Annotated in this window: 55 protein-coding genes, 1 tRNA gene and 2 pseudogenes (1 of these 58 cut by a window edge); 24 read left to right on the plus strand and 34 right to left on the minus strand. The window is 49.8% G+C overall.

Features of this window, described 5'->3' with window-relative positions; genetic code table 11:
- From GF1_RS08185 to GF1_RS08210, 6 genes are all read left to right on the plus strand, one after another.
- Positions 1–5: the 3' portion of a hypothetical protein gene (locus tag GF1_RS08185; protein WP_267926042.1), read on the plus strand. The gene continues 469 nt to the left of window position 1, outside the view; only the last 5 of its 474 coding nucleotides appear in the window; its start codon lies off the left edge, out of view; it ends in the stop codon at positions 3–5.
- Positions 6–231: 226 nt separating this feature from the next.
- Positions 232–1,590: an IS5 family transposase gene (locus GF1_RS08190; protein WP_267926043.1), complete on the plus strand. Its 1,359-nt coding sequence runs from the start codon at positions 232–234 to the stop codon at positions 1,588–1,590.
- A 61-nt stretch (positions 1,591–1,651) separates the two neighbouring features.
- Positions 1,652–1,927, plus strand: a complete 276-nt coding sequence (locus GF1_RS08195) for a cytoplasmic protein (RefSeq protein WP_267926044.1) — start codon at positions 1,652–1,654, stop codon at positions 1,925–1,927.
- A gap of 59 nt (positions 1,928–1,986) precedes the next feature.
- Positions 1,987–2,463 (plus strand): hypothetical protein, encoded by a 477-nt coding sequence (locus tag GF1_RS08200; RefSeq protein ID WP_267926045.1) that lies wholly within the window; start codon positions 1,987–1,989, stop codon positions 2,461–2,463.
- 253 nt (positions 2,464–2,716) lie between these two features.
- A complete protein-coding gene (locus tag GF1_RS08205) occupies positions 2,717–3,214 on the plus strand; it encodes a putative molybdenum carrier protein (protein ID WP_267926046.1) in 498 nt (165 codons plus the stop codon).
- Between the two features lie 200 nt (positions 3,215–3,414).
- Complete coding sequence (locus GF1_RS08210) at positions 3,415–4,158, plus strand: SH3 domain-containing protein (RefSeq protein WP_267926047.1); 744 nt, start codon at positions 3,415–3,417, stop codon at positions 4,156–4,158.
- Positions 4,159–4,469: 311 nt separating this feature from the next.
- Here GF1_RS08210 and GF1_RS16585 read toward each other — a convergent pair.
- From GF1_RS16585 to GF1_RS08310, 20 genes and pseudogenes are all read right to left on the minus strand, one after another.
- Positions 4,470–4,604: pseudogene (locus GF1_RS16585) on the minus strand (DNA gyrase C-terminal beta-propeller domain-containing protein); the annotation flags it as partial.
- Entirely contained in the window at positions 4,598–5,527 is a 930-nt protein-coding gene (locus tag GF1_RS08220; RefSeq protein WP_267926049.1) for a hypothetical protein, read from the minus strand. The gene GF1_RS08220 and the pseudogene GF1_RS16585, both read right to left, overlap by 7 nt.
- Before the next feature lie 241 nt (positions 5,528–5,768).
- Complete coding sequence (locus tag GF1_RS08225; protein WP_353740406.1) at positions 5,769–6,365, minus strand: recombinase family protein; 597 nt, start codon at positions 6,363–6,365, stop codon at positions 5,769–5,771.
- A 323-nt stretch (positions 6,366–6,688) separates the two neighbouring features.
- Entirely contained in the window at positions 6,689–7,006 is a 318-nt protein-coding gene (locus GF1_RS08230) for a hypothetical protein (protein WP_267926050.1), read from the minus strand.
- Entirely contained in the window at positions 6,993–7,646 is a 654-nt protein-coding gene (locus tag GF1_RS08235; protein WP_267926051.1) for an AAA family ATPase, read from the minus strand. Before GF1_RS08235 ends, GF1_RS08230 begins: the two co-directional genes overlap by 14 nt.
- A gap of 82 nt (positions 7,647–7,728) precedes the next feature.
- Entirely contained in the window at positions 7,729–8,751 is a 1,023-nt protein-coding gene (locus GF1_RS08240) for an AcrVA2 family anti-CRISPR protein (RefSeq protein ID WP_267926053.1), read from the minus strand.
- Positions 8,714–8,971, minus strand: coding sequence for a WGR domain-containing protein (locus tag GF1_RS08245; RefSeq protein WP_267926054.1), 258 nt, complete (start codon positions 8,969–8,971; stop codon positions 8,714–8,716). The genes GF1_RS08240 and GF1_RS08245 overlap by 38 nt, the downstream gene beginning before the upstream one ends.
- Positions 8,972–9,152: 181 nt before the next feature.
- Positions 9,153–9,458 (minus strand): HigA family addiction module antitoxin, encoded by a 306-nt coding sequence (locus tag GF1_RS08250; protein ID WP_267926055.1) that lies wholly within the window; start codon positions 9,456–9,458, stop codon positions 9,153–9,155.
- Positions 9,459–9,468: 10 nt separating this feature from the next.
- Positions 9,469–9,747 carry a type II toxin-antitoxin system RelE/ParE family toxin gene (locus GF1_RS08255; RefSeq protein ID WP_267926056.1) on the minus strand — a complete coding sequence of 93 codons (279 nt, stop codon included), beginning with the start codon at positions 9,745–9,747 and terminating at the stop codon, positions 9,469–9,471.
- Positions 9,748–9,844: 97 nt separating this feature from the next.
- Positions 9,845–11,026: a vWA domain-containing protein gene (locus GF1_RS08260; RefSeq protein ID WP_267926057.1), complete on the minus strand. Its 1,182-nt coding sequence runs from the start codon at positions 11,024–11,026 to the stop codon at positions 9,845–9,847.
- Positions 11,010–11,981, minus strand: a complete 972-nt coding sequence (locus tag GF1_RS08265) for a DUF3150 domain-containing protein (RefSeq protein WP_267926058.1) — start codon at positions 11,979–11,981, stop codon at positions 11,010–11,012. The genes GF1_RS08260 and GF1_RS08265 overlap by 17 nt, the downstream gene beginning before the upstream one ends.
- A gap of 221 nt (positions 11,982–12,202) precedes the next feature.
- On the minus strand, positions 12,203–13,228 hold the full coding sequence (locus GF1_RS08270; protein ID WP_267926059.1) for an ATP-binding protein: 1,026 nt from the start codon (positions 13,226–13,228) through the stop codon (positions 12,203–12,205).
- A gap of 305 nt (positions 13,229–13,533) precedes the next feature.
- Positions 13,534–13,911 (minus strand): hypothetical protein, encoded by a 378-nt coding sequence (locus tag GF1_RS08275; RefSeq protein ID WP_267926060.1) that lies wholly within the window; start codon positions 13,909–13,911, stop codon positions 13,534–13,536.
- Positions 13,912–14,109: 198 nt separating this feature from the next.
- The gene (locus tag GF1_RS08280; protein ID WP_267926061.1) at positions 14,110–14,481 is read right to left on the minus strand and encodes a hypothetical protein; all 372 of its coding nucleotides are present in this window, start codon (positions 14,479–14,481) and stop codon (positions 14,110–14,112) included.
- 71 nt (positions 14,482–14,552) lie between these two features.
- Positions 14,553–15,029, minus strand: coding sequence for a RadC family protein (gene radC / locus GF1_RS08285; RefSeq protein WP_267926062.1), 477 nt, complete (start codon positions 15,027–15,029; stop codon positions 14,553–14,555).
- 162 nt (positions 15,030–15,191) lie between these two features.
- The gene (gene ltrA / locus GF1_RS08290) at positions 15,192–16,460 is read right to left on the minus strand and encodes a group II intron reverse transcriptase/maturase (RefSeq protein ID WP_267926063.1); all 1,269 of its coding nucleotides are present in this window, start codon (positions 16,458–16,460) and stop codon (positions 15,192–15,194) included.
- Positions 16,461–17,243: 783 nt separating this feature from the next.
- On the minus strand, positions 17,244–17,642 hold the full coding sequence (locus GF1_RS08295) for a single-stranded DNA-binding protein (RefSeq protein WP_267926064.1): 399 nt from the start codon (positions 17,640–17,642) through the stop codon (positions 17,244–17,246).
- A 97-nt stretch (positions 17,643–17,739) separates the two neighbouring features.
- Entirely contained in the window at positions 17,740–18,705 is a 966-nt protein-coding gene (locus GF1_RS08300) for a PD-(D/E)XK nuclease family protein (RefSeq protein WP_267926065.1), read from the minus strand.
- A 92-nt stretch (positions 18,706–18,797) separates the two neighbouring features.
- Positions 18,798–19,034 (minus strand): hypothetical protein, encoded by a 237-nt coding sequence (locus GF1_RS08305; RefSeq protein WP_267926066.1) that lies wholly within the window; start codon positions 19,032–19,034, stop codon positions 18,798–18,800.
- A gap of 177 nt (positions 19,035–19,211) precedes the next feature.
- Complete coding sequence (locus tag GF1_RS08310) at positions 19,212–19,874, minus strand: hypothetical protein (protein WP_267926068.1); 663 nt, start codon at positions 19,872–19,874, stop codon at positions 19,212–19,214.
- Between the two features lie 375 nt (positions 19,875–20,249).
- Between GF1_RS08310 and GF1_RS08315 the strand changes: the two genes are divergently transcribed.
- Genes GF1_RS08315 through GF1_RS08350 form a run of 8 tightly spaced genes read left to right on the plus strand, consistent with a single transcriptional unit; the run spans position 20,250 to position 25,964 of the window.
- Complete coding sequence (locus tag GF1_RS08315) at positions 20,250–20,654, plus strand: hypothetical protein (protein ID WP_267926069.1); 405 nt, start codon at positions 20,250–20,252, stop codon at positions 20,652–20,654.
- Positions 20,629–21,261: a hypothetical protein gene (locus GF1_RS08320; RefSeq protein ID WP_267926070.1), complete on the plus strand. Its 633-nt coding sequence runs from the start codon at positions 20,629–20,631 to the stop codon at positions 21,259–21,261. Before GF1_RS08315 ends, GF1_RS08320 begins: the two co-directional genes overlap by 26 nt.
- Positions 21,242–21,706, plus strand: a complete 465-nt coding sequence (locus GF1_RS08325) for a metal-dependent hydrolase (protein WP_267926072.1) — start codon at positions 21,242–21,244, stop codon at positions 21,704–21,706. Before GF1_RS08320 ends, GF1_RS08325 begins: the two co-directional genes overlap by 20 nt.
- Complete coding sequence (locus GF1_RS08330; RefSeq protein ID WP_267926073.1) at positions 21,706–23,061, plus strand: type IV secretory system conjugative DNA transfer family protein; 1,356 nt, start codon at positions 21,706–21,708, stop codon at positions 23,059–23,061. Before GF1_RS08325 ends, GF1_RS08330 begins: the two co-directional genes overlap by 1 nt.
- A complete protein-coding gene (locus GF1_RS08335) occupies positions 23,061–24,485 on the plus strand; it encodes an HD domain-containing protein (RefSeq protein WP_267926074.1) in 1,425 nt (474 codons plus the stop codon). The genes GF1_RS08330 and GF1_RS08335 overlap by 1 nt, the downstream gene beginning before the upstream one ends.
- Before the next feature lie 12 nt (positions 24,486–24,497).
- Positions 24,498–25,223 (plus strand): hypothetical protein, encoded by a 726-nt coding sequence (locus GF1_RS08340; RefSeq protein WP_267926076.1) that lies wholly within the window; start codon positions 24,498–24,500, stop codon positions 25,221–25,223.
- 30 nt (positions 25,224–25,253) lie between these two features.
- Entirely contained in the window at positions 25,254–25,652 is a 399-nt protein-coding gene (locus GF1_RS08345; RefSeq protein WP_267926077.1) for a recombinase, read from the plus strand.
- Positions 25,653–25,691: 39 nt separating this feature from the next.
- Entirely contained in the window at positions 25,692–25,964 is a 273-nt protein-coding gene (locus GF1_RS08350; protein ID WP_267926078.1) for an HU family DNA-binding protein, read from the plus strand.
- Between the two features lie 50 nt (positions 25,965–26,014).
- Here the strand turns inward: GF1_RS08350 and GF1_RS08355 are convergent, their stop codons facing one another.
- Positions 26,015–26,473, minus strand: a complete 459-nt coding sequence (locus GF1_RS08355; protein ID WP_267926079.1) for a Ros/MucR family transcriptional regulator — start codon at positions 26,471–26,473, stop codon at positions 26,015–26,017.
- Positions 26,474–26,634: 161 nt separating this feature from the next.
- Here GF1_RS08355 and GF1_RS08360 point away from each other — a divergent pair, with 161 nt between their 5' ends.
- From GF1_RS08360 to istB, 4 genes are all read left to right on the plus strand, one after another.
- On the plus strand, positions 26,635–27,276 hold the full coding sequence (locus GF1_RS08360; protein WP_267926080.1) for a thermonuclease family protein: 642 nt from the start codon (positions 26,635–26,637) through the stop codon (positions 27,274–27,276).
- A 181-nt stretch (positions 27,277–27,457) separates the two neighbouring features.
- Complete coding sequence (locus tag GF1_RS08370; RefSeq protein WP_353740407.1) at positions 27,458–28,696, plus strand: ISL3 family transposase; 1,239 nt, start codon at positions 27,458–27,460, stop codon at positions 28,694–28,696.
- A gap of 184 nt (positions 28,697–28,880) precedes the next feature.
- Positions 28,881–30,371, plus strand: coding sequence for an IS21 family transposase (gene istA, locus GF1_RS08375; protein WP_267926081.1), 1,491 nt, complete (start codon positions 28,881–28,883; stop codon positions 30,369–30,371).
- A complete protein-coding gene (gene istB, locus GF1_RS08380) occupies positions 30,368–31,201 on the plus strand; it encodes an IS21-like element helper ATPase IstB (protein WP_267926082.1) in 834 nt (277 codons plus the stop codon). The genes istA and istB overlap by 4 nt, the downstream gene beginning before the upstream one ends.
- A gap of 94 nt (positions 31,202–31,295) precedes the next feature.
- Here the strand turns inward: istB and GF1_RS08385 are convergent, their stop codons facing one another.
- Entirely contained in the window at positions 31,296–31,520 is a 225-nt protein-coding gene (locus tag GF1_RS08385) for a hypothetical protein (protein WP_267926084.1), read from the minus strand.
- A gap of 391 nt (positions 31,521–31,911) precedes the next feature.
- Here GF1_RS08385 and GF1_RS08390 point away from each other — a divergent pair, with 391 nt between their 5' ends.
- Both GF1_RS08390 and GF1_RS08395 read left to right on the plus strand, forming a co-directional pair.
- Entirely contained in the window at positions 31,912–32,964 is a 1,053-nt protein-coding gene (locus GF1_RS08390) for a helix-turn-helix domain-containing protein (RefSeq protein ID WP_267926085.1), read from the plus strand.
- A complete protein-coding gene (locus GF1_RS08395) occupies positions 32,961–33,464 on the plus strand; it encodes a PIN domain-containing protein (RefSeq protein WP_267926088.1) in 504 nt (167 codons plus the stop codon). The genes GF1_RS08390 and GF1_RS08395 overlap by 4 nt, the downstream gene beginning before the upstream one ends.
- Positions 33,465–33,827: 363 nt before the next feature.
- Here GF1_RS08395 and GF1_RS08400 read toward each other — a convergent pair whose 3' ends face one another.
- The gene (locus GF1_RS08400) at positions 33,828–35,414 is read right to left on the minus strand and encodes an AAA family ATPase (protein WP_267926090.1); all 1,587 of its coding nucleotides are present in this window, start codon (positions 35,412–35,414) and stop codon (positions 33,828–33,830) included.
- 523 nt (positions 35,415–35,937) lie between these two features.
- Here GF1_RS08400 and GF1_RS08405 point away from each other — a divergent pair.
- Positions 35,938–37,182, plus strand: a complete 1,245-nt coding sequence (locus GF1_RS08405) for an ISL3 family transposase (protein ID WP_267926041.1) — start codon at positions 35,938–35,940, stop codon at positions 37,180–37,182.
- A 1,150-nt stretch (positions 37,183–38,332) separates the two neighbouring features.
- On the opposite strand, the gene GF1_RS08410 is transcribed toward GF1_RS08405, so the two are convergent.
- From GF1_RS08410 to GF1_RS16470, 4 genes are all read right to left on the minus strand, one after another.
- Complete coding sequence (locus tag GF1_RS08410) at positions 38,333–44,593, minus strand: DEAD/DEAH box helicase (RefSeq protein ID WP_267926092.1); 6,261 nt, start codon at positions 44,591–44,593, stop codon at positions 38,333–38,335.
- 26 nt (positions 44,594–44,619) lie between these two features.
- Positions 44,620–47,565 carry an STY4851/ECs_5259 family protein gene (locus GF1_RS08415; protein ID WP_267926094.1) on the minus strand — a complete coding sequence of 982 codons (2,946 nt, stop codon included), beginning with the start codon at positions 47,563–47,565 and terminating at the stop codon, positions 44,620–44,622.
- Positions 47,520–47,993, minus strand: a complete 474-nt coding sequence (locus GF1_RS08420) for a hypothetical protein (protein WP_267926095.1) — start codon at positions 47,991–47,993, stop codon at positions 47,520–47,522. Before GF1_RS08420 ends, GF1_RS08415 begins: the two co-directional genes overlap by 46 nt.
- A 444-nt stretch (positions 47,994–48,437) precedes the next feature.
- Positions 48,438–48,704 carry a group II intron maturase-specific domain-containing protein gene (locus GF1_RS16470; protein ID WP_353740455.1) on the minus strand — a complete coding sequence of 89 codons (267 nt, stop codon included), beginning with the start codon at positions 48,702–48,704 and terminating at the stop codon, positions 48,438–48,440.
- 154 nt (positions 48,705–48,858) lie between these two features.
- Here GF1_RS16470 and GF1_RS08425 point away from each other — a divergent pair, with 154 nt between their 5' ends.
- On the plus strand, positions 48,859–49,038 hold the full coding sequence (locus tag GF1_RS08425) for a hypothetical protein (protein WP_267929162.1): 180 nt from the start codon (positions 48,859–48,861) through the stop codon (positions 49,036–49,038).
- Between the two features lie 623 nt (positions 49,039–49,661).
- On the opposite strand, the gene GF1_RS08430 is transcribed toward GF1_RS08425, so the two are convergent.
- Positions 49,662–50,624, minus strand: a complete 963-nt coding sequence (locus GF1_RS08430; RefSeq protein ID WP_267926096.1) for a hypothetical protein — start codon at positions 50,622–50,624, stop codon at positions 49,662–49,664.
- Positions 50,625–51,291: 667 nt separating this feature from the next.
- Positions 51,292–51,693, minus strand: coding sequence for an RNA-guided endonuclease InsQ/TnpB family protein (locus GF1_RS08435; RefSeq protein WP_267926097.1), 402 nt, complete (start codon positions 51,691–51,693; stop codon positions 51,292–51,294).
- Between the two features lie 86 nt (positions 51,694–51,779).
- Here GF1_RS08435 and tnpA point away from each other — a divergent pair, with 86 nt between their 5' ends.
- Together tnpA and GF1_RS08445 are read left to right on the plus strand one after the other, a co-directional pair.
- Entirely contained in the window at positions 51,780–52,193 is a 414-nt protein-coding gene (tnpA, locus tag GF1_RS08440; protein WP_267926098.1) for an IS200/IS605 family transposase, read from the plus strand.
- Entirely contained in the window at positions 52,194–53,306 is a 1,113-nt protein-coding gene (locus tag GF1_RS08445; protein WP_267926099.1) for an RNA-guided endonuclease InsQ/TnpB family protein, read from the plus strand.
- Between the two features lie 87 nt (positions 53,307–53,393).
- Here GF1_RS08445 and GF1_RS16475 read toward each other — a convergent pair whose 3' ends face one another.
- The 5 genes and pseudogenes from GF1_RS16475 to GF1_RS08465 all read right to left on the minus strand — a co-directional run bounded on the left by GF1_RS16475 (position 53,394) and on the right by GF1_RS08465 (position 57,315).
- Positions 53,394–54,440: a tyrosine-type recombinase/integrase gene (locus tag GF1_RS16475; RefSeq protein ID WP_353740408.1), complete on the minus strand. Its 1,047-nt coding sequence runs from the start codon at positions 54,438–54,440 to the stop codon at positions 53,394–53,396.
- A 160-nt stretch (positions 54,441–54,600) separates the two neighbouring features.
- Positions 54,601–54,677 (minus strand) — tRNA-Pro (locus tag GF1_RS08450).
- Positions 54,678–54,816: 139 nt separating this feature from the next.
- Positions 54,817–55,098, minus strand: a pseudogene (locus tag GF1_RS08455) (HU family DNA-binding protein); the annotation flags it as partial.
- 178 nt (positions 55,099–55,276) lie between these two features.
- Positions 55,277–56,110 carry an ATP-dependent sacrificial sulfur transferase LarE gene (larE, locus tag GF1_RS08460; protein WP_267926100.1) on the minus strand — a complete coding sequence of 278 codons (834 nt, stop codon included), beginning with the start codon at positions 56,108–56,110 and terminating at the stop codon, positions 55,277–55,279.
- 5 nt (positions 56,111–56,115) lie between these two features.
- Positions 56,116–57,315 carry a homocysteine biosynthesis protein gene (locus GF1_RS08465; protein WP_267926101.1) on the minus strand — a complete coding sequence of 400 codons (1,200 nt, stop codon included), beginning with the start codon at positions 57,313–57,315 and terminating at the stop codon, positions 56,116–56,118.
- Between the last annotated feature and the right edge of the window lie 356 nt (positions 57,316–57,671).

The raw sequence follows: 57,671 nt of genomic DNA on the forward strand, positions 1-57,671 counted from the left end.
CATAATCGGATAACCAAGTGTTTTTCTGCCAAAACCCTCACAACACCCTGCGTGACAGCTCCGCCCAAGGCAGTTCTCATTACCTGGAATTCATAGTTAGCAACGAGCAACAATAATTAGTCGGCCTTGAAAAAACCTTAACTTATTGAAATTTTGAATTAATTTTGCTAAATTATATCACCATAAATTGCAGGTTATTGCACTTTTACCCTTCAATTTCTGGTGATTTCCATGCGTCCAAGACTGAGCAATTCAACCCCCCAGGGAGATCTTTTTCGCAGCAGGCTGGAAAATATTCTCGACCGAACTCATGAGCTGTACCGGCTGGCGGAACTGCTCCCCTGGGAAATTTTCGAGAAGGAGTTTGGCACACTGTATTCCGAGAAAAAAGGAAGGCCTGGCATCCCCATTCGATTGCTGGCAGGTTTGACCTACCTGGGTCATGCCTTTGGTCTTTCCGATGAAGAGGTGGTCAGACGCTGGGTGGAAAATCCCTACTGGCAGTTTTTTTGTGGCGAAAGTTATTTCCAGCACCATCTGCCCATAGATCCTTCGTCCATGAGCCGCTGGCGCAAGCGGATAGGCGAAAAAGGTGCTCGGCTCATTTTGAAGGCGACAATAGAGGCAGGTCTTGCAAGCAACTGCATCAAGGATTCCAGCCTGGAACGAGTATCCGTGGATACGACGGTGCAGCGCAAAGCCGTCACCTATCCCACAGATGCCAAATTGTACAATCGTAGCCGTGAAAGGCTGGTCAAGCTTGCCAGGAAATTTGACCTGCCCCTTCGCCAAAGTTATGCCCGATTAGGCCCCAAAGCCCTGCTCAAGGTTGGACGCTACCTGCATGCCCGGCAAATCAAACGAGCCAGGCGTGAGATCAAGCGACTTAAAACCTACCTTGGCCGAGTTTACCGTGACATCAATAGAAAGCTGGAACAACGGGAAGAACTTCGTTCTGTTTTCAAAGAGGAACTGGCCATGGCAGAGCGGTTGCTCTCTCAGGAACGAAAAGACAAGGACAAGCTCTACAGTCTCCATGCCCCGGAGGTTGAATGCATTGCCAAAGGCAAGGCCCATAGAAAGTATGAATTCGGGGTCAAGGTCAGCGTGGCGGTCACGAACCGTGACAACTTTGTTGTAGGCATGCTTGCCGAGCATGGCAACCCCTACGATGGCCACACCTTGGCCAAGGCTCTGGAGCAGGTCCAGGAACTTACCGGCAAGGTGGTCAGGCGATGTTATGTTGATCGTGGCTACCGCGGTCACGGAGTGAACACCACCCAGGTGTTTATCTCCGGCAGAAAGCGCGGGATGACTCCCCAGATGAAAAAGGAGCTCAAGCGACGAAGTGCTATCGAGCCGGTCATTGGCCATATGAAGGCTGATGGCAAGCTGGATCGAAACTACCTGAAAGGAATACTCGGAGATAAAATCAACGCACTGCTTTGCGGAGCTGGACAGAATATCCGTATCCTCCTCAGGAAACTGAGGGAAGAACTGTCTTATTTTTTGTTTGTGTCTCTGTTGAAGAGGTTGGGTCGACTCCATTCATGGAGTCAGCCCTTGGTGACAAGGCTTTTGACGGTCTGAAAATGGGATTTTTCAAGATCGACTAATTAACCATCATATCCACGAAGCTTTAAAAATTTCTATGAATATCAACTTCAAGAAAGTCCATTGGAAATGCGGATGGCATGAAAAGGAAATACGACAAAGTAAAGTATGCGGCTGCTTCCACTGCCTGAGCATATTCCCGCCATCAGAAATTACCATGTGGCTAGATGAGGATGAAAATTGCCCAAGAGGTCCTGGTAAAACAGCGACTTGCCCAAAATGTGGCATAGACAGTGTTTTGCCAGATACTATTGAATACAAAATCACAGAAAAATTATTAAAGGCCATGCAGAAAGAATACTTTAATTATTAAAATAACTGCCGCTGGTTCGTCATGTACGGTTTTTAACTTTATAAGAAAATAAGGATTGCATGAAAAAAAAGATAATCACAAATGGATTTACCTGGATTCCAATGGATAAACGAGTTGACAGGTTTGGATTACCACTTCCACCAAGAAAGCCAGAAAAGAGAAAGCCTTTATTATGGCTGGCTCGCGATGGAAATGAACTCTTTTTGGTAAATAATTCTGGTGAAATTATCAACTTAATAATATCTAATACCGGTGGGTTCACAACTGCTGATAATGATTACTTAACGGTATCTGAAGGTAATGGATACGAATATAACAATGTATTACCAGGGGATGCTGTCAAAGTAGATGAATACGATGGGTTCTATGATTTAGATTATGTGCTTCAAATCACAATCATGTTGCAATCAACCAAACTAGGAAGCATTGAAATTATTCCACCCGCCGAAAAAGGTGGCGTAGGTGAGACCGTTTTACTTTGGGACACGATGGAAAGCGGAAAAAATGTCACCATCAAAAACTGGAAAAAATCATAACGTTGTGATCCATAGACATCGTTTCACGATTTAGGTGGCAGCAGACAGCCTGCAACAGGGCCACGGAAAAAGGTAACAGGCACATATGTTATATAAGCCTGGCGGGCTGCCATTTCTCGCCAATCTCCCTCCCCGCTCCACCAAGCATAATATCTTTACTGGGTTTCTTTTTAGTTTTTGGTATCCATGCCTTTCAACTCTTGGCCACCTTTCCAGCACAGACAGTTTAAACGCAAAAACATGGAGTTCAAAAATGTTAAAAAAAATTATCTCCGGTGGTCAAACCGGAGCCGATATTGCCGCAATTGACGCAGCCATTGAATGTAACTTTTCCTATGGCGGCTGGCTGCCTAAAGGTAGAAAAACAGAAAACGGGCCATTATCAGATAAGTATCAAATGCAGGAAATGACCAGAGGAGGATACCCGAAACGTACCGAACAAAACATCAAAGACTCAAGCGGTACAGTAATCTTTACCCATAGTAAGCTTACCGGCGGTTCAAGGTTAACCGGCAATTTGGCCGAAAGCTGGGGCAAACCCTGGTTGCACATTAATCTAAGTCAGGTTGATAACAAGGAGGCAGTTTCAATACTTTCAAGTTGGATCAAGAAAAATCAAGTTGAGATCTTAAACGTAGCTGGATCTCGCGCAAGCAAAGATCCAGAAATTTACACCAAAGTTTTTGAGATAATAAAAGCTTTACTGGCATCCTCCTCAGTACGTGATAAATGCGCTGAAAAGACAGCATGATTTTACCATTAACATGGTGAAAGTCAGACAAAACATTGCAATATCCACCTGTCATAAAAATTCACTTGGCAGGCGAATATTGCAATATTTTTACTGAATTTTCAATATGTTAATAGCAAAACAGCGATATTTTACAGCACTTTTGTCACGGATCGAGGTAAATGACAAAAGAATTATGATAAATAAACAGAGGGATAAATATGAAGAAGATAGCTATAGTTAGTTTTTTTTTATTTCTTGTCTCGACCATTTCTTACGGTGCTTCTCAAAAAGTTTACACAAAATTCAATGTTTCATTGTTTTCTCAACCTACTTTTGACAGTGATGAGGTTGAGAATTTATCTCCTAATAGTACTGTTATCGTTCAAGGATATAGCAATAGTTGGGTAAGAGTAAAAGCAAAATCTGGGAACGAAGGTTGGTTGGCAAAAAAATGGGTATCTGAATCAAAGGTAGAAAATCAAGTAATAAAGCCAGCGCATGAAAGATACACAGTAAAGTCAATAGATAAATTTGAAAAAATAATTTGGTATGAAAATAAGGGACATTTTTTCTTGTCATTAATTTCAAATATAAGAATATATATTGGTAAAAGAGAAAAATCCCCACCTTTTCTCAGGATGAAAGTAACATATCATGGAGATGACTGGTTGTTTGTCAAATCGTTTTCTGTTTTAGTTGATGGTAAAAAATATGGTCCCTATTTATATGATTTTAAAAGAGATAATAGCTCTGCTGTATGGGAATGGTGTGATGTATATGTAAGTGGAAAAGAATATAAACTTATTGAAGATATAATAAGTTCAAAAGAAGCAATTATACGTTTTTACGGTAGGTTATATATTAAGGACCATACTGTAACCCCAAAAGAGAGAGATTTTCTGAGAAAAATGATGCTTTCTTATAAATCCCTCGGTGGCAAACCAATACAGGAAGAGAAATGACAGCACCGTTTTGGGTTAGAATAGGGCCGGGTCTGCTTTTGGCTTTTGGCGGTTATCAGCCCGTTGAAAAACTCCTTTTTTCCTGCAAAGTGATTGAACCCATTGGTTGATCGGTTACAATACGAAAAAACGTTATCAAACTAGGGAGTTCCGATGACCATAGGTAAACGCAACAAGCCAAAACAGAAACCGCTCTGGATAGCGGCCAACGACCTGGCGCCCAAGAGCGGACACCCTTTTTATACCCGCCTGAACCAGCTTCTTGAGAAAGATGGTTTCGATGCCTGGCTTGAAGAGGAGTGCGCTCCATACTCAACCTGGAGCGCGCCAACGACTTTCCCGTTCCGCTCACTGGTCTTGATGGCAAAAACACCTTTGCCACCAGGGTTCTGCAGCTTGTACTCGAAAACCGCTGTCCGCTTGCCGTAGCCGTTTTCCGTCACCGTGAATCTCTTCTCCATTTTTCCTCTAATAACTCTTGTTCTTTCTTTAATTTTTCAAACCAATCAATCGGTGGGGGTTTTGGATATGGTAAGTCATATTCCTTCATTAGTTGTTGCATCCACTCCTCATGAATGCCTAAATATATATTACTAAAATATTTAACAACCATCTCATGTACTCCTTTATACTTCACGAGGTGGCTTAGTCTTTTAAAGTTTTTGTTCAATTTTGATAGCTGCAGATTAACCCATATATTTATGTATTTTTTATTACCTGTCTCTTTGATGCAATTTTCAACTGTTGGAATCAATATGTTTCCATTAAATAGAATTTCTACAACATTGTTTTTAGTAGTGCTAATTTCAAATGTCGAAACAATAATAGTTTGATTGTGGAGTATTTTAATATGACATATATTTTCATATAGCTTTTTTGGTGTGCCATAATTTTTTTTCAAGTAAAAAACTTGTTGTTTCTCATTGCTTAATATCGTACCGGTAACTTTTGAAAAATTGTTTTGTAATTCTTCTATCATTTCTATTTGAAACGGTTGCCATGAACATAGCATCCAAGATTTATATTGTGATATATTTTTTTTAATTGTTGTAATATCAATATTATTGGTGCAAAGGTGCTTAGGCCACGGAGGGCCTAAAGAGTCAAAGTATACTTTACCGCCGTACCGCGATTCATAATAAAAAACTGAATTTCCACATACAGGACAAGTTGCATTTGGATTAACAAAGGATGAATAACTATAATCATAGAATTTAGCTTTAATGGTATTAAAAGAATGTGTAGTTTTATCTATTGATGAGCATGTGAAAGTCCCCCTATCATCTCTGTTAACGCCGTGTTTTCGAACCCAAAAAGTTGTCCCATTGCTGTTTGTTCTCCAATGCCCTCTCCTTCTAAAGAATGTCACTTGAATCTCCTAAAAGTGAAGAATAGTAATTCCTGGGCACAATCCCGTTTTGTCGCAGTTTTTACCAGCAATTCCCGTTTTGAGGTCAAGATCGGTTGTCACCTAGCAAGATGTTTTCCTGTTATGCGCAGAAAGGAGGTTGATCTTACCTCCTATAAATACAGGTCCTGAGTACCCAGACAGTCAAGAGTCCGTAGCTGCCATGAATGCATCGCCTGTCCCGCATTCCTTGCCCTGGCCCTCACCGAATGTCAAGTCTCCCTTCTGCAATGCCAGCATAAGCCCCGACACCACGGCGCGCGTCGTAAATGGTCTGCCGACTGACTTCGTATTCCCTGGCCAGGGCTGCAGCACTATCCTTCCGCTGTCGAATTTCTCTTATCTGGTCGATGGTGAGCCGGCGCGGACGCCCCAGGTGCTTGCCCCGCTTTTTCGCAGCAAGGATGCCCTCCCGCTGCCTTTCACGGATGATTGCCCGCTCAAACTCGGCCACGGCTCCGATGATCTGAAGCTGAAGTTTTTGAAACGGGTTGTCGTCTCCGGTAAAGGTCAGCCCCTCCTTGTGAAAACGAATACCGACACCTTTAGCCAGAAGCTTCTCGATGATCCGTTGCAGGTCGAGCAAGTTGCGGGCCAAACGGTCGATGCTGTGAACATGCAGTACATCTCCCTGGCGAAGGTAAGACATACATTCTTGCAATTGGGGCCGGTCAGCACTGCTGCCGGACGCCTTTTCCTCAAACACCCGGTCGAAGGTCATCCCGGCAAGTTGCCGGGCTGTCTCTTGGTCGGTACTGCTCACCCTGATATAAGCTACATTTTGACCGTTCACGATCATTCTCTCCAAAATATGTCAAAAAACGTCTTAACTTTTTTGGAAAAATGTCCAAAAATTAAATTTGGACCTTTTCGGACAGCTCTAAAGTCGGCCTGAAGCCACTGTCGAAAAGGTGTACCTTTTCAGACAGGCGGCAAGACGATACGATTTTGCAAAAGTCGCGCCAAACCTCCGGGCACAAAAAAACCCGCCAAAGTGTGCGTGCCGCAAGGGCAGAGGCATGGCAGGTGTGTTACTGACAACATAGAACAGCCGCTCGAAGTTTGCAATTGGCTACACTTCGATAGCCAACGAGAATCATGAAACACGCCCCTGGCCTGGCATCATCCACGCCGCTTTCCTCCTCCAGTCAGTTCGGCGATTTCCTTTTCAATCTCAGGGATGATTCGCTCGATGATAAACGAGTTCATGCTGTATGGAGAGTTGTCGGCAATGAACTTGAGTTTCAGATAAAGCGGTTCCGGCAGCCTGATCGGCAAATTTTTCATTACATCATCTCGCACCTGTGGCTCTTCCCAGGGATAAACAGTATCCGTTTCACTTCTGGGCTTACCGGCAGCCGCAGCAAAGGCATCGAGATCCGTCTTTTTTTTCTTTGCCGGAGCTGAACGAAGCGTGGTCTTCTTTTTATTTGCCACCATATACCTCTTCAAATAACTGAGTTATTTCTTGAACCGCCTTTTTATCCTGTTTCCACTCAACAACGGATAAACCGCCCCGGGCCGATTTGCGAAAAGCGATACGGTCACGGAGAAACGAGTCTGCCATGGACAGGTACTGATAATCTTCTTCTTCAAAAAAATTTTGAGCTTCCTGATCCTCATGGACAGCGGGATTGGTGGACACCCGGTTCAGGACAATAAAAGCCTGCAGGTTTTCATTGAAACTCTGAGCCATTTCCACAAGCTCATCCATTTGCTGGATTGTCCAGATGTCAAACTGAAACGGTTGAACAGGAATGTAAACCCGGTCACAGACACCAAGGGAATAGCGCAGCTCCATGGAATCCCGACCACCGGCATCTATAATGATTTCATCATATCGTCCTGCCAGGTCTCGGATCTGGGCCGCCAAACCCTTGCCGAATTTCTGTACACAGGAAATTCGGGGTTCAACCTCTGTCTCCTCACGGACAGCAGCCCAGAAAGAGGCTGTTCCCTGCCGGTCTGTATCCAGCAGCAATACGTCTTTTCCCTGGAGAGCCAACATGGCTGCCATATTGGTGGCCAGCGTGGTCTTGCCGGTGCCGCCTTTTTCACCTCCGAACAATACAACGCTCATTTTTTGACGCTCCTTTTCATGGTCGATGGCATATCATATGATATAAATTTATACAATATCAATGCAAAGAAAAAAAATGAGGTCACTTTACCGGTTTAATTACTGTGGGCAGATCCCTATCATCTGATACCCCAACAGGCACTGGCGGTATCCATTTTAAAACCCGGTTCACCCGGCCTTTGCCAACCAGATAGGTATGCCAATGGGCACGGCGCACATGCGGACGTTTTTTGGCCCCTGATCCAGTACCGGCAGAATTTGATTTGTCGCCTGCCTGTTCTGCACGCCGCAAAGCGCTGCCGATCCGCACTCCCACATCCCATATTCTGGGAGCCGTGGCCGGGAACACTTTCATCCCTCTCCGTGTTTTAACAGGTTTAGGGTTGCCAGGAACACCTTGTCCTGAAATTTCAGCATTTGTGCTGCACAGGTACAGGAGCAAAGATATCAACGGCTCGATGCTGGAATTTATCTGTTGCGGCACGTCTTCCGGTATCGCTTCAAGAAGATTTGAATTGTTTTGCGCTGCATATTCCCGGGCTGTCTGCATAGCCGAGGACACGGCATCCTCCAGGGTGCTGTTCTCCAGCAGATGCAACGGGATGCCAATCAGGTGGTCCCAGCTGGCTGAACCCAGGTCAAGCAGCAGGCGCAGTTCCGCACGATGCATATTGACATCGTACTCAAGGTGAGCAAAAAAACCGGCCAGTTTCTCCCCGCTCCATAGAAAACCAGGCGTTTCGATATAAACACACCATTCCGGCAACTGAAAAAGAACCTCGACAGGCAATTTGCCCGAAACAGGTGTCTCCAGCAGACTGGCGTATAGTGCAGGATCGAACCTGTACACACTCCTGGTCATACGCCATGCGGAAAGAGCGGACAGGCGGGCTACATCTCCAATTGTACCCACTGAGGACCTGTTGTTACGCCTACCGGACACGACAGCGTATGCGGCGGCCATTGGACAATAACACCAGTCCGGCCAGTCCGGTAAACCATTCCGGCCTTTGCTCTGGTGGAACTCGGCAAACGATTTCCAGCCTCCTGGAAATCGTTTTTCGGCCTCACGCAAACAATTTTGCATCACGCTGACGGTACTCATGCTTGAGTCGTTTTTTAACCACCCGGTTGTAGTCACCGAACATATCTGATTTGCTCAGATATCGTTTTTTCATGCCGGGGTGTCCCCTGCTTCCAATCCGTCCCCACTTACGGATCAATACATAGCTGAATAGATCACGCCCGGCGACCACATAGTAAAAAGCTTTCCGGTTTTTCTCGGGAATGACGCATTCAAAATATGCTTGCTCAAGAAAAATCATGATCCATCCTTCCAAACTTGCGTACTTCTTTGCCCCTTTCCTTATGATATCATATCATATCATATTGCAAACTGTTGAGCAAATAAAAAAGCCATATCCGCCCCCTTGAAAGGCAGATATGGCTTAAAACACAACCTGATAGAATTACAGGAAAATTCTTCCCTCCCCATTCCGGGATGGGTCAAGAAGAACAGGGTACTTTTCGACTTTTGAGGGGCTTTATTCGAGGACGTTTGTTTTTTTGGGCCTGCCATAAGTCGCAGGCGTCCTGCATACGCAGCCAGACCTCGGGACTTGTACCGAGCCACTGAGCAAGACGCAGGGCCATATCAACGGAAACACCGCTTTTGCCATTCAACAACCTTGACAGGGTAACGCGGGAAATGCCAAGTTGCCGGGCAGCCTCGGTCACACTGATGCCCTCGGCTTCCAAGACATCTTCTTTAATGATCTCCCCAGGATGGGGAGGGTTATACATTGCACTCATATCATGCCTCTTAGTGGTAATCAAGGTAATCGACCAACTCTACATCATCACCAACAAAACGAAAAATGACACGCCAGTTGCCATTAACCCATATCGAAAAAAAACCTTTTTGTTTGCCAGTCAAGGGATGCAACCTGTATCCGGGCAGGTTGACATCTTCAACTTTTGTTGCCACATCCAGCAAACCAAGTATCCTTCTCAACTTCGCGGCGTGTTTGGCCTGAATACCGGCTTTACTTCCTGTTTTGTAAAACTTTTCCAGTCCTTTGTGTCGGAAGCTTATAATCATGCCTTATTGTAACCTGAGTCTTTACAGTATACAACAAAAAAAGCCATATCCGCCCCCCTTGAAAGGCAGATATGGCTTGAAAGGTAACCTGATAGAATTACATCGAAATCGCTTCCCCCCACTCCGGTATTTTCCAGTGATTGTGCTGCGGATATACCCATAGCACAGGATAATCCGGCTCAGGAGGATAGCGGTCACAGTAAAGATCAGTCAGATACACCAGGCAAACCGGTGTAACCTGATTGTCCTCAACCCATTGGAAAGGCGGCCTGAAATCAGTTCCACCCCCACCAAATGGCTTGAGCTTCAACGGCAGGTCATCCTGGGAAAAACTTTCCACCGCGTTAATATTGTAATCGCAATAGATCACATGCACAGTGGTGTTGTATTCCTCAAGGATGGCACTGATTTCGGACCCGAACTGATTCAGATCGTCCTGGCTGATGGAACCCGAAGTGTCCACTGCCACGACGACATCTCCCAGCTCCCTGGAATAGAGAGAAGGGGTATAAAATCCGCGGGCCAGATAGTTCCGGTTGGGCCGGAGCCAGGAATAGTCATTCCGGGCCGCCGTCTCAAGGAAATTGCGAAGAACGTCTGCCCAGTTGACTTTCGGCTCCAGCATTTCCTTGACCAGCCGTTCCATTCCACCAGGAACCTTTCCCATGGCTTTCGCCTGGGTCAATGCCTGGTTCATAGCTGTCTTCCATTCTCGCTCGGATTGGGCTATTTCTGACGGAGTAGCTGGCCGGCCATCGCTCCCTGGGCAATCGCGTACTTCACCGCATCCTCCGGGGTCCGTGCCATTGGATTGGCCGGGGCCTGATCCAGATTGACCAGGCTGGTCGGGCTGATCCGGTTGTGGTTCAGATTGGCCAGAGCCATCGGAATCCTGTGGCAACAAATTATAGATTCTTTCCGCGCTGTAGCCAGCCCAGGAAGAATCATGCAATGCGCCATCCGGCAGGACGAATCCAGCTTCAAGCAGCGGCGCATTGACTGCGTAATCACAGGCGATGTTCCAGCGGTCCTTGTTTCGCTGTTGCCGACGGGCATGATGGCCCAAGGCACAGTGCATAACCTCATGTGCCAGTATGCCTTTCACCTCGTCAAAAGAGAGGCCGGCAATAAACTCCGGGTTGTACCCCAGAGTTTTGCCGTTCACCCAAGCTGTATCACAGCTTGGGTCCTCAACCAGCTTCAGCCTCAGCGCCAGGCTGCCAAAGAACGGTTGGCTCAGGACAAGGCTTGTAAGAGCTTTTTTAATTTTTGCTGCCATTTACAAACCCTCCCATGTAGCCTTCCATTGCGGCAGTAATGAAAATTGCTGCCTCGGCGGCCTCTTTGCGGGCCACGGGATTCTTCCGCAGCTCCTCCGGTTCGTAGATGCACAGCGATTCCTCAACGTCACGCCGCATCTGTTCGAGGACCGGATCGTTCGTGAGATTGAGCCGGGGCAACAAATCCACCAGGTCACAGAGATTGCCCACCAGGGAGTTTTTAAATCTCCCGTCAAGATCTGTTAGCTTGTCAGCCATGTGGCTGACCGCCTTATACAGGCGCTGCCAGAGGTCCTTCATGGCCTCAACCTGTGCGTCAACCAGCCGGGCTTCCAGGTCCTGCTGGATACGCCGGATTTCCTCATCAGCAATACCGACACGAAAATCCTGGCCAGACGGAAGGGGAGAAACTGACACAGAAAACTTGAATTTCTCTTCAAGTTTTTCCCATGTCGGGTAGTCCGCATAGCGGAACATATTGCCCAGGAGCAGCTTGGCCTCTTCACGGTACTCATCATACCTCTGAAGAAACTCGGCAACGGCTTTCTCAAACTTCAGCTTCAAATCCTGCATATTCTGCGAATAGTGCAGGTAGTTTTCAGCCGGAAGAATGCGGGCACCGTTGTCATGCCAGGGCAAAGTCTGCTCGTAATGGAACTTCCTGGCAGCGTTGGCACAGGTAGTAATCATCGCCAGTGCCTTTTTGGGCACGAGCAACTTGTTGTACCGACCAGCCCTGGTATCCGCATGGTACTGTTCTGCGGCAGTTTCAGTAACCTCCTTGTCCAGTTTCCTGGCTGTCCATTGGGAGATGGACAGCGTGACTAACATGGCTTTCTCGGTAAGAGAGTTGTTCCGGATCTCAATATTCATAAAAGGTGCAGTCATTTCAAATACCTCCTGAAGTAAAAAAGGGGAAATGCTGCACCTCACCCACACAGGGGAATACAGCACCTCCCCTGTGGGATGAAAAAAATCAGATAAAAAGTATATAGTTAAAAAGAACCTATATCAAACCTGTACAGAAACAGGGTTGATCTTAACCAGGTTTGGAGTTCCCCGATTCTATGGAATCTCCATTCATTTGGTTCAATCCTGTTCCATTTTTTCAGAGCTTGAAGCTCTTTGTAAAGAGGATGAGCTTTGATGTAATTTCTTATCATCATTTCATCCTCCTAAATAAGGACATCCGAATGGTCAGCCGACCATTTGATAAATCTCCTGGTATGCTGAATTTCATCAGCGTGATGAATAGCATCCCGAACCAGAAGAACGGAAAACTCTTCCGGCAACCGGTCAGCATACGCAAAGAAATTATCAGCCGTCTGAACCGAAACTCTCCGGGCCAATGCCCCGCAAAGCGCATAAAGCGTTGCCGGGTCATCCGGTACCAGGGCGCTATCCGGGTCCATGAGAACACGGTCCGGATGGGGCAGCTTACGGAAAATTTGCAGGAAGCCGGTAAGCTCCACAGCAAATGCTTCCCCGGCTGCACCGGCGATCACCTGGTACTCCAGCTCCTGCGGGATTCCGGCCAGCATCAGTTTCCCAACATTCGCCACTGTCCGGGGACAAGGAGAGTTGGTCATGTCTGATGTTGCCTTGAAATCCCACAACAGGTTGGGCCGCCAGCGAATGAAGGCGATCAGTTCGCTGGGCATTCCGTTATCCAGTGCCCATTTGATCCAGTCGTCCACATCGGGAACCAGTTCCACGATGGTGGCAAACCGGCTTTTGACGGGTTCGAGGATACCGGAAACTCCGGCCTTGTCTGCCTTGCGGTTTGTTGCGGCCACAAAGCAAACATGATCGCTCACCCTGTGCCCATTGATCCTGCGGGCCAGGAGCAGTTGCATTGCTGCTGCCTGGACAGCTGGAGGAGCCTGGCCGAGATCGTCAAGGAAACAGATCGTCGGCTTATCAGCATCTATGAGGGCTTTCAGGTCACCGAAGGGCAGGAACGATGCCTCGTTCTTGCCGTCGAGCTTGAACCCCAGTCCCTTGTAGTCGATGGGATCATCGACTACCGGATGCTTGATAATCAGGTCGGTTTCCAGCTCCCTGGCAACCTGTGTGAGAATATCGGATTTACCAACGCCTGGGGCACCCTTGACCAGTACCGGCAACTGTGCCGGAACGGTTTTTAAAAAAAGGGCCTTCAGTTCGGATGGTTTGAGGGAAACAGAAGAAATAGTTGTCATGGTCTTGCCTCCTTTTGAATAAAAAAAGGGGCAAAACCCACCCTTTCGGGGCGTGAATTGCCCCTTGTGGAAGGGTGTTTAAGCAGACAGGTTTATTCGCTTTCTGACCTCGAATGAAAAGCGGTCAACTCTACCTCGATCCCGAGCTTTCGCCCGATCTCGACACATTCCCAGCAGGGGAAAAACATTTTTGACTGGTACAAAACATTTTCCCTGACGTCTGCCAGAGTCCTTGCACCAGTCTCATGCAGGTGCCGCAATTCCTTTTTGGTCAGTTTTTGTTGCCATCGCATAGCAGCCACCTCCTACCGAACCGTGATTAACTCTGCAGTTGTAACGGATTCGACCTCTACCGCATAATGATTACGGGCCATGCGAAGGACTGCCTGAAAATCAATGTCTTCCTCGACATTGGCAAGGTGCATAAGATCCGTAATCAAATCTATTGCACTGCTTTCAAGATCGAATGATTCGCCCTTGAGTTGCGAATATTCCTCCAACAGCTTTTTGGCTCGGAGCGCTCGATCTTCGTTGCTCTTTTTGCTATCTTCCCAAAGCTCCTGTGATTCGAGTTGTTCCGCACAAACTCGACACAAGCTGCCGGAAGCAATATCGTTCCAATACACCTTTATTGTTGCGCCACATCCAGCGCAACAAATAGTTGCTATGGCGGCATCGTTCATTGCAAACCTCCCATTTATACGGTTTAACTTCTGTCAAGCCGGTCCAGGAACTTTTCAATTTCCGAGGCCAGTTGATATGAGTCTTTTTCCAATCCAGGAATAGGGCTGTTCGGTATCATATTGAGGGCATACAGGCATTTTTCGAGCAACCGCCTGTACTTCCGTTCCCGCCGAACCAGCTCCTGGATTTGTTTTTTGTCACACTGCACATACATCGCATTCCTCCTCCTGTAGCCAGTGATTCATCTCCTCCCTTGCCGTATTCCGGTCGATTGACCGAAAAGTTCCACCTTCTGCCGACACCTCACCAACAAAGAATTCCGCGTCGTCAAAAGTGGCCAGGGTCTCAAACCAGACTGCTGCGTAACGCAAATCTGTCTGGCTCGGATACAGGTCACGGCAGAAATAATCTGCCGTATTTTCCCTTTTGACGATCAGAACTTTGCCCCGAAGATCCCGGAGCAGTCCTATTGGTTCGGTGAGCTTCTGGAAATACGTTGTGGAGTGATTGACTGTCTTTTCCGACAGTTGACGGAAAAAACTGACTACGGCGGGTTGTCTTTCCTGCATGTCTTGCCTCCTCAAAAAAACAGGGGCAAGACTACCCCCAGGGGCCGACTTGCCCCTGGAAAGGGTTAATTCTACTGTAACAGTCCTAATTCGCTGAATGCCGCAACATCATCACCAATCACCAGATGATCGAGCACCCGGACATCAATGACGCCGAGGATTTCTTTCAGCTTCCTGGTGAGTTCAATGTCACTTTGACTGGGCGTACTATCACCCGAGGGATGGTTGTGCGCCAGAATGACGGCACTGGCATTGAGCCGCAACGCCTCCTTGACCACCTCTCTTGGATGCACCGTGGCTTGGTTAACCGAGCCTCGAAACATCTCGGTGAAAGCCAACACCCGGTGTTTGGTATCCAGAAACAAACAAGCAAACATCTCGTACTGATAACTGCCAAGTTTCTGCTGAATAACAGCTTTGGCAATATCAGGAGTGGTAATCTCTGCCCCGCGTCTCAGCCGGTAACTACTAATGCGCTTGGCCTCGGCCAAGACGACCTCTTGGGGAGCAGGAACATAGGTTCCGCATTGATCCTGAACATACAACATGCCTTACCTCCCAAAGACACAAGGGGCAAGGCTCCCCAGGGGGCCCGCCCCTTGGGGATGTTGCAATATCGAGTAGGGTGAGGCAAGGTAATTAAGCTTGCCTCATCCCTCTCACAGAACCGTACGTACGGGCCTCGTATACGGCTCCTGTTTATTTTTCCTTCATACTGAAACAGAAATTCCGGTCTGTACAGATGCGAGGTCAAAGAGCCCCATTTCCCCATGCAGGCAGCTGTTGGGAAGGGCATAATGGCTCAGTGGACTTGCTGCATTGGCCCAGGAGTTCATCTTGATACTTTTGAACTCTCCTCTATAGCCCAGCTGTCTCAGTCTGCGGTGTAGCCTGCACGGCTTTTTCCACAGCTTCAACTGAACAGCACGCAGCCGTCTTCTGATCCACCTCATCAGCCGAGAAAACTCACCCTTGCAGTTCGCTATCCGAAAGTAGTTGGCAAAACCCCTCAGCAACCGGTTGAGGTCGGCTATCACCTTCTCAAGGTTCACCGGGGAGTTACGCCGGGTCATCGCCTTGACCTTTGCCTTGAAGGCCCTCACCTTGCCTCGCTGTATTCGGGTCATCACGGAGTGGATACAAACTCCAAGAAATTTAATCCCTTTGAGGCTGTGGCTTATATGGGTCTTTTCCTGGTTGACGGTCAACAGCAGTTCTTCTTCAAGATAACGACTGGCCTGGTTCAGTGCATTTTCGGCTGCGCTCTTTGACTGGCACAGGATCAGGATGTCGTCCGCATAGCGGACGATGCGGTGGCCACGATTCTTCATAAACTGATCGAAGGAATCAAGGTATACGTTGGCAATCAACGGGCTGATAACTCCGCCCTGCGGACTGCCGACCTCGCTGGCCTGCCAACCATCTCCTGTCAGAACACCGCTTTTCAAAAACTTCTCCAGCAGACCAAGAATACTTCCATCGCTGACCCGGCGACGGAACGAGGCAAGGATCAGGTCATGGTTCAACGTGTCGAAGCATTTCGACAGATCCATGTCCACTACCCATTTCCGCTCGTACGTCCGGATGAACATCGTGGCTTTGCTGATTGCCTGGTGACAACTCCGACCAGGACGGTAGCCGTAGCTCGACGGATGGAAATCGCGGTCAAATATTGGTTGAAGTATATCCAGCAGGGCCTGCTGTACCACACGGTCACGGACTGCAGGTATGCCGAGTAGCCGTTTCCCGCCGTTCGGCTTCGGGATCTCCACCCGTCGCACGGCCAGCGGCTGGTAGCTCTTGTCCTGCAGTTCCGTCAGGAGATGATCGATATTGGTCGCAAGTGATCCGGCAAAATCATCGATGGACTGGCCGTCTATACCGGCAGCTCCTTTCGAGGATTTCACCTTGTAGAATGCCTTGACCAGGTTCTCCCGGCTCAGCATTCGATCATATAGGCTGTACCAGACGTCAACCATGCTCCTGTCCTGCGTTTCCCTTCCTCTATTTCCACGTGGAGACTTCGGTTCTTCAATGGGCGCGACCGCTTTCTATCCTCATGGGCAATATACGATCAACACTCCCATCTACTCCGATGAACGGCCAAAATCGGCAGAGGACCTGTCACGGCATACCGCCGATAGCGTGCCCCGTCCCGTCGGACGGCTTGTGTTCAGTCTGCCAGGTGTCCATAGATTCCGGAAAACCTTCAAATAAACTTCATCCCTTCGCAACAGATATGGCTTTTGGCTCATAACTGCCCCCAACGAACCAGGCCGTTGGGTCATCCCGGTTTTATCCTCCACACTGTTACCAGGCTTCACAGGCCGGAATTTCATCACTACTACGGAATCATCTGCCACCTCACACCGCTTCGATCCGCCTTGGATTTCTCCTTGTGCTTCTCTTTTTCCGCTTAATGCGGAAACAGTGCAAGGCTTCCCCGGTTAAGGCGAACTCCCTGTGAGCGACCACATCCTCAATCACGTATCAGGACTGACCAGGTATCGGGCTTCGCGCTATTTAGGACGCTTACCCTCCTGATACGCCGAATCAGGTTCGCTTGCGCTATGTGCCGCTCACTTCCTATCGCTTCCTTCAGACCCTGCCGTTACCAGCAACGCCCTTACGATTCGGATTGTCTTCCCCTGGTCAGGGTGACGCCTGCTTAACACAGGCTGGGTTTGCCCGCCATGCCGGGCAAACTAAAAAGCCCAAGCCCCGCCAAGGGGCAGGACTTGGGCTATCAGTTAAACCTGAAATTAAAAGGGAATATCGTCAACACTAGGCATAGGCGGCTCCATGGGATCGCTCTGGGGCGGGGAATCCGTATTCTCCTGCCTGCTGCCGAGCATTTCCATCTCGGTGGCAATAATTTCCGTCACATAACGGGGATTGCCACTCTTGTCTTCCCATTTCCTGGTCTGAATAGCTCCTCCAATGTAAACATGAGAGCCTTTAGCAAGATATTCACCGCAGATTTCTGCCAACCGTCGCCAGGCCACGATTCGGTGCCATTCAGCTTTCTCCTGCTTTTTACCATCCTTGTCTCGCCAACGTGTTGTCGTGGCAAGGCTGAAGATGGCGACAGGAATTCCGTCCTGGGTATAGCGGATTTCAGGATCATTTCCGAGGTGACCGATCAACATAGCTTTATTCATTTTTTTCTCCTTTAAAATCAAGGGGGCGCAAACCCGTCCCCACCGTGGGGAAAAATTCACTCCCCCATTTTTTGGTGGGTTCGGGTTACGTCTTCGATCAGACGACTTTCTTCATTTCCAAAAACGAATAGGGCCTGTTCACCTTGAATTCATCAGGGGAACAACCATTTTCGCTTAGGAAAGCTTCCAGCCGGTCCATATTGAAGACCTTCCTGTTTCGGGAGACTTCCCGAAGGAAGCATCCCCCTGCTTTAATCGGGCCTCGCTTCGATACGATGGTGAGGAGGCCCTTCTTATGATATTCAATCTCTTTGGCAAGCTCCTTCTGTCTGGCTTGCAATTCGTCCAGAATCCCTACCAGTTCCGCCAGCTCAGGAACCTCTTCGGCCTCGAACCTGGGGCAGGTGGAGATATAATTGCAGAAGCCACACAGAGGGCTTGGCTCCGTAGCTAGCTCGATGTCTTCCTCTCTCTTCATCCCCTGGTAATCAGACCAGAGCTTTCTGGCCCGATCCATCAGACCGCTGAAGATATTTTCATCCGGGGTATAGCCATTGAAAAATGCCACCTCGCCATAGGCCAGGTTCAGGCATAAAATAGCCCCCTTATCAACGGTGTAATCGGGATATTTTTTGGCCAACAAGCCCATTTGGAGGTAAAGCTGTTCCTCCCAGGAGCTATATGGAGTGTCCGGGGTTTTTCCTGGGCTCTTTACCTCTAAAACCGAGAGGGTTTTCTTGGCTTTGGAGAAGAATACGAAATCAAGGTGGGCCTTGATCGGAACATCACCGTCATAGACAACTTCCACCTGCCGCTTGAAGTTGGTATAACCAGCGGCAGTGAAAGCATCCGCAACGATGTCTTCCGTCAAGTGCCCTCGTTGGAAATGGAGAAGAGTCGCCAGGTCGTGATCGACCGGCGATATTTTAGATAGGATTGTCTTTCTCGGGCAGGAACCGATGTCGGACGCGCCGAGATATGAACTACGATCTCCTAAAGTTTCTTCAGTGTGTTGCTGTGCCAGCTTACGTAGGCTGGTCAGCAAGGTGTTCCTTATATCCATCCATATATCCTCCTTTACAAACGAGGGAGGATACACGGATTCCCGCCGAGGGAATGGGTATCACTCCCTCATTGGGTGTTGTGTTCTATCAGTTAAGCGGCCAGGGCAATAGGAACTGCTATTGCCTCTTCGGCCATCTGGAATGCTTCACGAACAAAATCATTTTTGTCCGTAATCTTTTTGGTAAGCGTGCTTATCACTTTCCCGTGGTGCATGACTGTAACTTCCAGAAAATCATCACGATCTACAGAAGTAAATATATCATAACATTTGTTGTCATACAGGAAAGGCCAGTTGAAGTCGTATTTAAAATTATCCATGTTCAGCATAATGCACCTCCTTGGTAAAAGATTTAAGGATAGCTGTGAACAGCAACGCCGCTCACGCTATCATCTTAATAGTTGATAAGGTGAGCGGCGTTACCGAACGCAGCTCAAGTTCTTTTACCGAGGATACATTATGCCCCCTTATCCGGGGAAATGTATCCCCGGCAAGGGAATGGATTATCAATTAGCAGGAATAGCCCAAACTTTTTCTGCTTTATCCCAACGGAATCCAGCAGATTTGAGCAGTTCTCTTTTCGAATATACAGCTTTCCCTGTGGCGTAAATGGTGCCATTGGGAAGCTTCCTGTAGGAAATTCCATCAATCTTGGGGAGCTGTATATCGGAAGAACGATTCTGAGATGGCGGCGTAGGTTGCCTGGCAGGTTGCTTGTCAGGAGAAGGCTGCCGCTGGCCATTGCGGCCAAGGTAAACCTCTTTCAGCAGTCCTTTGTAGGCATCGCTGCCGATTGATAAGAGGGACATGCACTTCTGGATACCATCGGTAATTGCCCCTTTCATGGCATCACCGACGTTCCCCCGGACGATCTGCATCTGTCCGGCCTGCACGCCCTTACACAACCATTCGCCATCGACTCGGACAAAGAGTTTCACATCGACAACCGCCTGGTTGTCAAATATCTCTTTGCTTACAACCTCATACCTCCAGTTTTCAGGTCCGATAATGGCGTTGACCGCATCAAAAACATATTGCGGTTTATAGCCGTAACGGACCTGGCCGATGACCTGGCCGTTTTTTCCGACCATTTTGATTTCCTGCACGGCCTCACGGCCAAAAGACCTGAGCTGTGCGTTGATCGCTTCGACCTGTTTCGTGATGGACATAGTTATTTCCTCCTCGTGATTACACGGGAGAGAAACACTATGCCCCATCGGGAGCGACAAAGTTTCACTCCCGTGGATATGGGGTTGTGGATTAACTAAGGATATTTTTCATGTCTGGACGAAACAGCACGCGCGCAAAGCGGCGCAAAAGTCAAATGCCAGACATTTTGATTGGGTAGGGAAAAAGACTAAGGATGCAAGGATTCAAGACAGAATCCTGCTACTAACTGCCACATCTGCCTGGTGAAAGGGGAAGTTCGCAACCGCGATTAAACTGTTCTTCCACAAGAGATGTGGTGGCTTATGAGCCTGGGTTCCAAGGGTCAGTCCTATAGCACAATGGCAACGCAGGAAGTTCGCAACCGCAATTAAACTATGCGCCGGACAGCCCAGCTATTTCCTCCGGATGGAGGATTATCTCACAAAGAGCGAGATGGAATTATGAGTATATTTTTAGACACTGTTTCAGATATTGCAAGAAAAAAATTACCAGACAACGCTGGGCTGTCCGGCGCTTTAATTTTTTTGAAAAAAAATCATTTTTTTCCCGAAAAAAGGTTCCGCCCCCCGGTAAGAGAGGGTGAGAGACTGTTTTTACGGCAGAAAGAATATGGACGAAATCATCAACGAGTTCACAAAAAAATACCGGCTTACCAGGGGGGAAGTCATGGGGGAGATAGAAAAAACATTTTCCTCCATGCTGTCCAGGTGGCACCGGAAAAACGTAGTCGTGTTTTTCGGGGAAGACAGCCTGATGGCCCAAGCCTATTACAACTCTGACGGGATAATCAGGCAGATTCCGATAGAGCTGACCACCATGCGGGGCTGGAACACGCTCAAGCGGATTTTAAACACCAATCTGGCTAAGGCAGCGTGTCTGAAAGAGGTGGCCCGATACAAAAAATGCGAAAAGGAGATGCGGTGGGGCGAGATCATTGGCCGGAATACCGACGGCAGCCTTCGTGTTGAAATCGAAATCGAAGACGGAAACCCGATTATTGCCACCTGCCCTGGCAACCGGATTGGATTGCACGAACGGGATCGTTTAAGGGTCGGCCAGAGGCGGGCTTTTAACATTCGAAGAGTTGAGCCTGTCCTGCTGAACAAGACTCCGCGTATCAAGGTTGTTGTGGATCGGGTTTCAAAAAATCTGGTGAAAAATCTTCTGGAGGACCAACTGGTTGGCGTGGATGTGAAAATTCGTTGCGAAAAACGCTACGTCGGTCGCAAAAGTTTTGTGGTGTCCAACAGGTTCTTGCCCAGAAAAGCTATCCTGGCGGCGAAGCAGGAGTTTGGCGAGCATATCCAGGTCAGCGTTGTTAATTCCTTGGCAAACAGAAAAAAGGCAAATTCCGGCAAAAAAACAGATGTCTCGATTTGGCCATAAAGTATCCGCAGGGGCTATCGCAGCAACCGCTTTTCTCATGCTGTCATCCTTGTTCTCAGCCTCCATGTTTGCCGTTGGCTGTCTACTTGGATCGCTGGCCCCGGATTGGCTGGAGGTTGCCTGGTTCAGCAAATGGTTTGGCCGGCAATCGCTGGTTCCGCACAGGACTATTACGCATTGGCCTTGGCCGTGGATCATGGCCCTGGCCGCCCTATTCTTTGCTCCTGTGGACGGTCCGGGGTTTTGGCTTGTGGCCGGTTTCCTTGCAGGTGGACTGCTTCATCTTGTTTTGGACCTGGCGACTCCAGCAGGGATTCCCTTGGGGAAACCTTTTGGAAAAAAACAGAGCTTTTCGCTGTACCGGACGGGCGGGCCAGGGGAAATTATCGTTTCGGTGGCTTTGTGGGGGCTACCTGCAATCATTTTGCTGGTCAGGATTTTTTAATGTTTTTTCGCAGAAAACAAAAGGAGCCCTGGACTCATATAGGAACGGGCATCCATCTGGACGAACCGAAAAAAATTATTCCACTGGGATACCCGGACAGTTACCGGAAGGGACATTTCTGGTGTTTTGGCACCACCAGGGTCGGTAAAACACGGGTCATGGAAAACATCATCGAGCAGGATATCAGAAAAGGTTACTCGGTGGTGGCCATTGATCCAAAAGGGGATATTGATCTCTTTTCAAAAATTACCCAAATCGCCGATGATACAAACAGACTGAATGATCTGATCCTGATTACCCCGATTTTTCCCCAATACAGCGCCATTCTCGATCCATTGTCCTCGTACTACATGCCCGAGGAACTGGTTGCCCATATTACCGCCGGTGTAGCCATCGGCAATGAACCATATTTTTTCGGTGTCGCCTACGAAGTCAGTCTGGTTGTGGTTCAGGCCCTCCTTATGCTGGCAGAACAGGCTGGCGTAACACCATCTTTCAATCTCAATGACGTTAAAAATCATATCGGTCGGGCTGCCTTGGAAACCCTGAAGGAAAAAATTGACTATCTCGATCATCCGGAGGCAGAGCAGTTGGCAAAAGATATGCAAAAAATTCTTGCCACTCCACCGGACTATTACTCCAAGGTGGCAAGCTCGCTCCGGGTTGCGCTCACGGAGCTGACATCCGGCAATGTTGGCCGGATCATCGGCAAGGCTGACGAAAACCGTTTCATCAAACGCCTCGAGGAAGGCAAGGGAGTGATCCTGGTGGTGCAGCTCGGGTCACTGCTTACCAAACGGGCAGCATATACCGCCGGAAAAGTAATCATTTCCATGCTTCAGGCTTTCGTGGGCCGCAGGTTTTCCAGCGGCAAGAACGTGAACCCTCCCCTAGTGCTGCATATCGACGAGGCTCAGTCCGTCCTCTATCGGGGTATCGAGGACCTGTTTGCAAAGGCCGGAGGAGCCGGGGTCTTCATACACGGGTACTGCCAGTCCATCAGCCAGTTATTCGCCGAGGTCGGAGAGGATCACGCCAACACAATTCTGGACAACTGTAACACCAAGCTGTTCATGCGGGTTCCAGACGCCCATACAGCCAACTATGTATCGGAGCATCTGGGCGAACAGCGCAGGTTCAGCCCCATTATTTCCCTGGGCGGCGGCCTGTCGATCAGGGAAAGCGAGGAAGTCAGAGTCAAGCACACCGAGGTGCTGAATATGGCACCGAGGGAGCTGTTCCTGACAACCTATTCCGGTATCTACAAAGGGATCTCCGCCGATGTTGCCGACTCCACTATCCGGGTCGTTTTTCCGGATGTCAAAGACGGCAAAATTGTTGAGGAGGTGACCTGATGTACCAAGTCCCGCTACACATCGTGCTGCTTGGCGTGGCTGTTTTTTTGGTCCTCATTGCCGTTTTGGTTCTCATTCTCGGGAGTCGCCAACGGCAAACGGTCATCAAAAAGATTACGTTGCGGGAATTGTCCTCCGTATGGACCAAAAATGGCCCTTGTGAAATCCATATCGCAAACCTTGCTCCACTATGGCGCGATGAAAAGGCACTGGCAGACCAGGAGGCCAGTTCCCTGGTATTCAGCCACAAACGGGTCACAGAGTTTTATGACAGGCAAATTAATGCGTCATGGTTTTGCAACGCCGAGCTGCATAAAGAGGTGTGTGGCAAGATATTGCTCCTGCTGGACAAGGAAGGCGATTGTCCATCCGTGGTCAATGCCGCCGGAGACGTGGAAGGATCATGGGATACCAACACCTTCAACCTGCTCTCACAAATCACACTGCTGAACCATACCCTTAACGTCGCGGAAGAGACAGTCAAACTGTTGGTCCAGGCTGAAGCCCAGCACATTATCCCGGACGCAATGATCGCGGCCCTTGGCCATGACTTGGGCAAGCTGGAATCTGTACGCGGGTACCTGTACAGCCTGGGCGAGCATCCATTGGCCGCAGGCAGACCGCTGGCCGAAATTCCGGAGTTCAAAAAGCTTGGCAGGAAAGAGGAGATAACCAGGGCTATCAAGCTGCATCACAAAATGCCCGAAGGACTCCTCGGCAAGACACTGAAGAAAGCTGACCAGCGGGCCAGGCAGAAAGAGTTGGAAGATGCGATTGAGCGGTTGGGTAAAGATCAGAAACCTGAAAAGTCGGAGGCCGCACCGATCACGAAAAAAGCAAACGAAGAATCGAACTCTGTTCCGGCCCGGGCCGGAAACGACAGCTCGGCTGCCTGGCAGGCTCAGGCTGATATTTACGGAGATGATGCAGCAGAGACAAAGAAAGAGGCAGCCACACCGGAGCTGATAAACATTTCAGCCTGGTTTGATGCTCAGGCGTTCCTGGAGGCGCTGAAACCATACATCAACAAGATGCTTGGCCGGCGGTTCATGGCCTTTTCCATGCCGGATGGACACGTTTATGTGCAGGTCAAAGCCATGGAAGAAGTTGCCAGAAAAATGGCTGAACGGGCCGGGGTCATGGAGATCGCTACAATGGCCCAGGGAGATGCGACCATGCGGAAAGTCCTGTTCACTATCGTTCATCACCTACGGGTTGAACACAATGTGATCGACAGGGGCTTAATCAAGGACGCCTATTTTGGCGGATATTTCATGGTTACGACCAGGGACGGTAAATCTTTCAAAGGGTACTACACACCGTTTCACGCAGAGGCATTCGGGTCTATCGCCGAGATGGAAAAGGACAAACCAGATAGATTGAAAAAATTTCAGTCAGTAACTGCATACGCAAAAAAACGGTAAGAGGTTGAATCAATGTCGAAGGATTCAAACAGCAGAAACGACACCAATGCAACAATCGTCACCACTGACCAGGGGCACATTGAACGCCCTAAAAATTTACTGAATGCCATTTCTGACATACAGCAGTTTTATGTGATTGAAAAAGAAGGTCAGGATATTCCATGTGAATTTCTTACAATAGAACGCACTCTCGATTTTTTTAAAATAGGGATCAAGAGCGGCTTCCATGAGGGTTTAGCATTGGCATTGCTCATGCCGTTTATTTCGTTTTACATGCTTCCTTTTATATTAAAAGAACCTGACACGTTTACAAAAATTTTATTTGGATCTCTTCCTTACATGGTGCTGGTCGTTAATACACTGCTGTGTAGCTATGTCAGCCGTTACTATGTTGGCAACATAACCAGAAAATCTATCAATTCGCTTTTTGGCGGACGAATAATGTCTTTGATTACAAAAGCGTTCTTAATATATGTATTTTATCTTGTATTGTATCGCATAAGCACTCCAGAAAGAGTGTGGGAACTATCTCAATACATTTCAAAGAACTTAGGCTTGAATCCAAAATCACTGTATTATGGATACCTGAAAATCAAACCATATTTAGTTCCGGTTGCCACAGAGAGCGCTGTACTGATGGTAGTAGGAGCGGTGGTCCCATACGGGATGGTATATTCACTGGACATATGGAATCGGTATAAAAGCAAACGTAATGAGCGGATCATTTCCGCAAAATAAAACATATCAAAATGCAAAAGTGGAGGAATCATGGAAAACACCAAGAACTCTGAATCAACGAACGAGAGAAAAGTGGATTGGAACGAAATTGTTGAACGAAAAATATTTATGGCAAAAGAACGGGGTTCTCGTGTAATCAGAATCAATTCGCCTTTCGGTTTTATCATGTTCAACATCATGCGCCAGTTTGACCAGGCTTATGCCAACTTCAAGGGCAAGCTCGGTGAACCTGGCGGCATCACCCATGAGGAAGGTGCCAAGCTCATGGAAGAGGCCCAGGAGATCGCGTTGGCTTTTTCGAGGTTCACGGCCCGCCTGAGCAGAAAAGTCGGGTTCAAGTATCGCGTGCCTCGGGATTTAAAGGAGTTCAAGGCACTCAGAGAAGCGGCAGCGGCAGACAGCAAAAAGACAGAACCAGTCGAAAATTAACCGATTAACGGTAAAAAAAAATTAAAAGGAGAGAAGCTGATGAACAAAGGTGACCTGATCAGCAAGGTGGCTCAGGAAAACAACATGAGCAAGGCGGACGCCAAAAGAATGGTGAATAATATCCTGAACACTATCTCCACCGCATTGGTCGACGGTGACAGCAGGGTTTCCCTGGCCGATTTCGGTATTTTTACAGTCGTTACCCGGCCAGCACGGGAGGGCCGGAATCCAAAAACCGGCGAGGTTATTCAAATCAAGGAGCGAAAGGCGGTCAAGTTCAAGCCCAGCACAAAGCTGCTCGAAAAATTCTGACATTGCTGCCACCCCCGCTGCACGGTCTCCAGCAGGGGTGGCAATAACTATCAACCTTTGCCGCTGGCAGTTCCAGAGCCCTTTGCTCCTTTCTGTTTCCGCGCCTCAATGGCCTTACGCAGATTTTCGGGCAACCCGCGCTCCTTGCCTGATTTGGAACGCCGCTCGGAAAGGGATTTCGCACACAGGGGCTGGCGAGCGGAAAAACCATATTTTTTCCTGTATTCCTTTGCTGTGAGCCCATGAGACTCCAGATGTTTAGGAGAAATCATTTTAAATTCCTGCCCGCACTCAAGACAAACAATAACATTGCGTTTGATGGACTTCTTCGGGTCCATTACAGGCTTATCTTCCTTCGGTTCGTCTACTGAAACTTCTGCATCCCTGAGAGATTTAAGGGTATTGAATACCTTACCCAGGGAATCTACCACCTCTTCAGTACTCATCGGATTGACCATGGCCTGAGATTTTACGATGCCAGCAGCAATTTCAACAAGAGTTTTTTCCATAAAAATCCTCCATGAAACTTTAAGTTATTTGCTTAATAACTCATATGGTATATATAGCATATATAGTATACAAAAAAATATCATCAAGTCAATACGAATGGTCTTGAAAATTTTAATATCAAATAATATTTCTTAATGAAGATATTTACATTGGAGAAAAAATGAGAAGAAATTCTATTATCCTTTCGTTTATTATTATATTTTCCTGGTTTTCATTGTCCTTCGCATGGAACGGACAAGTGATTGGTGTGGCAGATGGCGATACCATCACAGTCGTAAAGAATGGTCAAAAAGTTAAGGTCCGGCTCTACGGGATCGACACACCAGAAAAAAGACAACCATTTGGCCAGAAGGCAAAAAAGTTCACCAATTCATTGGTACGGAAAAAAACAGTATATGTTGAACCGATAGACAAGGACAGGTACGGAAGGACTGTAGGGCTGGTGTACATTAACGGCCAGAACGTCAACGAACTACTGGTCAAGGAAGGGTATGCCTGGGTTTACCGGAAATATTGCAGAGAATCTTTTTGTGACGACTGGATGCGGCACGAAAAACAGGCACAGGATGGAAAGTTAGGATTGTGGGCTGATAGCGCCCCTGTGCCGCCCTGGGAATGGAGGCATAAAAAAAAGAATGATACTGCTGTTGCAGACAGCATGTATCACGGAAACATCAAGAGCAAAATATTCCACAAAAAATCATGCAGATACTACAACTGCAAAGATTGTGTCGCGTCGTTCAAGAAACGGGAAAAAGCAATATCGGAAGGATACAGGCCATGCAAGCTATGCAAACCTTAAAAATCGGTGCTTCCGGAAATTCAGTGGGTAAATCCCCTGGTTTCATTCCCTCAACTACCCCTTCGGGTTGATTGTGAGGGGTAGTTGAGGGAATGAAACTAGTTCCCACCTGGCTCCTGGTGGCGATTTTCAGGCTATCACGCTACATTTGTCTCCAAACCATGAATTCTGGAGGTGCGATATGCGTGATATTGACCTATACTATCATCTGTTAGGCCTGGAAAAGCCATGGTCTGTTGCCCGTGTTGAACTTGATCCCGGGTCCCAGAGGGTAGATATCTGGGTTGACCATCCCCGGGGCGAGAAATGGCCCTGCCCGGAATGTGGAAAGCCCGGAAACCTGCATGACCATGCCGAAGAAAGAACGTGGCGCCATCTGGACAGCTGCCAGTTTCAGACCTTTCTTCATGCAAGACCACCACGGATGAAGTGTTCCAGGCATGGTGTGCGCCGTGTACGGCTGCCATGGGCCGAACCACATGCCAGGTTCACCCTGCTGTTTGAAGGGTTTGCTATCGATGTCCTGCTGCACACCTCTATACAGGCGGCCAGGCGTATCCTGAGGGTCAGCTGGGATGAGGCGTACCATCTCATGGAACGCGCCGTGACCAGGGGACTCAGACGAAAGGGGTGCAAGACCATTCCTGTTATCGGGGTTGACGAGAAGTCGGTCGGCAAGGGCCAGCGGAACTACGTCACCGTGGTCAGTGACCTTGGCCGCGGCACGGTGGAAGAGGTTATCGTTGGCCGGAGCAGCAGGAGCCTGGAAACATATTTTCAGCAGCTGACGCCACAACAGCGGGATACCATTGAAGCTGTCTCCATGGACATGTCCAGTGCCTATATCTCGGCGGTGGAGAAAACGTGGCCGGAGGACGGGAGGGACAAGATCGTTTTTGACCGTTTTCACGTAATGAAACAGCTTGGTGATGCGGTGGACAAGGTGCGAAGACAGGAGCACAAGGCCCTGCTTCGGGCAGGCAGCAGCCTGCTCACCGGAACCAGATATATCTGGCTCTATGCCAGGGAGAACCTGCCTGAAAAGTACTGGAACAGGTTCTTCCGTCTGAAGGATGCTGATCTGAAAACAGCGCGAGCCTGGGCCCTCAAGGAGAACATTCGAAAATTGTGGGATTATAAATGTTCCCACTGGGCCTGGCACCACTGGAAGCGATGGTTTTTCTGGGCAACCCACAGCCGTCTTGAACCTGTGAGAAAAGCGGCCTATACCCTGAAGAACCATCTGTATGGAATCATGAATTATTTTAAACATCGCATTACCAATGGTGCCGCCGAGGGAATCAACTCCCGGATCGCAACCCTGCTGAAAACAGCCTGTGGTTTTCGGAACAAGGCCCGCCTGAGGATTGCTATCCTCTTTCACTTTGGCGGCCTCGAAATGTATCCCGTTACCCACTGAAAACCCGGAAGGACCTAAAAATCAGACTTGAAGCCTTCCCTACCCTGAAAGTGGTTGTGCTAACCTAAAATTGACCAGAAAAGAGGTGTTGTGCTAACGGAAAATTGACCACCCTGAGCGCAGAATTTCCGTGTGTTATGGTAGGAGGAAAAACCATAACCAGGGAGGAGAGGAGTTGCTCAGCATGGATCAGTACGAGTTCATACGGACGGCCCATCGAGTGTATGGCAAGAACATCAGTGAGTTGTCGAGGATGACCGGACATTCCCGCAATACAGTGAAGAAAGCGCTTCGGGGAGAACCTTGGGGCTACAGTGAACGGAAGAATCAGCCGTATCCTGTATTAGGGAGGTATCTTGAGGTGATAGACGGTTGGCTGGAAGGTGACAGGGCTGTTCCGAAGAAGCAGCGACATACCTCCCGTCGGATTTACCACCGTCTTGTCGAGGAATATGGCTATAGCGGAGGTGAGTCGACAGTCCGTCGCTATGTGAGGATTGCAAAAGCCCGGCTGGGGCTGAACGTCCCCGGGGCCTTTATCCCCTGTGATCCTGAAGCCGGGCTGGAGGCTGAAGTTGACTGGGGCACGGCCACGGTGGTGCTTGGCGGGAAGAGGCAGACGATCAAGCTGTTCTGCATGCGGTCCAGGTACTCGGGCAAACACTTTGTCCGCGCCTATCCATGTGAACGTCAGCAGGCTTTTTTCGATGCCCACCAGCATGGTTTTCAGTTTTTCAGGGGTATTTTCCCTGTCCTGATCTATGACAACCTGACCACGGCTGTACGCAAGGTCCTGCAGGGGCGTAACCGCATCGAGCAGGAGTCGTTTGTCAAATTTCGGAGCTACCACAACTTCGAGGCACGCTTCACCAATCCGGCCGCGGGCAATGAGAAGGGCGGCGTCGAAGGTCTGGTGGGTTTTTCCCGGCGCAACTACCTGGTTCCCATCCCGGTTGTTGACAGCCTGGAAGAACTCAACAGGAATCTCCTCAAACGGTGCCAGGCCTATGGTGGACATATCATATCAGGCCGGGAGCACACCGTGAATGAGCTCCATGCCATGGAGAAGGAGCGGCTTCTTACCCTGCCTGACCAGGTATACAGCAACCAGTTATCCACAAGCGGAAAGGTGGACAAGTTTGGGACCGTGATTGTCGACAAGAACCGCTATTCGGTCCCGACCAGCCTGGTCGGGCAGCAGGTCAGCATCCTGCTTGGCGTGGACAGAGTATCCATTTACCTGAGGAGCCAAAAGGTTGCCGAACATGAACGGGTATTTGGCAACAATAAGTGGCAGCTGGATCCGGACCATTACCTGGATCTGCTCCGGCAGCGTCCCATGGCCTTTGACAGCGCCCGTCCCATTCGCCAGTGGCGGTCCAGGTGGCCCGCCTGTTACGAGAGTCTTCTGGAACGATTTCAGCAGGCCCAGGGGGAGACCCGGGGGATCAAGGATTTTCTATCGGTGCTGATGCTGCATCGCCGATATACGGCCACCGAGGTCGAGGCGGCCGTGGAACTGGCCGTGGAACAGGGGATCAGCTCGAGTGAAGGAGTCCGCCATGTGCTCATTTATGCCAACGAACCCCGGGTGGAGACAGCTCCCCTGGATGGCTGGGAGACCATAGCCCCTGCCGACATCCGTCAATATGGCCAGTTGGGAGGTGTGCAATGAACGAAACTGGCCTGTTTGAGCTCAAGGCGAACCTGAAAGATCTGAAACTGTCGGCCATGGTCCGGGAACTGGAAACCACTCTCCGGCAGGCCCGGGACTCCGGCATGGGGTATGACGAGCTGCTCATCGATCTGACCCGTCTGGAGATCGCGTCACGGGCGGCCAACCGTTTGAAACGGAGAATCCGCGAGGCCTGGTTCCCGCTGCTCAAGCCCCTGGAGACCTTTGACCTGTCGGCCGTGCCGGAGCTGGATATCAGGATGTTCAGGGAACTGACGACCTGCGAGTACATCCGGGAACATAGGAATGTGATTTTTCTTGGCCCAAGCGGGACCGGCAAGACCCATATGGCCACGGCGCTTGGCCTGGAGGCCTGCAAGAACAATTACCGGACCCGTTTTGTGACCTGCTACGGCCTAGTCAACGAGCTGATCGAGGCCCGGGAGGATCGTGATCTGCAACGGTTGCTGAAACGGTACAGCCGTTACGACCTCCTGATCCTTGACGAGTTGGGGTATATCCCTTTTTCCAAAGAAGGAGCGGAACTGCTCTTTCAGGTTCTGGCCGAGCGCCATGAAAAGGGCTCGGTGATGATCACCAGCAACCTTGGCTTTGCCGACTGGACCCAGGTCTTTGGGGACCAGGCCATGACCGCGGCCCTGCTGGACCGGCTGACCCACAAGGCCAGAATCATCAACTGTAACTGGGAGAGCTACCGCCTGAGACAAAGCCTTGCCGACCGTCGTTCAAACGGTTCAGAAATTTCCCAGAGCTGCGAACAGCCACGACAGGGGCAGGGAACTGATCAGCCGGTATCCGTGACAAGGTAACGAATAGCGTAAACTGCGGCCACCAAGCCTGGCCAGTAATTCCGGTCGCCCGTAGGGCTCCCTCCATTACTGGCCAGGCTTGAACCGCCATTTTTTAACCAAAGCTCAGGGTGGTCAAATTTGGGTTAGCACAGGTGGTCATTTTTCGGTTGTCATTTCCAGAAAGTGCCATAACAACCCCACCTAGTAGATCAAGATCTGTTTCTGGGCTAGATTCTGCAACAGGATCCCAATCCTCCAATGAAGATGCCACTGTGTCACTCAGCATTGAAAATTGCCCCCCTGTCAGCGTGCCACTGCGGGAAATGCTTTTTTCCACATTTTCCCCAAACAGAGGATGGACGTGGGTTCGATTCTCTTTGCCCCACCTCCTGATGTGTTAACGGGAAAAGTCCGGACACGCTCATCCTGGCAGATCCGTTCCCTAGTTCATAATAGCCACATATTCGGTATAGCTGAAAAGCCGGTTGCGCTTGCGGGAAGTCAACCAAATTAACCTAAAATAGCGCCCTTGCTTATTTTACGATTTCCATTGATGTTAAAATATCAATCAGGACTGAAAATTATCCACTGAGCCTCCCCACGGCTTAAACCTATAGACCCGCAGGATTACGGCGCGTTCTCCGAAGCGGACATTACGGAGAAAATAGCCTTGTTGGGTTGACAAAAACAACAAAATAATGATAATTGTCAACCAGAGAGGTGTGATCATGATACATGAATTCGGCATACGGCTTCGTTCCGCCAGGAAGATGGCTGGAATGAGCATGGCTGCCCTGGCCGAGAAGGCCGGGGCGATTGTGAGCAAACAGGCCATCAGCAAATATGAAAAGGGACAAATCAAGCCAAGCAGTGAAGTGCTGCTTGCCCTGGCTCGCGCTCTGGATGTGAAGGCAGACTATTTTTTCCGGTCCTCCAGAGTTGCCATCAACAGTCTGGAATTCAGGAAAAAATCTCGCCTGAGCAAAAAGGCCGAGGAGCAAATAAAATATCAAACCATTAACTTCTTGGAGAAATATCTGGAGTTGGAGGACATCCTCAATATCCCTCCAGGGTTTGACAATCCGGTTTCAGAGAAGAAAATCCTGAGTTATGCAGATATAGAGCGGGCAGCCAGGGAAATCCGTGAGAAATGGAAGTTGGGCGAAGGGCCTGTTCCCCATCTGATAGAATTGTTGGAGGACAAGGGATACAAGATTTATGAAGTAGCGGATTTTGAAAATTTTGACGGCCTTTCTGGTTTTGTTTCCGGTATGGAAATCCCGGTTATCGCTGTCTACAGGAATAGCGACCTTGTACGCAAACGCTTTACTGTCGCCCACGAACTGGCCCACCTGCTGCTTGATTTTTCGGGAGTGGATGAAAAGTCCACTGAAAAGCTCTGCCATGACTTTGCCGGGGCCTTGCTGCTGCCAGAGAAGGTGTTGCTGGAAGAGTTGGGCAAACATCGTAACAGGATAACCGAGTGGGAGCTGAAAAAACTGAAAGGTATTTTCGGCATTTCCATGCAGGCCATTATGGCCCGGGCCAAGAGACTGGGGATCATTTCGGAAAACAGCTACCGGCTTTTCTGCATTTATACCAGCAAACATGGCTGGCGCAAGAAAGAGCCTGGCAGGTATGAGGGCAGGGAGGTGGCCAACCGCTTCAAACAGCTCGTCTATCATGCGGCGGCAGAACAGATCATCAGTTTCAGCAAGGCTGCCGAGTTGTTAAATAAGTCGGTATCAGAATTTGAACGAGAGGTCAGTTTCGTCTCATGATTCTCCTGGTCAATGATGCCAATATTCTGATCGACTTGCTGAAAATTGATTTACTGCCATCATTTTTCAGGCTGCAATACGAATTTCATGTGACGGACTTTGTGGTGGGAGAAGTTCAAGAATCCAATGTCTCTGATCTGCGCCTTTGTATCGAGAACGGCTCCCTAAAGATAAAATCGTTCGATTATGAAGAGTTACGGCAAATCCAATCGTTGGAAAGCGAATATAGGCAACTCTCCATTGCTGACTGTTCCTGTCTTTTCCATGCCAGAACACTTGCGGCCAGGTTGTTGACAGGGGATGCTGCTTTACGCAAAATCGCTGAACAGGCGGAAATTCGGGTTCACGGTATTCTGTGGGTATTGGACGAACTTGTTGCGGAGGGGCTTATTTCGAAAACAGAAGCCTGTGAGAAACTGCGTCAACTGATGTCCACGAATTCCAGATTACCTGCCACCGAGTGCCGCAGCCGGTTAAAGAGATGGAAAAAAGGGGATTGACCCTCTCCTCCTCCTGAAAAGGACAAGAGCTTCCTGAAGAGCCAAGTGCGTCAATTCATAGCACACAGACAGAGATGAGCAATTGTCAAAAAATGGCAGCCCGAGAGGCTCAACTGTAACGTATCCGCCTATCTCAACATCTCATCACCATTTTCCGGGCTGCCATATTGGATCATAGCAGGCAAGTTACCCGTTGTCCAGACCGACAAATCATCATGAGCGGTGTTAACGGCAATCTGAAAATGTACCATTTCTGGCGCTTGAACTCAGTCAGCCGGTACCCGGCTGAAGGTGATTGGATTTTTCGCTCTTACCCTTCTTTTGCGCCTTGACAACCGGGGGCCTTCTAGGTGTTAAACACTTTCATAGATTACGCAGGGGTAAATGAGCGCTTAACTCCTGTTCAATGAGAGCACCGAGTTCCGACAAAGGATCATCCTCCGCTGCAATGAGCGAGTTACAAACAAGATCAATATATGAATCAGAAGTCATTCCAAGTTGTTGCGCGGCATCCCTTAAAAACACTTTCCCAGGAAAAAAGGCCATAAAATCTTTCTCGTTATCTGCTAACGCTGATTCTAGGGCCAATTTTTCTTCATTGAATATAGCCGCAGGCGTCACCCCCCATGTTGACGGCTCAATGGCATTAATATGCTGCGTACAGACATCATTGATGTCTGCAGCAATATTCAGCGAATTCAATACCATGTTAAATTCATGCTCACAACGTCGTTTAAATCGCTCCGATACTTGTTTATTAAATAGACCCTGATCGAATTTCCTTTTTGCCTTATCAAGGAAGGAACTATAAGCAGCTTCAGATTCCTCTGATTTTTTTCCAAGATGTTTAGCTATACAAAGGAAAACATTTCTAACGCAAACCAGATTCTCAACTTCATGTACCGATAATACTGAAACCGATTCGGGTAAAGCATCAATGAACTTCTGAGGCCAATAATCTCTATCTATGATTCCGATAGCATCAACACCAAAAACTAATGTACTTTCAGAGAAAGTAGACGTGCATTTGACAACATCTTTACCAGATCCGGCAGGAACTACTGCTGTTTCAGGACTACTAAACCATGCTGAATACAAGCGCTGATCCAAGCTATTACCCTCGGTTCCTTCGCAAAAGACTATTCGTCTTGCATGAATAGAAAAAGACGCCGCTGCGAGTAATGATTCGGCTAGATCATCTGGAATTCCCTCTTTTAGGCAGACGAGCTGGGGTTCGTTATTTGGTCTTATTATGACAAAATGGGCGTTGCGTCTAGATAGCGCGAATGGGAGATCGTGTGTAATGTAAACAAATCTACAATCAGGTCTTAGACTCTCTAGCTCTGACCAAAACCTTGAGGCTAGACGACTATGAAAGTGGACCTCAGGTTCATCAACTATAATGATTTTTTGCTCAGAATCTAAAACACGTCCAGTCAAGTAGAGTGCAACACGTTCACCATCACTCATCTGTTGAGCGGGATATTCACTCCCTGATATATTGTAATCAGATCTTACCCGAGGATGATAACCAGAAAAATCTATGTGTCTGCCAGGGAAAAGTCTTGCCCAAGCATCGGATAAGCGCATTAATTTTGTGATTTCTGGGGATACACTTGGGTCCTCAGCGTGGCGATTACGGAAATCGATAGCAGAAGCCGAATCCTCGGCCATCAACTTAGAAAAAAGCTCATTTATTTCATTAGAAAGCTCCCAAGGTTGTGAACGACGCCTGTTTAGGTGATTGTTAAGTTCGTTTTTAGCTTGATCCATTGACCTCATAACAACATTTGGTGGCAATGCAATATTACGTAATGCAGCTATCATATTCGCATTATTCATACTGACCATAGTGATAGCATGCCTAGTCTTTCCAGAGCCGTTGGGCCCAATAATCACAATCGGCTCAGTCCCTGGAATAATGATGTTGCCTGATACTGTTACATTCATTGATTATCTTCTATGTGTTATCGAGGTAGGACTGCCGGTTACCCAGCAGCCCCCTCGCAGATCCCTGCGTGCGGTTTTCCCGCACAGAGCTCTTCGATATTGCTCGCTTCGTACAGAAGCATTGATATGCTTCCTTTGCTATTCCCCGCAGTGAGGTTTGCTTGCAGTGTCCAGCCCTTCATGTCCGGTACAAGTTCCCTTTGCAGGCTACGCAATACCGTCATCCCCTTCCCCATGTGATCGGCCCTACCGTCTCAGAGTACTATGAGATGATCTGACTCTCTGCCACCCATCAGACGTTCTCCTTGTGGTTGATACGTCCTACCTCTGCGGTAAAGCTCGATGCAGAGGAGGTGACAGGGCCTCCCAGGTTCCTGACGCTTCTCTCATTACATGCCACGCTCTCGGACCCCGGCAGTCCCTCGGGAATCTTACCAAAACGATTCCTTTTGGCTCCTCGACGTTTTGAGTGGATTTGGTATATTTTGTGACCAAATCCACTCGAAACGTCGGAGGTGTCAGGATGAACAGTCGTGACGTTATCAGTCTTGGACTTGGCCTGGAAGCCCCCTGGGAAATCAAGGGACAGATTCTGGACACGGAGAAGGTTCCCCATGAACTGCGCCTTACCATCAAGGCCGACCGAGGGGCGAAGTATCCTTGCCCTGTCTGTGGAGCCATGTGCAAGGCTCATGATTTCAAGGTGAAGACATGGCGGCATCTGAATTTTTTCCAACATCACTGTTACATCACCGCCCCTGTCCCCAGGATTCGTTGTGAACACCATGGCGTGAAACAGATTACCGTTCCCTGGGCTCGCAAAGGCAGCAAGTTTACCCTGCTTTTCGAGCAGGCGGCCATGGTATTTGTCCGTGATATGCCGGTACTCACCGCCGCTCGGATTCTGGAGATGAAAGACAAGCGGTTGTGGCGGATCATCCGTCACTATGTCAACCAGGCCCTGGCCCGGATGGACTTGAGCGGCCTGAAAGCCTTCAGCCTGGATGAAACCAAATCCCGTCGCGGTCATCGTTACATCACCGTGTTCATCGACTTGGACCGCAAGGAAAAACCGGTAGTCTTTGCCACTCCCGGCAAGGGCAAAAAGACACTGAAGGCATTCAAGCGGTTTCTGGCCGACCACCAGGGAAAGGCGGAGAATGTGGTCGAGGTGGTCTCTGACATGTCCGGAGCCTTCATCTCCGGCATAAAGACCCACTTCGTCAACAGCAATATTACGGTGGACTGGTTCCATGTGGTCCAGCTGTTCAGCAAGGCAGTGGACGAGGTGCGCCGCAAGGAAGCAAAGGAAGTACGCATGCCCCGGGCTGCGAGATGGGCTACTCTCAAGGCAGCGGAAAGCGACCTCACGGAAAAGCAGCTTGATGCGCTGGCAGAGCTTGAGGCCATGGACCTGCACACAGCCGAAGCCTGGCGCATCAAAGAGCTACTGCGCTGGGTTCGCCGAGCAACGAATCTGCGGGCGGCCAGATGGCGGCTGACCTGGTTTTTGAATCTGGCCAATGAGCTTTGCGATGACAAAAAACTGTTGGCTCCGGTCAGAAAGGCGCTGCGCACAGTGGAAAAGTACCGGGAGGAGATTCTTGCCAGATGGATATCAGAACATAGCAATGGACGCATAGAGGCCCTCAACGGAATATTCCAGGCCGCCAAGGTGCGGGCTCGTGGATACCGAAACGATGAGACATTCATTACCATCATCTACCTTCTCGCTGCTCCGTTACAGAACCTGCTGAAATCCACATGAAATGACGAAGAGCCTTCCTTTGTACTGGCTTCCGGCACGTTAAAACCGTCGCCAACTGCATTTATTGCTTCTTACGAGGCTGAATTGCTTAGGGGAGGTACGTCTCCCCTGCGGCCTGCAATGTTCCCTGTGTACGCTTCACCTGTATTGTTCGTCCAGTACTGCTCTTAAAGGACTCCGCCTCAGGCGCAACACTCGGTACGGGCTACTGGTCAGGCTTTGCCCGATGGGGACTTCCTGCCGAGCCTACGGCAGGGCACCCTATAAGAAGCGCCAAGCTGCGCCTGGCGCACTAACGCCCCGCATAACTGGACCAAAAAAGCAGCTCGATTTATTAAAAAAAACACCGTATGCATGAGAGATAATTACCTGAAAAAAACAAGCTTTTTTTGTTCCAGTTAACGCTATTGTTAGCTGTATTATCCATGTTGAACCTCAAATGGTCGTAACCTTAAATAGCTAAGAGCTAATAGTGCAGCCAGGTGGGCTTCGTTTTTTTCGACGTGATGACCCGAATCGTGAGAAAGCCGATTTAACAGTCCGTTGAAAATATCCATCCCGGCCAGGAAGATCATCCGGTGACCGGCTTCATCACCACAACCGGTTTTCCTGGCCAGACAGGTTGCAGGTTGCGAACATGAGCCGATCTGGGCGTGAAAATAGTCATCAACAGGCCCATAGTTGCCAGAATAAGCCGCGCCAGGGCATCGGGACTCCTTTGTTTGATAAAGTTTTTCGGTATTTTAACCGATCAACCGATGGGTTCAATTACTTTGCTGGAAAATGTGAGTTTTTCAACGGGCTGATATGCTACTGTTGCTATGGAGAATCTCGCTGATCTTTGCCAACTCTTTCGCCTTGGGGTGGTCAGGGGTTGCTCCTGACAGGGGTAACTGCTGAATGCGTGCTTTTCGCATCGTTTTTGCGACTCCGGAAATTGGTTAATCACGTAATTTTGAGAGGTTATGTGTCTTTTCCTTACCACAAATCGTCAAAAACGTCTCCCCAAAAAGGCGATTTCATCTCATAAAATCAAGCAATTATATTTTCACGGACGGACACAATCTAATCTTCGGTCGAATTGGGCGTCTGTTGAAGAATTGTGCTGGTTGTCGGCAAAGGACAGGGCCATTTTTGTTTGAGACAACCCTTATCCTCTTTGAATTGCGAGAATTGTTGGAAACGAATTCATTCCTTTTACGGGTAATTTGTTCTTCATTATAAGTTCTTCCAATTTGTCCACTTGATGTACTGGGCCATCCGAAAAAGGGAAAGACATTCTGTTAGCTGTCTGCCAATATGATAACCCTTGGTCAAATGCGACAACCAGTTTTTTTCCCGATGCAAATGTTACGGTCAGAAGGCGTCCATGTTCTATTTGATGTTTATCTCTGTTGAAAACAGAAATATCCAAACCGTATCGCACGAAAATCCCTTTTATTACCTCTTCGCGCATCCGGTTATCTTTCCAATCATGCCACAGAAAAAAAGAATTCCTTTCATATCGTTCTTGGGTCATGTTGAGGGTAACAAAAGATATGGCAGATTGTGGCCACCGTTCTTGCCCGACGATACCCCGCAAACCGGATATGAGTTCAACAAACAGAACTCCTGTTAAAGGAGTCTTCAAGTATCGGTCCGTATAACGAACGGATACGATATTTTTTATTGAATCGCTCAGCAGATCCTTGCTGGCTGGATGTTGCTCCATAACATGACGCCAGAATCGAGTTCCAAAGCCTTTTACAGGGCCGTCTAATTCATGATGAATCTGTAAAACACAGTCACTGTTTTCTGTCACAGACGATCGCAATTCATCTGGCTCAAGTCTGGTGAGCGTTACCGCGGCTGTCTGTTCACCGTCATTTCGTACCAGCATTGCGTCCGCATCTTCTCCCCTACCCCAGAGCTGATTGAAATATTGAGCTGACCGATGCGATGTAGCCCAGCAACTTTGCATTCGGCCACCGATTGTTTCGGCAAGAAGATATCCCTTACCTGCCTTTGCCGCTTTTTCGGTTAGACAAAAACTGATGTTCGGATGATCGGCCATGCTTGCAAGAATAAAGCGATCGATAAAATCTAGTTTCTCCATGACCTGACGGGGCAGGACGATTTCCACATTGATATTTTGGCCAGCCAAACCATAAGCCACTGTACGCAACGATGAAGAAGATAACTCCCACGACTCGACGGATCCGTCTGTATAACAACGAGCGCCTGTACATCCATTCTTACTGATGGAATAACGTAGCGCTTCGCTGATACTCTTGTATTCAGGCGAAGATGACGGACCGAAATAGGCATATTCTTCAGGAAGACGCAAATTATGCAGCCACTTGATATCCAACCACAGCAGAGCAACGTGCCTGTCCAGACTCTCCATGGCAAAGCGTTGGTCAAAGTCAAGCACACAATGTGGGCAGGCACTATCACATTCTCTGGGGCAATTCAATTTCTCGTAGGCCTTATTGAAAAGGTTGGAAAGAAAATTATCGGCCCGCGAAGAATAGCCTGCTGCAAAATGATCAAAAATCAAAATGGACCAACAGACGACACCTGGTTCCGGTTGCCCCTGTTTGACCTCACAACCAAGTTCAGTTGCCTGGACGCCGATCAACTCCGCCAGGCTATCGCGCAAGGCAACGGCGATAGTCCGGGCAGCGATTCGATCATCCAGCCATACACCGTCCTTGTTTTTAAGCTGCAGCTCAAAAATATCCGTGTGCAGCTCGTGTCCTAGACAGATTCCCTGTTTGATTTTCCGGTCATCAGCCGGACAGAAGCCTTCTTCATCCTTTGCCCTCCGTAATTTTCTATGAGGACGCGCAAATACTCTTGGCAAATCTCCGTTTGGAGTCATGGGCTCCGCCCGACCGCAGGATAGGCAGAGTGCATAGCCGGTTCCATGAAGCCCGCGGGAATGATGAAAAACATGTCCAATCGTTGTACTCCTGAATCGGCCAAGCTCCGGATTACTCAAGGCAACCCAGTCCCCTTGGGCATTGATCCAGGGAGACTCCACTGGAACATACTGCTGAAAGCTAATATCATTGTCAGGTATTGAGTAAAAATCCACGGCAAACCCTGCCGGTTCAAGAAATTCGTGAATGTCTTGCTGTTCGATTTCCTCTCCGCAATAACAGCATTCGGCGGCCAGTTTAAGATTGGGACTGGAACCACTGGCACCGCAGTGCCGGCATCTCCAGGCAAAACGGATCTCCTGAACCTCATGAACCTCTTCAGTGTCAGCCGGAATGTGCCAATTGAGAGTGATACCGGCTGAACGGTAGACTAGGCCATTCATGACCACTTCTGCTCCTGGTGCATATTCCCGCAACGCTGTTGCCAGATCACGACTGGCCAGATCACGCCGCTGAAAACGGTTATCATCCCGACGGTTCTTCCCCCCGTTTTCCCGTCGAGCCATGCGTGCTCTGAAGCGATCCACTGTAAGGTTGTCAAAAGAGGCAATATGGGCGGGAAAACCGTAGGCCGGCAGGTACCCCCGCGTTGCCAGTTCTCTGAGCAGATACTCTTGCGTCAGCCTGGACAGCCGATAGGTGACTGCCCTGCTGGCAGGTGATTTTTCTCCAGCTACACGGATAAACTCCAGTCGTTCATTTTCCAGGTGTTGCCATTCCAGACGCCATCGCTCCATTATCTCGGTCATCTTCTCTGCAGCAACAGCGGTATGTTTGGCCAATGGTTTGTTTTCCAGAATAGAATACCGCACCAGACGATTGAGGCCTTCTGCCAGCTCAGGACTTTTTTCCGGCGAAAAATCATTGCACCATGCACAGTATTGTTCCGCCCAGGGTTCATCGCCAAGAAAGAAAAAACCGCAGTCAAACTTTATCTGGTCTACCCCGAGACCGGCGAGCTTTTCCGCCAGAAAACGGGTGAGAAGGAAAGAGTTAACATGCCGCTGAACGATAACAGGGCTATCCAGTGAAACAGAGGGTGCTGCTAAAGGGGTTTCAAAAGCCCACAGCGTATTGGCAAACACAGCCTGATCTAAAGGATTGGCCTTACACAGGGTCAAGGCCAGAGAGCGGGCTTCCTTTCTGCGGCCGGCCCGGCCGGCCCGCTGCAAATAGTTGGCGGGATGGGGCGGTACATTGTTCATGGATACCTGGCTTATTCCTCCGATATCAATGCCCATTTCCATAGTGGTGGAGCAGGAAAGCAGGTTAATGTCTCCTGTTTTGAATTTTCTTTCAAAATGTTCAAGAACCTTTGCCTCCTGTTGTGCCGAATGTTCCGCTACTCTGAAATAGGGAAACATCTCAATCACCCGATCATGGAGAACAGACCATATACCCCGTTCCCGCAGCTCGGCAATTTCAGGCTGCTGTTGTAGCCACTTTCGTCCACGTTTTATCCGTTCAACCGCATCGGTTACCCCGCCAAAGGCCTTATCATAAACCGGCATTTCCACCGCTTTGCACGACGCCGTATCATCGGTAGGCTTTTTCTCAGGCAGATAGGGCGTAACACCTTTCAGGGTCGTATCGAGCAGACGTCGGGTCACCGGGCAAATCCAGGCCCTATGTATCGGGAGGAAGGCCAGCTGCTCGAGGGGAAGAACAAAACCGTCTGCCGTCAACTTGAGAATCCGTTTTTCCGTCAATAGCTGCCAGGCTTCCTGTAATACCGCATCAACCCTGTCCTCTCCTTCCGCCGTCTGGATATCGGTATGCATAACGTAGGCAAGCAGACGCACGAGCATTGATCGCATACCACTGCGTCGTGCTCGGGGCCAGCGGCGTTGGTTGCTGCCCGCATCCTGTTCATCAGGCTGAACCAACCAGCTTTGCCGGAAAGGCAGCCCCATCCATTGGCGCCAGGCCGGTATAATATCAAGAGAACCGCCGGAACGGACAAAAAAATCAAGACAGAGTTTCAGAAAATTTTGCCACTCAGACTCGTCAAAGGCAGCCGCCTGTTTGACCAACTCTGGCACCGTTTCAATACTGTCAAGAGCCGGATAGCAGACTGCCACCATTCCCATGGTTTCCAGACTGTTCAACCGTTTCGGACGGCGTCCAAATTCCCTCACCAGAAACATACGGGCAAGCTCATGACGACCACTATCGCCCGTGAATACCGCTGGCGCAAATTCACGATATTGGGCCACCATTCTGTCAAAATCCCTGCCCTCGCCAGTCAACAGATTGGCCAACTCTGTAAACGGAATAGGGGTTGGACGTTGCAACCTCTGCAATTCTTTCTTTTTCCGGGCAATCATGTCTGCCAGAGATGACATATTTGCCTTTTCAAGTTCTGCAATGTCAGCGGCCAGTTGAGCGGCCTGTTTCCCGCCGCCACTTGCAGCAAATTGCAAGGTGTGATGATAAATCAGGCTCCGAATATGTCCACGTTCAGCCTCCTGCTGCAGCTTGATGGCCATGCGCGCTGTCCCTTGCCTACTATCGTTGAAGGTGAGCAAACGGCGTCCTCGCCACGGATGATCCGCAGGTTTCTTTCCGTCAGGAGCAAACTCCAGCAACGTGGGCAGAATAGTGCTAAGCAGAAAGGGCGCCCCCAGCCTGCTCATCTGGAACAGCGGCCTCCCTCCGGGGCGATCCTGTTGCTCACAGGCAGGGCATAGCAGGCCTTCCCCGCCATCTTCATGCGCCAGAAGACGTAAGGTGTTATCACCTGCCTCGGTTATGCTCCGGGTTTTCTTGTCAATATCCAAGGGACCGACCTGACTGAGGGGGTGGTTGACAATAAGAACGCGATAGTTGAAAACTGCGGTTGCTTCAATTGTTTCATCGTCTTCATCTCCGGTTTCCACATCAAGTTCAAACTCATCCAGAACCGCTGGGGGCTGGAGCTGAGTAAGAGAACCATTGTTGTCTTCTGCCAACAGATACACCTTGCCGCAGTCATTGCAACGAACAATTTCAAATACAGGGCTGCCGCAGGAACAGTGTTTGCGAGGCTCAAGATACACATCCCCATAAGGCCAGTGCGGATCGTTCAGCCGGGTTCCTTCTTTTTGCGGGCAGTCCGGATCTGCACAAGCCCATAGACCACCGACGGTCTGATGGAAGAGATGTACGCGAAGCGGAAGAAAACTTTCCGCAATACCACCTTTTTTTTTCTGCTTTCTTGTCCCGGTGAGCACATCCAGCCAGCGCAGGGACAGCAACTGTTGCTCCCGACTGAAGGTTTGTTCTTTTGGAAACAGCTGCTGACATACAGCGGAAAGTCGAATTACATGTATCCCTAGCGGATCATGGGTAAAAAGGCTGCGGATTGCACGGGCTGTGGTATTGCAAGTCAACGCTCTGTAGCGCTGATTGGACACTTCCTGTCCACCATCCATGGCTTCCAGATCTTCCAGTGAGACAGACGGTTTTCCTTTTTTCTTTTTTGGCAGTTCAGGTACCTGCCGTTGACCCGCAACAAGCTGTACCTGATCTATCCTCACACCGGCCACCTCGGCCAGGAAATTACGCAGATCTTGTCCGGCCTTGCCTTCAGGGTCGCCAATGGTTGCTGAGGTCGCAATAAAATGCACCTGTTCCGCCTTGACACCGAAAGCGAGCAGAACCCGCCTGATGAGCAGGGCCGCCTCGGCTGCCTGGGAGCCGACATAGGTATGGGCCTCGTCAAGAACCACCCATTCCAGTTTACCCTGGGACTGTTCCAGAATAGGCGCATCCACTGTCCGCACCAGCATATATTCCAGCATAGTCGGGTTGGTGACCAGCATTGGCGGGGGACTGGCACGCAGGCGTTTCCGGTCCAGTACCTCGCTGGGAAAATCCTTGTGTTCACGAGCAGGCAACTCTTCGGGAGTATTGCCGTTGTACAGACAAAAACGAATATCTTGACCGAAAGTGTGGGTCCAGGCCCGCAATCGTTCCCGTTGGCTGTTGATTAGCGCGTTGAGAGGATAGAGAAACAAGGCCCGGACCCCGACAAGCTGCCCCTGTTTTTTCTCGCCCAAGCGGACAAGGTGGTCAAGGATAGGCACCATGAAACATTCTGTCTTGCCGGAACCTGTGCCGCTGGTAACGACAAGAGATTTCGGAGGTTTTTCGGCAAGCAAACGCCATGATTCGACCTGATGGGTATAGGGGCGCAGCTCCTTGGAAAAACGATATTCCCCTGCCAGCTCCTTTGGCGGCCTGTCCATGGCTGCCACCAATTCGGGATGGAGTAGCCGTTCCCTGTTTGCCAACTGCTCCATGGATATCTCAGCGGTTTTCCACCCAAATACAGCTTCAAATGCAGGATCGGCCAGAAAGGTTCCCCTCACCCCATACGGTCTGCTGAAAAGATCGTTGAGGTGTCGTCGCAGAGGAACATTGGCAAATCCCAGACGGCTGATGGCAGCCTGCTTGCTACGTTCAGCAAGGACTGGAAAAAGCTCGGAGAAAAAGGGCAAACTCATGGGGAACTCCTCGTTAGAGTAAGATATTATTCACTTGCTGTTTGGGCCATCAGGCCGTTCGCCAGACAGCGGGCAATGATCAGATTGTAAGCCTCGTCAAACCAGTCAGGATCAAAGGCATGACAGGTTCGCAATAGTCCTATCCGGGAAGGATCCCCGAGCCATTCTCCCGAAGTGCCATTGGCACATTGAACGGCAAGCAGGATCGGCAGGTTAATGACTAAATCATGAAAGCCGAATGAATCTGGACAGAGGTATTCCGAATACAGGGGGTGACGCCGGGCCATGGACAACAGATCAATGTCAGCTTGGGGCCACTGATCCTGGGTGTGATTACGCAACAGATGTTGCAATGGACTGGCATTTCCTTCAAATAGCCTTGACTTTGCCTCAGGGCCAACGACAAACTGCAAGCCAACACGATTTTGCTGCGCTTCCGGATCAACAAATCCCCTAGCCAGGCCCAGAATATATTGCAAGGCAGGATGGTCATCAGAGAGTCTCTCTGACACGGTGTTTATGTGCGTCAACAGCACTTTGCGGCCAAGATGATCACCAAAAGTAGTCAGGCACTGAGTCCGCAGGGTAGCCATAACCTGTTCCCAGATTGAATACGGAACAATCTCCCAGGCAAACGGTAATTCCTGTGCGAATCGGCGCAAAAAATCACGGGGCAGGCTTCCCAGACGAAAGGCCAGCGCGGCCATGCCTATGGGTGATTGGGCAAAACAACGCCACAGGTCAAGAGCTGTCAGGGACAGATGGCCGACCTGTCCGGCCAACTGCTCCACATCCTGCCACATGGGATCCTGAAAATCTGTTGCCAGTTGCTGCACTGTCTCCAGCAACGCCTTTTGCCGCTGGTTATAATCCGCGTGTTCCATTGCCCTGGCAAGAGGAGTGCTGGCATCCATGTCCCCTTCAATCGGCCATAACAATGGACGAATCATTAAGGGGCTGTCAGGGGCCGGATACAGCAACCATGGTCCCGGTTCACGATTTCCCGGATCAACTTCCCAACATCCGCAGGCCACGCCCTCGCTCATTTGTTGGCGCAGGTCAATGACAGAGTCATCCTGTTGGAGAAGATTTATGGCTTGGATACGAAGAGCGGCCAATGTTTCATGATCCAGGGTTTGCACGGTATTATCGTTGAGCAGGACTTTGTCGGCATCCCTTTTCAAATGTCCTGTGTACCGGGCCACTTTCAAATGAAAGATCTCTGCTCCGTCAACTATGATATCAACCCGTACCGTGGTGTCGAGGTCATCATCCATGGACAAAAGGTGCTGGATATCCTCCAGGTAATTCTGCAGACGAACCACCTGTTGCAGACTGTCTGTCCCCAGGTGCAGGGTAAAGGATCGATTGGCACCGTCTGCACTTGAACGGAAAACCATCTCCATATGAGCGTTGTACCGTGGAGTATGAATGGTGATTCTGGCTCCTAACAGCTGTTGCATGGATATTTTTGTCCCCTCGGGCAATTCTCGCCCTGCCATGTCAAAGGCCCGCACTCCCTGGGCAGGAAACGGCAGGCGTACTCTGACCGGAGTTGTGGTACGGGGCCAAAACACCTCGATGTCCACCTGTTCCGGTGTATGTTGATCAGGTGCAACGCCAAAGCTCAATTCCAGAGTGTGGAAAACTTTTACCACATCAAGTAGCACTCCCGAGGTCAACAGTCTGGCCGTGTTCGCTCCCCAGTGTTTCAGGGTAATGGTGCCGGAACGGGGACCATGAGCAGTAACATCAATGGTAGCTTGATCTGGCAGGAGAACCATACGGCTGCGAAAAAGCAGTTCTCCGCTTGCCGGATAACGTGCCACAACCGGCCCAAACGGAAATCCTGCTCCATGACTGTTCGGCGTAAGAAAGGCGGGTTTTCCCGAGGCAGATTTCTGAAAACCAGTCTGGTCAATGATATGCAGTTTCGGTTTACCGAGAAAGGCCTTAGCGGGACTTATGAAATGTTGCCAGAGTTGCCTGCCACGCCACACATATGCTATTTCCGTGGCATCTGCCCGTCCGGTCTGGAAACGGAATGAGCCTTGGTCCCCATGAACCTGTATGGCACCTTGAAAACGAACAATCTTCCTGGAATTGAGCAAAAGATCGCCAGCCCTCTCAACCCGGCTGTCGTTCAGGCTTTCAATCCGCCACTCTTCGGGCAGAGCCAGCAAGGCCTCTGTTTCGGCAATCTTGCCGCTGCCCTGTTTCAACAGGCGAAATTCACCGTCTACCGAAAAGATCCAGGGCATTTCTATGTCCATTTCTTCGCCATGCACAACCTGGGCAAACCATGTACGACCATTCGGCGCGGCAAGGCAAAGCATGTGGGCCTCGGCCGCTTCCGATCCTGACCATTCGCATGAAATTCGTTCAATGCGATAGGCATCATGACCAGCGATATGGCGCAGATTCACAATCCGGCTCTGGTCACCCACCTGAAGAGACAGGTCCATCCGGCGGGGAAAATCGTTCGCCTCCGCGTTAAAAAAACGGGCAAGAATCTGCCGGTCAATGGTTTCCGGCAGGGAGAATGATGAATACAACTGCCAACCATCTTCACCCTGCTCCAGAAAACGCATCAGCGGGAAAGGAATATTTTGTTTCTCAACTCGCAGCTCAACAGCATCGCAAAGCAACTGGGCAACAAGCCCCTGGGCATCCTTATCCTCAAGGGGCAGGGAAAAGCGATCCCGCCAGCCCGGGACACGCTGATCCAAGCGGGCCACGGTTTCGGCACTTTTTGTCAGATCGGCTTCTTCCTTGAGCTGAAGTATGGTTATTATTACATCTGCCAGCAGAATATACACTGCCGGCTGACGGTAGCTTGAGGGTAACAGGCGTTGTAGGCTTTCCACCCATGTTTCAATATCCTGCTGGCTGGCGGTCGTACCCGCGGCAAGTTGCAGCACCCTTTTCAGGAGCCGGCCGATGCCGCCCCGCCCCTCGGCAAGAAGACGCAAAGGCAGACCGCCCTGCAGGGCAACGCTGAGAATATATCGCAGCCCCCGTGCTGACGGACTTTTACTCTCCAGGAGCTCAGACCGTTTTTTACGCAGCGCGACCGTTGCATGGCGTTCCAGGCATCAGGGTCTGCCCGCAGATCATGGAGAATGGGCTCCCAAGAAAATCCGGAGCCGTCATAGCGTCGCCGCCACCATTCTGCGCCGTACAGGACAAAAAGTTTGTAAAACAGCGGAACATCGGCCAGCCGGGCAAGATTGTCAAACCCGGAAAGGCTCGCAAGCCAGCTTTGCAGGGACTTCTCCAGGTCACCAAATTCCTGCTCCGTCATTCGGTAGCGAAACAGTTCACGACCATCCGGCCGGGAGAGGCCGCCTCGTTGCAGAAGAAATGTTTTGAGCCATGTTTTTTGGCAGGTATTTTTCATTTCAAGGCCCGTCCTGGGTTTGTTTACTGGGTCCATACCCCTAGTTGTAGTCCCTGACGTTCAAATCATATTTTTTCAATTGTTCCAGAAAGTCTTCATCCTGGAGCAGCTCGTCGTGTAAGCGTTCCCGTTATTTTATCATAGCCTGAAAAGTTAAAAAACGGGATCTGCCGGCAAGGCTTAAAGTACATTACAGATGTAGAGTAGAGCGCTAATGAGAACAGACTCCAACGACTAAGCCCCGCCGCACGCGGCTCCTACATACCAGATGGTTTTCCATTTGCATCAGCGCCCCCTTGTCGGTAGGGTCGAAGGTTGGCGCGGTACTCAAGAGCCCGTTTCCAACCCCCGCCACGACAAACGCAGCATGCGCATTTCCCGCATTACGCTTTCTCTGTTAATTTCATCTCAAGAATTATGTGTCCTATCAAACCGGCAGCACTTTCAGACATGGTAGTAACGAACTCCATAATCATTATACAATCCCAGAGTTTCATATAACCAAGCCCTACTCCATCTGTTCCAGCCGAAGCCACGGCGTTTTCTGGCATACATCAGATGTCGTCTAATCTTTTTCTCCACCCAGTCTTTGACATAGCCAAAACACTTACTGGAGTTACCGACGCGAAAATAGTTTGCCCAACCCCTTAATATCGGATTGATGAGATACACAACTCGATCCACGGGTTGAAATTGATACCTGCGGAACACATCCTTGAGCTTTCGCAACAGGGTAGTCCGTGAATTTCATTCGTGGAGTAACTCGTACTCCCCACGCACCACGGCGTATTTTAATCCGCCGAAAATCAAATCCCAGAAAACTAAAGTTCTTATCCTGGGTAAGATCCACTATGCGTGTCTTTTCTTGATTCAGCTGAACACCCAACTTTTCAAACTCTTCAACAAGACGCTTATCCAGAAGATCACCAGTATACACGGCAAGGGCAAGGCCCTGTCCATCCTGGCTCATAAACTGGGCCGGGCCGTGGACTTTATGCTCAAAAACAGACAGGGGTTTGATATGAACAGATTTTTTGCCGCATGACCTGGAGGGGACGGATGAACCGGACGTCTAACTGGAGCCACCGTTGTTGTTTTTCAGCGAGCATGTGTCTGTACCAGACACTGATGAAGACGCATCATGTGGCGCAACCACACCGGTCGGTGCTATGCCGCTTCCCGGCAGCCAATACGATTGATTGGTCGTCCGTCCCGCTCCGTCTGCATACTGATTATTTGATACGGTTCTGCTCCTCCCCCGAACCCGACACTAGCTCCGGCATGTTTTCTTGTACATGACCACGCTTCTTTGACTGGGACGGCATGAGGGTACGTGATTGTTTCTAGGACGCTGCAAGCCCTGCTTGCAGCAGCTGTCACCCGGCAGGAACTGCTTGCAAGTCCGCGGATAATCTGTCCGGTCTACGACGAGCAGTTGTTGGGCCCATTCTCGACCCGGACTGATTATCCGCTTCGAGTGGTAGCCAACTCCTTTCCTGTTGGCGGGATAGTTGATCCTCAATAGGTGTTTGGTGCAGAATTGCTGCCACCGAATATGAAACCCAAGACAGGGCGCTTCAAAGATCAGTCAGCCGGTGCCCGGCTGAGGGTGAAGCGATCTCGCCCCTAACTACTTTTGTAGCTTGACGACCGGGGGCCTTCTAGGTGTTAGCTCTTATTGATAGATTGCGTAAATTTTGTAAACTGCTCCAGCAAATTCCCTACGTTATCTAATGAGACATCGGCTGGATGGGCATTCTTTTTCACAAGACCAAAAACATCTTCTAACTCCATAAAAAGCTCTGCCAACTTTTTATTGATTTCCTTTTTCAATTCTTGATCTTCTGTGCCAATTATCTGAGAAATAAATGTCGCTCCACCACCGAGAAATCCATGCAAATGTGAATAACGCAAACTAATCAATTGATATAATCTATATTGCCCATAAAAGAAATAAGAGAGAAAACCTACAGATATTGCGACCCCAAATCTTAGAACATATCTTTCAATCTCGCCATATTGCTTAAAGTATTCCATTGCGAATGTACTAAATACAAAAAATGGTATAAACATTAGTGATATTATAAATCCAGCCATAAACCAATTCCTATGTCTTACCGATTTTTTTAATTCCTCTTCGATGTTGCCCTGGAAATTTTTTTGCAATCCAAGCTCTGCTTTAAGATCAAGAACATTCTTTATGCCTTTCTCGACCTGTGAAGATATTTCTGTCTTTAGCCTAAGTATATCAGACTCAATATTATGAAGTATTTCCTTCTTTAACGCTTCTACATCTGGGCTATGCTTATATCGTTGGACGATCGATTCAACAAATTCATCTATTTCACTATATATTTTCTCACCTTCCTCAAAATACTGAATGAGTTGCTGAGCGTTATTTGATCTCTGAATATTTGCCCACTTCTGATTCCAAACATTAAACTTTTGATCGAATTCAACAATCTTTCGATTCAACTCATTCCAATAATCAAATATAAAATATTGATTTCTTAGCTGATGATAAAATGCTCGTTTTTGGTCAAATCTTTGCTTAATCTGTTGTGATACTTGTTGAAGATGAGGACCTGATTTATCCTCAATCTCTTTCCTATCAAATATTTTATTGGACATGACCGCTTCCTTAAAATAGGCTAACAGGTTAATAAGTGGAAAATTTCCACTATATTCTCTCTAATATATGCTCATGCCTTCCACTTATTTTATATGCAAGGCCATATAAGGATAAATAGACAAACCCCTATCAACATATTGATCTCAATCCTGACTTTTCCATTTATTGCGATATTCAGTAACAAAGACGGAAAGCTCAAGCTTCTCCAGGAAACACCTCAGACAGCAAATCATCAGGAGTACCAACTTAACTAGTGGTACCATGTAACGACTTAATATTCCATTGTTTTATAAAAAAATCCCAGAAACTATTGCCACACAAGCGGTTTCGAAAGTTCAGCTCCGGAAGATATTGCGGCGGAGTCAAATCAGGTTAAGGTAACGGCATGCGGAGGAAAGAGAAAGGAGGCCGGACGACCTGAAAGAGATGTTTAAAGGGGTTGAAGCCGGAAGGGAAAAATAACTGAAAACAGCAGCGGGCAGACCACGTTTGCGGACGAAAACGGACCGGAGCCTGCCCGGATCACGCTTGATCGCGCGATTTCACGGGCATCCGGGCCTGAGCGATTCCGTTGTTTCTTTCTGCTCACCCTTGTTTTTTATTTTCCTTACCATAAATTGACATCCTCCCCGCCCTGAAGGACGGGGATTCCCTGTGCAAACCGAATTAGCATACAACAGGGAGCGGGCGTGCGTCACCGCTTCCCGCAGCTTCCTGCTTCATCGCAAGGGCCAACGCCTCCGCTCCACAGGCCAACACCCTGTGCCTCAGGGCTAAAATGTTCCTTGCCGCCACATCATCCGCATTGGCCTCATAATCGCATTCGACACAGTGGAACCCGGCCTGCGTCCTGCGGTTATCCCTTGGCACATGACCGCAGCAGGGACAGGCCTGGGAAGTATGCTGCGGCGGAACCTCCAGCAACATTCCACCCTGCCATGCGAGCTTGTACTCCAGCATGGACACGAACATGCCCCAACCCTGATCCAGAATGGATTTGTTCAAGCTCGATTTGGCTTTGACATTTCGACCGGGACTGTTCATCGTACCTTTGGCCGAACGGGTCATAGAACCTCCGCAAGGAAACTTCCGACTTTAGTCGGGAGAGGAATTGCGGGCTTGCATGGCAAGCCAGATTTGTTACCATGTGGAGTATGGTAGATGTTGTTTACAAACGTAATTGTGTGTATCAGACAGCATACCATGTGGTTTGGTGCCCAAAGTATCGCAGGAATGTACTTGTCGGCAAGATAGCGAAAGCGCTTGAAGACATGCTGGATGCAATTTGCGAGAAACGCGGTTGGTTTGTGATTTCCAGGGAAATCCAACCCGATCACATCCACCTGTTTCTGAGCATTCCGCCTGCCGTGGCCGCTGCCAATGCCGTAAAAATCCTCAAGGGCACCACCGCCCGCAAGCTGTTTGCGCGCTTCCCGGCGCTGAAAAAACGGTTGAGGGGCGGACACGTCTGGTCGCCCTCCTATTATGTCGGCACTGCAGGCAATGTCAGCGCCGAGACCATCCAACGATACATCGAGCGCACGGAACACATCAGGGGACGCCGGTAGATGCAGCGTACGATCTCGATCAAACTGGAAACCTCGCCGGAACAGCGACGGGCATTGATCGAACTGGCCCATGAGTTCGCCCAGGGATGTAATCTGGTCGCGCGTTTTGCTGCCGAGCGGCGAATCACCAACCGCGTCAAACTTCACCACCTGGCTTACTACCCGGTGCGCGAAAACACCCGCCTCGGGTCGCAGATGGTCTGTAACGCCATACGGGCAGTGGCCGGCGCCTACAAAGCCTTGAAAGCCAACAAGCGTTTGCCGAAAGACGGGCCGTTCACCGATATCGTTTTTGGCGGTCGGGGCGCCGTCCATTTCGACAAACGCACCTACAGCATCCGGGGCGAAACCCTTTCCCTCTATACACTCGACGGTCGCATCCAAGTGCCGATGCGGCTTGGCGAGTTCCAGCGGGCGTACCTTGATCGCGGCATCCCGAAGGAAGCCAAACTTGTTCAGAAGCCCAAAGGCTGGTTTTTCCACCTGGTCCTCGATGTTCCAGTTGGAAAGGCCCGCAGCGGCGGAACCCTTGGCGTGGACCTCGGCGAGAACAACATTGCCGCAACCAGCACCGGAAAGGTCTTTGGTGGCGGCAAACTTCGATACGACCGGGACCGATACCTTGCCCTTCGCCGGCGTCTCCAGCGCAACGGTTCGCAATCGGCAAAGCAGTTGCTGAAGCGAATCTCCGGCCGGGAGCGCCGCCATGTGACCCACGTGAATCACGAAGTCAGCAAGGCCATTGTTACGGAAGCGGTTCGTGTCGGTGCGGGTGTGATTGCGCTGGAGCGGCTGACCCACATCCGTAAGCGGATCAAGGCGGGCAAGCGCCTTCGCTCCCGTTTGCATCGTTGGGCGTGGGCGCAGCTTCAGGGAATGATCGCCTACAAGGCTGAGGCCATGGGGATTGAGGTGTTGTATGTCAATCCAGCATACAGTTCCCAGACCTGCAATAATTGTGGGCAGATCGTTACTCGCAAGCGACACACTCTCAGTTGTTCGTGTGGAAACCGGGCGCACTCGGATGTCAATGCGGCATTGAATCTTGCTCGGTTGGGAGAGACCGCCGTCTCTTCCAGGGGCGTCGTAAACCGTCCTGATGTGGCAGCTTAGCCTGACCATAATAAAAAGCCTCTGACTTCAGTCAGGGGTTGTTTACAAAAAATCAGGAAAGGTAGAACAATTTACCATTAGATAAGCTTATGTCCAAAGGTCATTGATCCGATCAACGGCTTCCAGCTTATGATCGTCCAAGAGATGAGTATATCGCCGTACCATCTCCATGGTGCGGTGCCCTAAGATCTCGGCCAGGGTACGCAAATCTACGCCTGCCATGAGTAAATATGAAGCCGCTGTATGCCTTAGATCGTGCATGGTGAAGTCCTTTATTTCCGCCGCAGCCACTGCATTCTCAAAACTACGCCGAAAAAAAAGATTCGGTCGGCGCCGGACACTCTCCCCCACCGAGTCCGGCAGGAAGACATACTGATCCGACCGCCAGTTGGGTGGCCGCATCTCCTCCAGCATATGAGCCGCCTCCCTGGTAAGTGGAACACGACGTCTGGTTGTCTTGGTACGAGGCAAGTCGATCATCCGTGCTGTCAAGTCCACTTGTCCCCAAGTCAACCCAGCACCTTCGCTGGGCCTCATACCAGTATGGAGTTGCAGACGCACATAGGGTGCCAAGGCCGTATTCTTTGACTCACAGCAACAATCGAGCAACATCCTGATCTCGATCCTGTCCAACAGCCGCAAGCGCCCTTCTGGCCGTTTTGGACGCCTGACATCCTGCGCTGGTTGGCCGCAATTTACTCCCCACTCCAACCTGGCAACCGTAAAAAGGTGGCTCAGAACGTCCATCTCTCGGCAAACCGTACCAGGCTTAACCTTCCGCAAACGGGCGTCGCGATAGGATGCAACCTGCGGACCCTTGATCTCCGAGAGTAGCGTCCCGGAAAAAAACTCCAGCAGATGTTTGAAAATCACTGTTTCCCTGGCCCTGGAGTTGCTTCTCTTTCCTGAGCTTACCTCCAGCTCATACCGTCGTAGCGCATCCTCGAACAGCATGTCATCCTGTGGGATGCCATCCTGGTCCAACCCAGCCCGCAAAAGTTCTTCAGTGGTCTCAGCCCATTGAAGAGCCTCCCAACGGCGGGAAAAACTTCGCGATGCCCGTTGTCCGTTGACACATACCTCAGCCAGATAAACGGTACCTTTTTTTCTCTTCCGTTTCCTAATCGTCGCCATTTTGGTCGTAAATTTGGTCGTAAATTTTTGTCAAAACCTGGCAAATGATGTCAAAAACCAAGCTATCACGACCACCGACGACAAACAACAAAAAAAGGCTGTATCCCCCGCAACAGGGGGATACAGCCTTATATTGTACCGGTACTGCTTTAAAATTTAATGGTCGGGAAGAGAGGATTCGAACCTCCGACCCCAGCGTCCCGAACGCTGTGCTCTACCAGACTGAGCCACTTCCCGACCGGATGTAATCATCTAATTTTTTTCTTTGCATCCCGTCGTCGCTGCACCTCTTGAGAAGGTACAGCGACGACGGGCTGTATAAAATAGAAAACAGCCGACAAAAATGCCAGCTGTTTTTTCAAATTCAGCTGTTTTTTTATTTCACAGCATCAGCCAGCTTGCTTCCCGGCTTGAACTTGGCAACCTTTTTGGCAGGAATCTTAATCATTTCACCGGTGCGGGGGTTTTTGGCCTGACGGGCAGAACGTTTTGCGACGGAAAATGTTCCAAAGCCGACAAGAGTAACCTTGTCGCCGTTTGCCAGGGCCTCAGTCACCGCCATCAGCATTCCGTTGAGAGCTTTTTCGGCCGCAGCCTTGCTGATGTCAGCGGCACCAGCCATGGATTCTACCAGTTCCTTCTTGTTCATACTTCCCTCCCTTTTGAATTGGCATTGCCAAGTTTAACCAGGGGCAATTCCTGATTCCTTCCTTTTTTATACACTAACGGATTTAAAACAAAATCAACACACTTTGTCAAAGGAAAAAAAGGCGCTTATTCCCAGTATACATACATTACAGCCGATTTTGTGGCCCCCGGAATTGATGAATCAACATTCATTTTTTTCGCCCTTCCAGGTCCACAAAAACCTTCTCCACATTATTTTTTTGAAAAAACCGGAGAACGGCCAGTCGAAAGGACGGTTTGAAAATCCGTTCCAGATCAACAGCCTGCAATTCTACCTTCACCTGGACCGGAGAGACTGCAGACATCTTGACCCGACAGCCGGCAAGCCCCATGTCCTCAAGTCCCCTTTCCCACTCCTCGATCCGTCGCAGCCGCTCCGGGGTGATTCTGGTTCCATGGGGTATCCTGGTGGCGAGACACGATGAAGAGGGCTGGTCCGCTGTGTCGAGCCCCCGGACCCGGCTCAGTTGCCGAATCTCTTCCTTGGCTAGTCCGGCCTCCACAAGAGGAGTTCTGACTCCCAGTTCATGGATGGCCCGCAACCCCGGCCGCCGGTCCTTGAGGTCATCGGCATTGGTCCCGTCCACCAGGCAGTAAAACCCGCGGGCCTCGGCCTGTTCCCTGAACAGCCTGTACAGCCGAAGCTTACACAGATAGCAGCGCTCCTCGGGGTTAGCGACGAATTCCTTCCAGGAGAGGGGCTCGATATCGAGCCAGGCCTGCTCAACCCCGGCGGGAATCCCGTGCCGGGCCAACCAGGAGCCGGCCCGTTCCCGGTCGCTCTTCTTCTGGAGAATGGAGCGGCCGTGCAGCACCAGAACATTGCCGGCCCCCAGCTCCTCCAGGGCGACATGAAGGAGCAGGGAGGAATCCACCCCGCCGGAAAAGGCCACCGCCACCCGGCCGTATTCCTTCAGCAGTCGACCAAGGTGGGCCGCTTTCTGTTCAGGCAGGGAGAGTGAATCCCGGCCCTGTACGTCCACCCGGCTCAACTGTCCTCGTCATTGTCAAAAGAGAAATCAACGGTGGGAAAATGGGCCACCGGCTCCGAGAGCAGGAACTTCTTTCTGAGAATCCAGTCCCGCAGGGTATCGGCAATCTCCCGGGCCTTGACCATGGACGACAGTGGTGCCGTGGGCACCTTCTTGCCGGCCACTTCTATCATGCCGCTCTTGAGCTCAGCGTAGCTGACCTCACCGTAGTTGCGCTGGATACCGTTGGTGTAGTCGTGGCCGTAATCCACCACCTGGGTGAAGATCTCTTCGTCGGACACGCCGGTGAACCGGGCCATCTCCTCGTTGAGGATCGGGATGGGCACACCGATGCCCACGGCCAGAGAGCAGCCGTACCCCTGGATACTCACGCCGCGCAGCCACTTGGCAGACATCTGTTTCAGGTCCCCCTGGACCATCATCGTCCCGGCCGGCCGCCGGGGAACCCCGTTTTCCCCGCGGGGAGCGCCGGGGTTGTGCTGGGTGCCGTGCCAGGTCACATAGCCGATACCACCGCCAAGGAAAATCCTGGTACCGATGCCGATGGTCCGGTACAGGGGGTCGTTGAGCAGGGGACTCAGCTCGCCGGCACTGCAGTAATTGGCATTCCGGCAGCCCGGTTTGAGCATGCCCATGTACGTATATACGGTGCGGTCGGAAAAATTGACCGCACAGTTGTAATTCTGATAGCCGTTGCGCGGATTGCACAGCAGGGCGTAGGGCATGTCGGCCAAGGTGAGTTCTTTCTTGCATTTCCGGTTGGCATAACAGTCGGTGGGATAGGCCTTGGCCTCAAGGAATACTGTTTTTCCGGCCACCAGATCCTCTATGACATGACCGCCGCCGTAGCGGAACTCGCCAGGATAGACCTTGTTTAAGGGGTCATCTTCAGCCAGCTCCGTGGCCCCGAGGTAGATATCAATGGCCGCCAGCCCGGCATAGGCCGACACCTTGTTGATCCAGACCTTCTGGGCCTTGATGGTCGGAACCGTCTGCCCGAAGTTGAAAAACGCCCCGGAAGAGCACATGGTGGAAAAGGTTCCAGTGGTCACCACATCCACCTTGCGCGCCGCTTCCACCGGACCTTCACTGCGGACGATGTCCACCATCTCCTCGGCAGTCACCACCACGGCCTCCCCCGCCTTGATCCGGGCATTTATCTCTGCATACGTCTTGTTTACCTGATATTCGCTCATATTTTCACCATCTGTCTGGGCTCGGTTATCCGGATACGGAAGGTTATATTATTGCACTCATCCCTGAGTGCAACCCTTTTTCCATCCCGGTTCCTCCTGTGCGCTCCAGGTCCCTGGTCGTACAGGGCCCCGGTGGAAGCGTATTCGGAGGCAGGACATCCCGCAGGCCGCCCCTGCCTCTCCCTGACCACAATGTGCCACTACCATTCAACCACGATCCCGGTGGTCTCGCGGATAAAAACCCCCACCCGGCGCACCGCCTGAGCCACTTTTTCCTTTGCAACTTCTTGCAGATGCTTTAGATTTTAAAGTTTGCATTGCGTACACCTTCTGCCTGGAAGACGGTCAACCTGTGG

The sequence above is a fragment of the Desulfolithobacter dissulfuricans genome (assembly GCF_025998535.1).
In the GTDB taxonomy this organism is placed as follows: domain Bacteria; phylum Desulfobacterota; class Desulfobulbia; order Desulfobulbales; family Desulfobulbaceae; genus Desulfolithobacter; species Desulfolithobacter dissulfuricans.

What these genes read in the sequence shown, in the direction of transcription:
- GF1_RS08190 (WP_267926043.1), top strand. Translation starts at nt 232, where the DNA reads ATGCGTCCAAGACTGAGCAATTCAACCCCCCAGGGAGATCTTTTTCGC.
- GF1_RS08195 (WP_267926044.1), top strand. Translation starts at nt 1,652, where the DNA reads ATGAATATCAACTTCAAGAAAGTCCATTGGAAATGCGGATGGCATGAA.
- GF1_RS08200 (WP_267926045.1), top strand. Translation starts at nt 1,987, where the DNA reads ATGAAAAAAAAGATAATCACAAATGGATTTACCTGGATTCCAATGGAT.
- GF1_RS08205 (WP_267926046.1), top strand. Translation starts at nt 2,717, where the DNA reads ATGTTAAAAAAAATTATCTCCGGTGGTCAAACCGGAGCCGATATTGCC.
- GF1_RS08210 (WP_267926047.1), top strand. Translation starts at nt 3,415, where the DNA reads ATGAAGAAGATAGCTATAGTTAGTTTTTTTTTATTTCTTGTCTCGACC.
- GF1_RS08225 (WP_353740406.1), bottom strand. Translation starts at nt 6,365, where the DNA reads ATGATCGTGAACGGTCAAAATGTAGCTTATATCAGGGTGAGCAGTACC.
- GF1_RS08230 (WP_267926050.1), bottom strand. Translation starts at nt 7,006, where the DNA reads ATGGTGGCAAATAAAAAGAAGACCACGCTTCGTTCAGCTCCGGCAAAG.
- GF1_RS08235 (WP_267926051.1), bottom strand. Translation starts at nt 7,646, where the DNA reads ATGAGCGTTGTATTGTTCGGAGGTGAAAAAGGCGGCACCGGCAAGACC.
- GF1_RS08240 (WP_267926053.1), bottom strand. Translation starts at nt 8,751, where the DNA reads ATGAGTACCGTCAGCGTGATGCAAAATTGTTTGCGTGAGGCCGAAAAA.
- GF1_RS08245 (WP_267926054.1), bottom strand. Translation starts at nt 8,971, where the DNA reads ATGATTTTTCTTGAGCAAGCATATTTTGAATGCGTCATTCCCGAGAAA.
- GF1_RS08250 (WP_267926055.1), bottom strand. Translation starts at nt 9,458, where the DNA reads ATGAGTGCAATGTATAACCCTCCCCATCCTGGGGAGATCATTAAAGAA.
- GF1_RS08255 (WP_267926056.1), bottom strand. Translation starts at nt 9,747, where the DNA reads ATGATTATAAGCTTCCGACACAAAGGACTGGAAAAGTTTTACAAAACA.
- GF1_RS08260 (WP_267926057.1), bottom strand. Translation starts at nt 11,026, where the DNA reads ATGGCAGCAAAAATTAAAAAAGCTCTTACAAGCCTTGTCCTGAGCCAA.
- GF1_RS08270 (WP_267926059.1), bottom strand. Translation starts at nt 13,228, where the DNA reads ATGACAACTATTTCTTCTGTTTCCCTCAAACCATCCGAACTGAAGGCC.
- GF1_RS08275 (WP_267926060.1), bottom strand. Translation starts at nt 13,911, where the DNA reads ATGAACGATGCCGCCATAGCAACTATTTGTTGCGCTGGATGTGGCGCA.
- GF1_RS08280 (WP_267926061.1), bottom strand. Translation starts at nt 14,481, where the DNA reads ATGCAGGAAAGACAACCCGCCGTAGTCAGTTTTTTCCGTCAACTGTCG.
- radC (WP_267926062.1), bottom strand. Translation starts at nt 15,029, where the DNA reads ATGTTGTATGTTCAGGATCAATGCGGAACCTATGTTCCTGCTCCCCAA.
- ltrA (WP_267926063.1), bottom strand. Translation starts at nt 16,460, where the DNA reads ATGGTTGACGTCTGGTACAGCCTATATGATCGAATGCTGAGCCGGGAG.
- GF1_RS08295 (WP_267926064.1), bottom strand. Translation starts at nt 17,642, where the DNA reads ATGAATAAAGCTATGTTGATCGGTCACCTCGGAAATGATCCTGAAATC.
- GF1_RS08300 (WP_267926065.1), bottom strand. Translation starts at nt 18,705, where the DNA reads ATGGATATAAGGAACACCTTGCTGACCAGCCTACGTAAGCTGGCACAG.
- GF1_RS08305 (WP_267926066.1), bottom strand. Translation starts at nt 19,034, where the DNA reads ATGCTGAACATGGATAATTTTAAATACGACTTCAACTGGCCTTTCCTG.
- GF1_RS08310 (WP_267926068.1), bottom strand. Translation starts at nt 19,874, where the DNA reads ATGTCCATCACGAAACAGGTCGAAGCGATCAACGCACAGCTCAGGTCT.
- GF1_RS08315 (WP_267926069.1), top strand. Translation starts at nt 20,250, where the DNA reads ATGCGCCGGACAGCCCAGCTATTTCCTCCGGATGGAGGATTATCTCAC.
- GF1_RS08320 (WP_267926070.1), top strand. Translation starts at nt 20,629, where the DNA reads ATGGCCCAAGCCTATTACAACTCTGACGGGATAATCAGGCAGATTCCG.
- GF1_RS08325 (WP_267926072.1), top strand. Translation starts at nt 21,242, where the DNA reads ATGTCTCGATTTGGCCATAAAGTATCCGCAGGGGCTATCGCAGCAACC.
- GF1_RS08330 (WP_267926073.1), top strand. Translation starts at nt 21,706, where the DNA reads ATGTTTTTTCGCAGAAAACAAAAGGAGCCCTGGACTCATATAGGAACG.
- GF1_RS08335 (WP_267926074.1), top strand. Translation starts at nt 23,061, where the DNA reads ATGTACCAAGTCCCGCTACACATCGTGCTGCTTGGCGTGGCTGTTTTT.
- GF1_RS08340 (WP_267926076.1), top strand. Translation starts at nt 24,498, where the DNA reads ATGTCGAAGGATTCAAACAGCAGAAACGACACCAATGCAACAATCGTC.
- GF1_RS08345 (WP_267926077.1), top strand. Translation starts at nt 25,254, where the DNA reads ATGGAAAACACCAAGAACTCTGAATCAACGAACGAGAGAAAAGTGGAT.
- GF1_RS08350 (WP_267926078.1), top strand. Translation starts at nt 25,692, where the DNA reads ATGAACAAAGGTGACCTGATCAGCAAGGTGGCTCAGGAAAACAACATG.
- GF1_RS08355 (WP_267926079.1), bottom strand. Translation starts at nt 26,473, where the DNA reads ATGGAAAAAACTCTTGTTGAAATTGCTGCTGGCATCGTAAAATCTCAG.
- GF1_RS08360 (WP_267926080.1), top strand. Translation starts at nt 26,635, where the DNA reads ATGAGAAGAAATTCTATTATCCTTTCGTTTATTATTATATTTTCCTGG.
- GF1_RS08370 (WP_353740407.1), top strand. Translation starts at nt 27,458, where the DNA reads ATGCGTGATATTGACCTATACTATCATCTGTTAGGCCTGGAAAAGCCA.
- istA (WP_267926081.1), top strand. Translation starts at nt 28,881, where the DNA reads ATGGATCAGTACGAGTTCATACGGACGGCCCATCGAGTGTATGGCAAG.
- istB (WP_267926082.1), top strand. Translation starts at nt 30,368, where the DNA reads ATGAACGAAACTGGCCTGTTTGAGCTCAAGGCGAACCTGAAAGATCTG.
- GF1_RS08390 (WP_267926085.1), top strand. Translation starts at nt 31,912, where the DNA reads ATGATACATGAATTCGGCATACGGCTTCGTTCCGCCAGGAAGATGGCT.
- GF1_RS08395 (WP_267926088.1), top strand. Translation starts at nt 32,961, where the DNA reads ATGATTCTCCTGGTCAATGATGCCAATATTCTGATCGACTTGCTGAAA.
- GF1_RS08400 (WP_267926090.1), bottom strand. Translation starts at nt 35,414, where the DNA reads ATGAATGTAACAGTATCAGGCAACATCATTATTCCAGGGACTGAGCCG.
- GF1_RS08405 (WP_267926041.1), top strand. Translation starts at nt 35,938, where the DNA reads ATGAACAGTCGTGACGTTATCAGTCTTGGACTTGGCCTGGAAGCCCCC.
- GF1_RS08410 (WP_267926092.1), bottom strand. Translation starts at nt 44,593, where the DNA reads ATGAGTTTGCCCTTTTTCTCCGAGCTTTTTCCAGTCCTTGCTGAACGT.
- GF1_RS08420 (WP_267926095.1), bottom strand. Translation starts at nt 47,993, where the DNA reads ATGAAAAATACCTGCCAAAAAACATGGCTCAAAACATTTCTTCTGCAA.
- GF1_RS08430 (WP_267926096.1), bottom strand. Translation starts at nt 50,624, where the DNA reads ATGTCCAATAAAATATTTGATAGGAAAGAGATTGAGGATAAATCAGGT.
- GF1_RS08435 (WP_267926097.1), bottom strand. Translation starts at nt 51,693, where the DNA reads ATGACCCGTTCGGCCAAAGGTACGATGAACAGTCCCGGTCGAAATGTC.
- tnpA (WP_267926098.1), top strand. Translation starts at nt 51,780, where the DNA reads ATGGTAGATGTTGTTTACAAACGTAATTGTGTGTATCAGACAGCATAC.
- GF1_RS08445 (WP_267926099.1), top strand. Translation starts at nt 52,194, where the DNA reads ATGCAGCGTACGATCTCGATCAAACTGGAAACCTCGCCGGAACAGCGA.
- GF1_RS16475 (WP_353740408.1), bottom strand. Translation starts at nt 54,440, where the DNA reads ATGGCGACGATTAGGAAACGGAAGAGAAAAAAAGGTACCGTTTATCTG.
- GF1_RS08465 (WP_267926101.1), bottom strand. Translation starts at nt 57,315, where the DNA reads ATGAGCGAATATCAGGTAAACAAGACGTATGCAGAGATAAATGCCCGG.